52 protein-coding genes, 2 tRNA genes and 1 pseudogene are annotated in these 56,434 nt (G+C 69.3%); 32 read left to right on the forward strand and 23 right to left on the reverse strand.

Annotated elements, in window-relative coordinates:
• Nucleotides 1-110: 110 nt before the first annotated feature.
• Both NLI01S_RS17355 and NLI01S_RS17360 read right to left on the reverse strand, forming a co-directional pair.
• Nucleotides 111-530, reverse strand: a complete 420-nt coding sequence (locus NLI01S_RS17355) for an ANTAR domain-containing protein (protein ID WP_223809283.1) — start codon at nucleotides 528-530, stop codon at nucleotides 111-113.
• 170 nt (nucleotides 531-700) lie between these two features.
• Nucleotides 701-961, reverse strand: a complete 261-nt coding sequence (locus NLI01S_RS17360) for a mycoredoxin (protein WP_067605958.1) — start codon at nucleotides 959-961, stop codon at nucleotides 701-703.
• A gap of 257 nt (nucleotides 962-1,218) precedes the next feature.
• On the opposite strand from NLI01S_RS17360, the gene NLI01S_RS17365 reads away from it, so the two are divergent.
• The 6 genes from NLI01S_RS17365 (at nucleotide 1,219) to NLI01S_RS17385 (ending at nucleotide 6,349) form a co-directional block, all read left to right on the forward strand.
• Entirely contained in the window at nucleotides 1,219-3,327 is a 2,109-nt protein-coding gene (locus NLI01S_RS17365; protein WP_067605863.1) for an ATP-dependent DNA helicase UvrD2, read from the forward strand.
• Nucleotides 3,320-4,210, forward strand: coding sequence for an acyl-CoA thioesterase II (gene tesB / locus NLI01S_RS17370; protein ID WP_067605865.1), 891 nt, complete (start codon nucleotides 3,320-3,322; stop codon nucleotides 4,208-4,210). Before NLI01S_RS17365 ends, tesB begins: the two co-directional genes overlap by 8 nt.
• A gap of 252 nt (nucleotides 4,211-4,462) precedes the next feature.
• Complete coding sequence (locus NLI01S_RS17375; protein ID WP_067605868.1) at nucleotides 4,463-4,813, forward strand: hypothetical protein; 351 nt, start codon at nucleotides 4,463-4,465, stop codon at nucleotides 4,811-4,813.
• Between the two features lie 195 nt (nucleotides 4,814-5,008).
• A complete protein-coding gene (locus NLI01S_RS17380) occupies nucleotides 5,009-5,287 on the forward strand; it encodes a WhiB family transcriptional regulator (protein WP_067605871.1) in 279 nt (92 codons plus the stop codon).
• Between the two features lie 56 nt (nucleotides 5,288-5,343).
• Entirely contained in the window at nucleotides 5,344-5,502 is a 159-nt protein-coding gene (locus NLI01S_RS26075) for a hypothetical protein (RefSeq protein ID WP_190318501.1), read from the forward strand.
• A 280-nt stretch (nucleotides 5,503-5,782) separates the two neighbouring features.
• Entirely contained in the window at nucleotides 5,783-6,349 is a 567-nt protein-coding gene (locus NLI01S_RS17385; RefSeq protein ID WP_067605872.1) for a M48 metallopeptidase family protein, read from the forward strand.
• Between the two features lie 13 nt (nucleotides 6,350-6,362).
• Here the strand turns inward: NLI01S_RS17385 and NLI01S_RS17390 are convergent, their stop codons facing one another.
• The 3 genes from NLI01S_RS17390 to NLI01S_RS17400 are packed head-to-tail and all read right to left on the reverse strand — an operon-like array spanning nucleotide 6,363 to nucleotide 8,731.
• Nucleotides 6,363-6,725, reverse strand: coding sequence for a hypothetical protein (locus NLI01S_RS17390; RefSeq protein WP_067605875.1), 363 nt, complete (start codon nucleotides 6,723-6,725; stop codon nucleotides 6,363-6,365).
• Nucleotides 6,726-6,752: 27 nt separating this feature from the next.
• Nucleotides 6,753-7,313 (reverse strand): NUDIX hydrolase, encoded by a 561-nt coding sequence (locus NLI01S_RS17395; protein WP_067605878.1) that lies wholly within the window; start codon nucleotides 7,311-7,313, stop codon nucleotides 6,753-6,755.
• The gene (locus tag NLI01S_RS17400) at nucleotides 7,310-8,731 is read right to left on the reverse strand and encodes a zinc-dependent metalloprotease (RefSeq protein ID WP_067605881.1); all 1,422 of its coding nucleotides are present in this window, start codon (nucleotides 8,729-8,731) and stop codon (nucleotides 7,310-7,312) included. The genes NLI01S_RS17395 and NLI01S_RS17400 overlap by 4 nt, the downstream gene beginning before the upstream one ends.
• Before the next feature lie 63 nt (nucleotides 8,732-8,794).
• Here NLI01S_RS17400 and NLI01S_RS17405 point away from each other — a divergent pair, with 63 nt between their 5' ends.
• The 3 genes from NLI01S_RS17405 (at nucleotide 8,795) to NLI01S_RS17415 (ending at nucleotide 11,646) form a co-directional block, all read left to right on the forward strand.
• A complete protein-coding gene (locus NLI01S_RS17405) occupies nucleotides 8,795-9,922 on the forward strand; it encodes an NAD-dependent epimerase/dehydratase family protein (protein WP_067605883.1) in 1,128 nt (375 codons plus the stop codon).
• 68 nt (nucleotides 9,923-9,990) lie between these two features.
• Complete coding sequence (locus tag NLI01S_RS17410) at nucleotides 9,991-10,428, forward strand: molybdenum cofactor biosynthesis protein MoaE (protein ID WP_067605886.1); 438 nt, start codon at nucleotides 9,991-9,993, stop codon at nucleotides 10,426-10,428.
• 150 nt (nucleotides 10,429-10,578) lie between these two features.
• Nucleotides 10,579-11,646, forward strand: a complete 1,068-nt coding sequence (locus tag NLI01S_RS17415; RefSeq protein WP_067605960.1) for a YlbL family protein — start codon at nucleotides 10,579-10,581, stop codon at nucleotides 11,644-11,646.
• Between the two features lie 112 nt (nucleotides 11,647-11,758).
• Here the strand turns inward: NLI01S_RS17415 and NLI01S_RS17420 are convergent, their stop codons facing one another.
• Nucleotides 11,759-12,268 (reverse strand): PPA1309 family protein, encoded by a 510-nt coding sequence (locus NLI01S_RS17420; RefSeq protein ID WP_263363331.1) that lies wholly within the window; start codon nucleotides 12,266-12,268, stop codon nucleotides 11,759-11,761.
• Nucleotides 12,269-12,563: 295 nt separating this feature from the next.
• Between NLI01S_RS17420 and NLI01S_RS17425 the strand changes: the two genes are divergently transcribed.
• From NLI01S_RS17425 to NLI01S_RS17435, 3 genes are all read left to right on the forward strand, one after another.
• The gene (locus tag NLI01S_RS17425) at nucleotides 12,564-15,500 is read left to right on the forward strand and encodes a UPF0182 family membrane protein (protein WP_067605889.1); all 2,937 of its coding nucleotides are present in this window, start codon (nucleotides 12,564-12,566) and stop codon (nucleotides 15,498-15,500) included.
• Nucleotides 15,501-15,660: 160 nt separating this feature from the next.
• Nucleotides 15,661-15,737 (forward strand) — tRNA-Met (locus NLI01S_RS17430).
• A 214-nt stretch (nucleotides 15,738-15,951) separates the two neighbouring features.
• Nucleotides 15,952-16,028 (forward strand) — tRNA-Met (locus tag NLI01S_RS17435).
• Between the two features lie 142 nt (nucleotides 16,029-16,170).
• Here the strand turns inward: NLI01S_RS17435 and NLI01S_RS17440 are convergent.
• The 5 genes from NLI01S_RS17440 to hisN all read right to left on the reverse strand — a co-directional run bounded on the left by NLI01S_RS17440 (nucleotide 16,171) and on the right by hisN (nucleotide 20,549).
• Complete coding sequence (locus NLI01S_RS17440; protein ID WP_067605891.1) at nucleotides 16,171-16,890, reverse strand: ABC transporter ATP-binding protein; 720 nt, start codon at nucleotides 16,888-16,890, stop codon at nucleotides 16,171-16,173.
• On the reverse strand, nucleotides 16,891-17,907 hold the full coding sequence (locus tag NLI01S_RS17445) for an HlyD family efflux transporter periplasmic adaptor subunit (RefSeq protein ID WP_067605894.1): 1,017 nt from the start codon (nucleotides 17,905-17,907) through the stop codon (nucleotides 16,891-16,893). It lies immediately after the preceding gene.
• A gap of 8 nt (nucleotides 17,908-17,915) precedes the next feature.
• On the reverse strand, nucleotides 17,916-19,169 hold the full coding sequence (locus NLI01S_RS17450) for an ABC transporter permease (RefSeq protein WP_067605897.1): 1,254 nt from the start codon (nucleotides 19,167-19,169) through the stop codon (nucleotides 17,916-17,918).
• 113 nt (nucleotides 19,170-19,282) lie between these two features.
• Nucleotides 19,283-19,693, reverse strand: a complete 411-nt coding sequence (locus tag NLI01S_RS17455) for a hypothetical protein (RefSeq protein ID WP_067605900.1) — start codon at nucleotides 19,691-19,693, stop codon at nucleotides 19,283-19,285.
• A gap of 49 nt (nucleotides 19,694-19,742) precedes the next feature.
• Complete coding sequence (gene hisN, locus NLI01S_RS17460; protein WP_067605902.1) at nucleotides 19,743-20,549, reverse strand: histidinol-phosphatase; 807 nt, start codon at nucleotides 20,547-20,549, stop codon at nucleotides 19,743-19,745.
• Nucleotides 20,550-20,686: 137 nt separating this feature from the next.
• Here hisN and NLI01S_RS17465 point away from each other — a divergent pair, with 137 nt between their 5' ends.
• The gene (locus NLI01S_RS17465; protein WP_067605906.1) at nucleotides 20,687-21,274 is read left to right on the forward strand and encodes a TetR family transcriptional regulator; all 588 of its coding nucleotides are present in this window, start codon (nucleotides 20,687-20,689) and stop codon (nucleotides 21,272-21,274) included.
• Nucleotides 21,275-21,335: 61 nt separating this feature from the next.
• Here NLI01S_RS17465 and rsgA read toward each other — a convergent pair whose 3' ends face one another.
• The gene (rsgA, locus tag NLI01S_RS17470) at nucleotides 21,336-22,364 is read right to left on the reverse strand and encodes a ribosome small subunit-dependent GTPase A (RefSeq protein WP_067605909.1); all 1,029 of its coding nucleotides are present in this window, start codon (nucleotides 22,362-22,364) and stop codon (nucleotides 21,336-21,338) included.
• The gene (gene aroA / locus NLI01S_RS17475; RefSeq protein WP_067605911.1) at nucleotides 22,361-23,689 is read right to left on the reverse strand and encodes a 3-phosphoshikimate 1-carboxyvinyltransferase; all 1,329 of its coding nucleotides are present in this window, start codon (nucleotides 23,687-23,689) and stop codon (nucleotides 22,361-22,363) included. Before aroA ends, rsgA begins: the two co-directional genes overlap by 4 nt.
• A 122-nt stretch (nucleotides 23,690-23,811) precedes the next feature.
• Between aroA and NLI01S_RS17480 the strand changes: the two genes are divergently transcribed.
• Nucleotides 23,812-24,984 carry a cysteine desulfurase family protein gene (locus NLI01S_RS17480; protein ID WP_067605914.1) on the forward strand — a complete coding sequence of 391 codons (1,173 nt, stop codon included), beginning with the start codon at nucleotides 23,812-23,814 and terminating at the stop codon, nucleotides 24,982-24,984.
• 130 nt (nucleotides 24,985-25,114) lie between these two features.
• Here the strand turns inward: NLI01S_RS17480 and NLI01S_RS17485 are convergent, their stop codons facing one another.
• Both NLI01S_RS17485 and NLI01S_RS17490 read right to left on the reverse strand, forming a co-directional pair.
• On the reverse strand, nucleotides 25,115-25,780 hold the full coding sequence (locus tag NLI01S_RS17485; protein WP_067605917.1) for a peptidylprolyl isomerase: 666 nt from the start codon (nucleotides 25,778-25,780) through the stop codon (nucleotides 25,115-25,117).
• A gap of 105 nt (nucleotides 25,781-25,885) precedes the next feature.
• A complete protein-coding gene (locus tag NLI01S_RS17490; RefSeq protein WP_067605964.1) occupies nucleotides 25,886-26,344 on the reverse strand; it encodes a PLD nuclease N-terminal domain-containing protein in 459 nt (152 codons plus the stop codon).
• A 211-nt stretch (nucleotides 26,345-26,555) separates the two neighbouring features.
• Here NLI01S_RS17490 and NLI01S_RS17495 point away from each other — a divergent pair, with 211 nt between their 5' ends.
• The 3 genes from NLI01S_RS17495 to NLI01S_RS26080 all read left to right on the forward strand — a co-directional run bounded on the left by NLI01S_RS17495 (nucleotide 26,556) and on the right by NLI01S_RS26080 (nucleotide 29,260).
• A complete protein-coding gene (locus NLI01S_RS17495; protein ID WP_190318502.1) occupies nucleotides 26,556-27,368 on the forward strand; it encodes a helix-turn-helix domain-containing protein in 813 nt (270 codons plus the stop codon).
• Nucleotides 27,369-27,446: 78 nt separating this feature from the next.
• Entirely contained in the window at nucleotides 27,447-28,661 is a 1,215-nt protein-coding gene (locus NLI01S_RS17500) for an amidohydrolase (protein ID WP_067605921.1), read from the forward strand.
• 434 nt (nucleotides 28,662-29,095) lie between these two features.
• Nucleotides 29,096-29,260: a hypothetical protein gene (locus NLI01S_RS26080; protein ID WP_190318503.1), complete on the forward strand. Its 165-nt coding sequence runs from the start codon at nucleotides 29,096-29,098 to the stop codon at nucleotides 29,258-29,260.
• Between the two features lie 18 nt (nucleotides 29,261-29,278).
• Here NLI01S_RS26080 and NLI01S_RS17505 read toward each other — a convergent pair whose 3' ends face one another.
• Nucleotides 29,279-30,088, reverse strand: coding sequence for a TIGR03089 family protein (locus NLI01S_RS17505; protein WP_371850618.1), 810 nt, complete (start codon nucleotides 30,086-30,088; stop codon nucleotides 29,279-29,281).
• Between the two features lie 116 nt (nucleotides 30,089-30,204).
• On the opposite strand from NLI01S_RS17505, the gene NLI01S_RS17510 reads away from it, so the two are divergent.
• From NLI01S_RS17510 to NLI01S_RS17520, 3 genes are all read left to right on the forward strand, one after another.
• Nucleotides 30,205-32,250 carry a hypothetical protein gene (locus NLI01S_RS17510; protein WP_067605925.1) on the forward strand — a complete coding sequence of 682 codons (2,046 nt, stop codon included), beginning with the start codon at nucleotides 30,205-30,207 and terminating at the stop codon, nucleotides 32,248-32,250.
• A gap of 79 nt (nucleotides 32,251-32,329) precedes the next feature.
• Nucleotides 32,330-33,265, forward strand: coding sequence for a glycosyltransferase family 2 protein (locus tag NLI01S_RS17515; protein ID WP_067605965.1), 936 nt, complete (start codon nucleotides 32,330-32,332; stop codon nucleotides 33,263-33,265).
• Nucleotides 33,262-34,383, forward strand: coding sequence for a glycosyltransferase family 4 protein (locus tag NLI01S_RS17520; RefSeq protein WP_067605927.1), 1,122 nt, complete (start codon nucleotides 33,262-33,264; stop codon nucleotides 34,381-34,383). The genes NLI01S_RS17515 and NLI01S_RS17520 overlap by 4 nt, the downstream gene beginning before the upstream one ends.
• 64 nt (nucleotides 34,384-34,447) lie before the next feature.
• Here NLI01S_RS17520 and NLI01S_RS17525 read toward each other — a convergent pair whose 3' ends face one another.
• Nucleotides 34,448-34,684 carry a DUF397 domain-containing protein gene (locus NLI01S_RS17525; protein ID WP_067605928.1) on the reverse strand — a complete coding sequence of 79 codons (237 nt, stop codon included), beginning with the start codon at nucleotides 34,682-34,684 and terminating at the stop codon, nucleotides 34,448-34,450.
• Nucleotides 34,681-35,544, reverse strand: coding sequence for a helix-turn-helix domain-containing protein (locus NLI01S_RS17530; protein WP_067605930.1), 864 nt, complete (start codon nucleotides 35,542-35,544; stop codon nucleotides 34,681-34,683). The genes NLI01S_RS17525 and NLI01S_RS17530 overlap by 4 nt, the downstream gene beginning before the upstream one ends.
• 230 nt (nucleotides 35,545-35,774) lie before the next feature.
• Here NLI01S_RS17530 and NLI01S_RS17535 point away from each other — a divergent pair, with 230 nt between their 5' ends.
• The 7 genes and pseudogenes from NLI01S_RS17535 (at nucleotide 35,775) to NLI01S_RS17565 (ending at nucleotide 39,645) form a co-directional block, all read left to right on the forward strand.
• The gene (locus tag NLI01S_RS17535) at nucleotides 35,775-36,335 is read left to right on the forward strand and encodes an ATP-binding protein (RefSeq protein WP_067605932.1); all 561 of its coding nucleotides are present in this window, start codon (nucleotides 35,775-35,777) and stop codon (nucleotides 36,333-36,335) included.
• A gap of 120 nt (nucleotides 36,336-36,455) precedes the next feature.
• Complete coding sequence (locus tag NLI01S_RS17540) at nucleotides 36,456-36,827, forward strand: hypothetical protein (RefSeq protein ID WP_067605934.1); 372 nt, start codon at nucleotides 36,456-36,458, stop codon at nucleotides 36,825-36,827.
• Between the two features lie 262 nt (nucleotides 36,828-37,089).
• On the forward strand, nucleotides 37,090-37,770 hold the full coding sequence (locus tag NLI01S_RS17545) for a type II toxin-antitoxin system antitoxin SocA domain-containing protein (protein ID WP_067605936.1): 681 nt from the start codon (nucleotides 37,090-37,092) through the stop codon (nucleotides 37,768-37,770).
• A complete protein-coding gene (locus NLI01S_RS17550; protein WP_067605938.1) occupies nucleotides 37,767-38,135 on the forward strand; it encodes a type II toxin-antitoxin system PemK/MazF family toxin in 369 nt (122 codons plus the stop codon). The genes NLI01S_RS17545 and NLI01S_RS17550 overlap by 4 nt, the downstream gene beginning before the upstream one ends.
• A gap of 43 nt (nucleotides 38,136-38,178) precedes the next feature.
• Nucleotides 38,179-38,307, forward strand: a pseudogene (locus NLI01S_RS26805) (IS30 family transposase); the annotation flags it as partial.
• Nucleotides 38,304-38,777 carry a class IV adenylate cyclase gene (locus NLI01S_RS17560; protein WP_223809284.1) on the forward strand — a complete coding sequence of 158 codons (474 nt, stop codon included), beginning with the start codon at nucleotides 38,304-38,306 and terminating at the stop codon, nucleotides 38,775-38,777. The pseudogene NLI01S_RS26805 and the gene NLI01S_RS17560, both read left to right, overlap by 4 nt.
• A gap of 265 nt (nucleotides 38,778-39,042) precedes the next feature.
• Entirely contained in the window at nucleotides 39,043-39,645 is a 603-nt protein-coding gene (locus NLI01S_RS17565) for a Uma2 family endonuclease (protein ID WP_067605940.1), read from the forward strand.
• A gap of 85 nt (nucleotides 39,646-39,730) precedes the next feature.
• Here the strand turns inward: NLI01S_RS17565 and NLI01S_RS17570 are convergent, their stop codons facing one another.
• Entirely contained in the window at nucleotides 39,731-40,678 is a 948-nt protein-coding gene (locus NLI01S_RS17570) for a lysylphosphatidylglycerol synthase domain-containing protein (RefSeq protein ID WP_067605942.1), read from the reverse strand.
• 137 nt (nucleotides 40,679-40,815) lie between these two features.
• On the opposite strand from NLI01S_RS17570, the gene NLI01S_RS17575 reads away from it, so the two are divergent.
• Nucleotides 40,816-43,443: a bifunctional FO biosynthesis protein CofGH gene (locus tag NLI01S_RS17575; protein ID WP_084392683.1), complete on the forward strand. Its 2,628-nt coding sequence runs from the start codon at nucleotides 40,816-40,818 to the stop codon at nucleotides 43,441-43,443.
• 128 nt (nucleotides 43,444-43,571) lie between these two features.
• Here NLI01S_RS17575 and NLI01S_RS17580 read toward each other — a convergent pair whose 3' ends face one another.
• The 4 genes from NLI01S_RS17580 to cofD all read right to left on the reverse strand — a co-directional run bounded on the left by NLI01S_RS17580 (nucleotide 43,572) and on the right by cofD (nucleotide 48,743).
• Entirely contained in the window at nucleotides 43,572-44,585 is a 1,014-nt protein-coding gene (locus NLI01S_RS17580; RefSeq protein WP_067605944.1) for a chitinase, read from the reverse strand.
• A gap of 157 nt (nucleotides 44,586-44,742) precedes the next feature.
• Nucleotides 44,743-46,332: a Na+/H+ antiporter gene (locus tag NLI01S_RS17585; protein WP_067605945.1), complete on the reverse strand. Its 1,590-nt coding sequence runs from the start codon at nucleotides 46,330-46,332 to the stop codon at nucleotides 44,743-44,745.
• 135 nt (nucleotides 46,333-46,467) lie between these two features.
• Nucleotides 46,468-47,763 carry a coenzyme F420-0:L-glutamate ligase gene (locus tag NLI01S_RS17590; RefSeq protein ID WP_067605948.1) on the reverse strand — a complete coding sequence of 432 codons (1,296 nt, stop codon included), beginning with the start codon at nucleotides 47,761-47,763 and terminating at the stop codon, nucleotides 46,468-46,470.
• Nucleotides 47,760-48,743 (reverse strand): 2-phospho-L-lactate transferase, encoded by a 984-nt coding sequence (cofD, locus tag NLI01S_RS17595; RefSeq protein WP_067605949.1) that lies wholly within the window; start codon nucleotides 48,741-48,743, stop codon nucleotides 47,760-47,762. Before cofD ends, NLI01S_RS17590 begins: the two co-directional genes overlap by 4 nt.
• A 248-nt stretch (nucleotides 48,744-48,991) precedes the next feature.
• Here cofD and NLI01S_RS17600 point away from each other — a divergent pair, with 248 nt between their 5' ends.
• From NLI01S_RS17600 to NLI01S_RS17615, 4 genes are all read left to right on the forward strand, one after another.
• Nucleotides 48,992-50,455, forward strand: coding sequence for a hypothetical protein (locus NLI01S_RS17600; protein WP_067605951.1), 1,464 nt, complete (start codon nucleotides 48,992-48,994; stop codon nucleotides 50,453-50,455).
• 239 nt (nucleotides 50,456-50,694) lie between these two features.
• The gene (locus tag NLI01S_RS17605; protein WP_067605953.1) at nucleotides 50,695-50,982 is read left to right on the forward strand and encodes a WhiB family transcriptional regulator; all 288 of its coding nucleotides are present in this window, start codon (nucleotides 50,695-50,697) and stop codon (nucleotides 50,980-50,982) included.
• A 293-nt stretch (nucleotides 50,983-51,275) separates the two neighbouring features.
• Nucleotides 51,276-54,722: a glycosyltransferase family 2 protein gene (locus NLI01S_RS17610; protein WP_067605955.1), complete on the forward strand. Its 3,447-nt coding sequence runs from the start codon at nucleotides 51,276-51,278 to the stop codon at nucleotides 54,720-54,722.
• On the forward strand, nucleotides 54,723-56,387 hold the full coding sequence (locus NLI01S_RS17615) for a DUF5719 family protein (protein ID WP_067605956.1): 1,665 nt from the start codon (nucleotides 54,723-54,725) through the stop codon (nucleotides 56,385-56,387).
• The last annotated feature ends 47 nt before the right edge of the window (nucleotides 56,388-56,434 follow it).

Consider the following 56,434-nt stretch of genomic DNA (forward strand, 5'->3'; position numbering starts at 1 on the left):
AGGCGCTCGAACACGCCGAAGTGAAGCGGAGGCGCTCAGCAATAGAGCACCGCGGACCGTCCATCCCCCGTGTTGGACGGTCCGCGGTATATGTCACCCCGGCGGGCCGGTCAGATCGGACCGAGCTCGTCCGGAAGGACGGTCAGTGGGCTGGTGCTGCTCTCCACCACGTCTCGGGCCAGGTCCGCGACCTTGCGCCCACGTGAACGCGCGGAGGAGCGCAGTCGTTCGAACGCCTCGCGCGGTGGCATCGTATGCCGCTCCGCCAGGACACCGATCGCCTGCTCCACCACCACACGGGAGTGCAGCGCGTGTTCCAACTGCGCGATGGTGTGCTTCAGGCGATCCACCTCCGAGGCCCCCTCCGGCGCCCGACCCGGCGCCTGGGTGCGGGGGCGTGGCCCCCCGGCCTCCGAGGTGAGCAGGTCCGCCAGCACCATCGCGCTGATCAGGTCCGGGGCGTCGTGGCCGTCATGCCCACCGCCCACGCGCCACCCGTGCGGGGTGCGTCGCACCACTTCGGCGTCCACCGTGTCGGCGGTCGCAATGTCATGAGGCCTCACGTCGTCCCCCAACTCCACACTCCCCGTCATGTACAGGTTTGCCGGTGCCGACCGGGCCGCCCTGGACCGGGGTGCGTTCGCCCTGAGGGAGGGCTTCCCGTCGCGCGGGCCGCGTGGAGCGGCCCGCGCCGTCGGTCCTAGGCCAGCTCGGCCAACTTCTTCTTCACCTGAGCGAGCGACGGGTTGGTCATCGCCGAGTCGTCACTGAAGACCAGGGTGGGGACGGTCTGGTTCCCACCGTTGACCTTCGAGACGAGTTCCGCGGCCTCCGGGTGCTCCTCGATGTTCACCTCTCGGCCGGTGATGCCCTCCCGGGAGAGCTGGCTCTTGAGCCGCTTGCAGTAGCCGCACCAGGGGGTGGTGTACATCGTGAACCGCTCGGTACCGGTACTCGTCATCTCGCTCACGTCTTTTCCGTGTCGACTGCCATGGTTCGGGAGGATCCCGATGGTTCCAACACCGGGCGGCCCGAGCCGCTTCCCATGGTGGTTCGACACAACGTGGGACGCCTCACAGACCCGACTGGTTCTGGAATGTGTCACTTGGTTCGTTCGGCCTGTTCAGGTCGGGGCTGTGGACGATCGGCTCCGGTGGGCGCCGATACTTGAGAGACTGTCCGCCCAGACCCACCCGTCCGACCAGATTCAGGAGCACCATGGACCCCGACCGCGTCCTGGAGGGACTGGACCCGGAACAGACCGAGGCGGCACGCGCGCTACGCGGCCCCGTGTGCATCCTGGCGGGTGCCGGCACGGGCAAGACCCGGGCCATCACGCACCGGATCGCGTACGCCGTGGCCGGTGGGGTCGTCGCCGAACAGCAGGTCCTCGCGGTCACCTTCACCGCGCGCGCCGCCGGTGAGATGCGCGGCCGACTCCGTGCCCTGGGCGCGCCCAGGGTCCAGGCCCGCACCTTCCACGCGGCGGCCCTGCGTCAGCTCTCCTTCTTCTGGCCACAGGTGGTCGGTGGCGAGAAGCCCACCCTGATCGAGAGCAAGATCAAGGTCGTGGCGCGCGCCGCCAACGCCGTGGGACTGCAACCGGACCGGACCGGACTGCGGGATCTGGCCAGTGAGATCGAGTGGGCCAAGGTCACGCAGGTGCGCGCCGGCGACTACGACAAGGCCATCGTCAAGGCCGGTCGTCAGGCGCCGATGCCGGCGGTCGAGGTCGCCCGGGTCTTCGAGGCGTACGAGGAGCTGTGCCGCGAGCGAAACCTGCTCGACTTCGAGTCCATGCTCGAACTCACCGCGGGGATGATCAACGAGTACCCCGCCATCGCCCAACGGGTCCGTGACCAGTACCGGTACTTCGTCGTCGACGAGTTCCAAGACGTCAACCCGTTGCAGAAACTCCTCCTGGACGCCTGGCTCGGCGACCGCGACGACCTGTGCGTGGTCGGCGACCCCAGCCAGACCATCTATTCCTTCGCCGGTGCCACCCCCGGCTATCTCACCGGGTTCGGTGACCGCTTTCCGCACGCCACCGTGGTACGGCTGGTCCGCGACTACCGGTCCACCCCCCAGGTCGTCCGCGTGGCCAACCACGTGATCGGCCAGGCCAAGGGCGCGACCGCGGCCGAGCACCTCACTCTTCAAGCACAGCGTCCCGACGGGCCGGACCCGATCTACCAGGAGTACGACGACGAGCTCGCCGAGGCCACCGGCGTCGCCCGCAAGATCAGCGTCCTGCTGGAGGAGGGGACGCCCGCGAGCGAGATCGCGGTCCTGGTGCGCATCAACTCCCAGTCCGCCGCCTACGAACAGGCGCTGAGCGACCAGAACGTACCCTTCACGGTCCGCGGCAGCACCCGCTTCTTCGAGCGTCCCGAGATCCGGCAGGCCGTCCACACCCTGCGCGGGGCCAGGCAGGGCGTGGCCGATGAGCAGGACGAGCCCTTGGTGCGCACGGTGCGCCACCTGCTGTCCCAGATGGGGCTCACCGACACCGCGCCCGAGGGCCGTCAGGCCCGGGAACGCTGGGAGTCGCTCTCGGCACTGGTCCAGCTGGCCGAGGACATGGCGGCCAAGCCCGGCCCCGGTGGGCGGTCCGCGACCATGGCCGACTTCGTCGACGAGCTGGAGACGCGCATGGCCACCGAGCACGCGCCCGGCTTCGAGGGGGTCACCATCGCCTCCCTGCACGCCGCGAAGGGCCTGGAGTGGGACGCGGTGTTCCTGGCCGGTCTGACCGAGGGCATGATGCCCATCATCTACGCCGAGAGCGACGACGAGGTCGAGGAGGAACGCCGGCTGTTCTACGTGGGCGTCACCCGTGCCCGTGAACACCTGGCGATGTCCTGGTCCCTGGCGCGCTCGCCCGGAGGCCGCAAGACCCGTAAGCCCTCGCGGTTCCTCGACGGGCTACGGCCCGCCTCGCCCTCCACGAGCGGGCGCCGGGACCGGCGCAAGGGCGGGACGGTGCGCTGCCGGGTGTGTTCCAACACGCTCACCGACGTCACCGAGCGCAAGCTCGGACGTTGCGTGGACTGTCCCTCCACCTACGACGAGGCGTTGCTGGAACGGATGCGCGACTGGCGGCGCCGAACCGCGCAGGAACAGAAGGTCCCCGCCTACGTGATCTTCACCGACGCCACCCTGCAGGCCATCGCGGAACAGGAACCGAACAGCGTGTCCCGACTTTCCTCGGTCTCCGGGGTCGGCGCGGTGAAACTGGATCGCTACGGTGAGGCGGTGCTCGCGCTCGTGGCGGGCGATCAACCGGAGGGGCCGACTTCCGGTGACGGGGAGGAAGAGGATGAGTGACGGCTTCGACGTCGGCCATGGCGGGCAGTCCCTGGCCCAGCTGCTGAGGGTCCTGGACCTGGAACGGATCGAGGACAACATCTTCCGGGGGATCAGCCCGAAGGAGGGGCCCCAACGGGTCTTCGGCGGTCTGGTAGCGGGTCAGGCCCTGGTGGCGGCGGGCCGGACGGTACCCGCCGAGCGGTACGTGCACTCCCTGCACGCCTACTTCATCCGACCGGGCGATCCGTCGGTGCCGATCGTCTACGAAGTCGATCGGGTCCGCGACGGTCGTTCCTTCACCACTCGCAGGGTGGTGGCCATCCAGCACGGCAAGGCGATATTCACGCTCTCGGCCTCCTTCCACAAGGAGGAGCCCGGGCTGGACCACCGGATCCCGATGCCGGACGTGCCTCCGCCCGAGGAGTTGTCGAGCACCCGGGAACGACTGCGCGAGGCCTTCGGCAAGGTGCCGAACTTCGTCCAGTGGCATCCCATCGAGATGCGGCCGGTGGGCGCGATGTCCTTCGAGGCCGAACGCGACCCGGAGCTGCGCACCGCCACCAACCCGGTGTGGTTCAAGGTCGACGGGAGGTTGCCCGACGATCGGCTCACCCAGGTGTGCCTGATGACCTACGCCTCCGACATGACGCTGCTGGACACAGTCCTGCTCAGGCACGGGCGTTCGTTCGCGGGCATCGCCATGGCCAGCCTGGACCACGCCATGTGGTTCCACCGCCCCTTCCGCGCCGACGAGTGGCTCCTGTACGCGCAGGAGTCCCCCACCGCCCAGGGCGCGAGGGGGCTGGCCCGAGGCCTGGTGTACACCCGCGACGGACAGCTCGTCTGCTCGGTCGTGCAGGAGGGGATGATCCGCGTCGTCGACGCGGAGGGTTGGTCCTGACGGACGGGACCGATCGGTGGGTCGAGACGCCCCACCAGGTACAACGTGGCGCCTGAGGGCCGGAGGGACTCGTCAACGAACTCCGGCCCTTTGCCATGCCGCGAAGATTATGGCCGGATCCGGCCGTTTTCGCAGGTCAAAAATGGGTTGCCGTCTTTCGCTCGGCGACCGTAGTGTGTACAACGTCGCAATGACCGCTCTCGGTGCAGGTGCAAGACCCTGTACCCGACTTTGGAGGAGGTGCCCGATCTGATGATGACGAAGAACCAGGAGACCACCGGTCTCGCAGCCGCATGGCAGTCGTTCATGCCGTCCTTCCGCTTGGGTGCCGACCTGAGCGGTGACGCCTTCGAGCGCACCTTCGGTGGCGACCGTATGAACACCCCGGGCGGCGTGGCCGTCTCTGGCACGGCCCTGCTCATCGCCGGCATTTCCGTGTCCGAGGGGACCGGTGTGTCCGAATCCGGTGTCATCGGTGCCCTGCGCGACGAGTCCGGACTCGCCCTTGATCGCGGCGAGTTCACCGGTGGCATCCACGCCCTGAATGAAACCCGGCGCCGTTACGGCGCACTGGGGAAGTGTCCACGGAGGACACCGGCCTAGCCGGCCTTCCACTCCGTGGCCGCGGACCCCAGTAAAGGGGCCCGCGGCTTTCTTTGTATCTCCGTCAGGCCCTCCGTCCCCAAGGGGCGGGGAGTAGACGGCGACATCGCAGAGTCCAGGTCCCTCACCGGACCGGTTCCGGTGACCGAACACCGACCGCGTTGTACGAACGATCAAAGATCTTGGAGGGCACCGATGCTTGCGTCGGTCCTGGTAGCGCCCCAGCTGGGTGAGGTCGACATTCCTTGCCGTCGAGAGCCGGACCTGTTCTTCGCGGAGGCTCCCGCCGACGTGGAGGCGGCGAAGTCCATCTGTGGGGACTGTCCCATCAAGGAGCAGTGCCTGACGGACGCCCTGGAACGGGGTGAGCCGTGGGGCGTCTGGGGTGGGCAGCTGCTCGTCTCCGGCCAGGTGGTGGCGCGCAAGCGCCCGCGTGGTCGTCCCCGTAAGAACCCGGCCCCCGTCGCGGCCTGAGGCCACGACGACCTCGTCCCACGAAGAACGTACGATCGAGAAGGACTCGAAGAGCGATGATGCAGGAACTCATGCGAATGGTGGAGCGGACCGAGCAGGAGCCGCACGAGCACCAGCTCAGAAGGATCGGTGCCCGACAGCTGCGCGCCCGCCAGCGGGAGGAGCGCCGGGTGGAGGAAGCGATCATGGAAATCGCGTGGTCGCGGCTGTGTTGACGCCGGCGCACGCGGTGAATCGGTGAACAGGACCGGGCGGTCCCCTGAACAAGGGGACCGCCCGGTCTCGTTTCGATAACCAAAACGCCGATCGGTGCGCCTCGTGGCGGGGTCATGTGTCCTGTCTCACCGCCTCGGAAGGGGCCTGGTCAGGGCGGAACGCGCTATACCGTGGTGCTTTTCGGTCCGGACCGGCGACCCGGACATCAGGTCGACCCGATGACATATCGGACCACGGCGCACCTGTTCGGAAACGCTCCTCTGGGCTACCGTAAACTTCGTGCCCTCGAACACCAAAGTCGAGGTACGACGCAGTCCTCGTCGCCGACGTACCGTGTCGGCCTACCGGGACGGGGACACCACGGTCGTCCTCGTGCCCGCGACGTTCTCCCACGCAGAGGAAAAGCGCTGGGTGGACCAGATGCTGCGGAAACTCGACGCGAAGGAGGGGCGGCGGCGCCGCGGCGACCGCGAACTCCACGAACGCGCCGTCGAACTCGCCGAACGCTATCTCGGTGGGAGCCGGCTCCCCGACACCGTTCGCTGGGTCGACAACCAGAACACCCGCTGGGGCTCGTGCACCCCGGACACCCGTGCCATCCGCATCTCCCGCCGTGTCGCCGGTATGCCCTCATGGGTGGTCGACTACGTGCTCGTGCACGAACTCGCCCACCTGCACATCCCGCACCACGGCCGGGACTTCTGGGAACTGGTCCGCCGCTACCCCAAGGCCGACCGGGCCCGCGGCTACCTGGAGGGCTACAGCGCCGGTAGCCGTTCCGAAGGGTGCGCCCACGCCGCCGAGGACGACGACCTCGCAGACGACGAGGTCGCCTTCGAGGACTAACGTCACGGAGTCCTCAGCCGTCGAGGGCCGTCCCGGCCAGCCTCATCTCGCGGTACGCCCGAGCCAGCAGGTACCCGCCGGCCAGCAGCAACGCGCCGAACACCAGGATGACGCAGGTCGTCGTGCCACCCCAGGAACCGGAGACCGTCGCACGGCCGGCCACCGCCAAGAGGAGCAGGGACAAGAACGCGCAGACGAGCTGTGCGGCACGGAACGAACGGCGGGTGTGCCCGTACCTGATCCGGGCCGCCTCACGCGAGTCGACCCGGCCGGCCCGCTCGTCGAAGAGCAGCTCCCGGGCCGCCTTGCGCAGACGCCGGTAGAACAGGTGGGCCGCGAGTCCGCCGACCAGCGCGACGATGGTGAACAGGGACATGTCACGACCTCGGGGATCAGGCCGGCCTCAGGGATGGACGGGGCCGTGCGCCGTCACGGCGGCGACCGCGGCGGTGACCAGGTCGCGCACCGAGTCGTCGGTGGGTTCGGGTGGGTCCGTGACCGGGAACCAGCCCAGGTCCGCGGACTCGTCGGGGTCGCGCACCAGCACGGCGTCGTCGGGAGCCACCGCGGCGAACTGCACGTCGAGGTGGAGGCTTCCGCCACCGCAGGGGACCGAGTGCCGGTCCAAGCGGACCGGTTCGGGCAGGACGGTGATCCCGGCGATGCCGGACTCCTCCGTGGCCTCCCGCAGCGCGGCCCCGACCAGGGTGGCGTCGGCGTCCTCACAGTGACCGCCGGTCTGCAACCACATCCGGTGGATCCGGTGCAGGACCAACGCGACCCGGGTGCCGTCGGCGGAGAGGATCGCCGCGCTCGCCGTGAGGTGTCCGGGCAGGCACGTGCGCCACATGGCGTCCTCGTGGGACCCCAGGTGCGCCAGGTAGGAGGTGCGCAGCTCCTCCTGCCCGGCGTCGGGGGCGGCCCAGGCGGTCAGTACCGCCCGGGCGTCCTCGTGAAGGCTCACTCGCCGCCCTTCTCGCCTTGGTCCTCGTCGCCCGGCTTGGGGCGTTCGGTCCCGTCGGGGTCGGTCAGCGACGAGATGTCGAAGTCGACGCCCTCGTCGGAGTGACCGTTCACGAAACCGTCCGGGTCGTCCAGGTCGTCGGCGGAAGGCATGAGGTCGGGGTGCTGCCACACGGCGTCGCGCCCCTCGATCCCTCGGGCCTCCTCCAAGGCGCTCCAGAGCGCCCCGGCCTCGCGCAGTCGACGTGGCCGCAGTTCCAAGCCGACCAGTGCCGCGAACGTGTGCTCGGCGGGACCACCGGTGGCGCGACGGCGCCGGGTGGTCTCGGCGAGCGCATCGGCCTGTGGAAGGCGCTCGTCCACGGCCTTGGCGACCACGGTCGCCACCCAGCCCTCGATCAGCGCCAGGGTGGTCTCCAGGCGGCCCAAGGCGGCCTTCTGCTGCGGGGTGTCCTCCGGCTGGAGCAGCCCCTCGGCGCCCATCCCGCCGGACATCATCTCCTGGATCGCCTCGGGGTTGGTGAGATCGATCTCCCCGAGCTTGTCCTCCAGGCCGCTGACGTCGTACGACATCCCCGCGGCGTACTCCTCGACCAGGCGCGACAGGTGCGAGCGCAGCCACGGCACGTGCGAGTACAAGCGGTGCACGGCGGCCTCGCGGGCGGCCAGGTACAGGCGGATCTCGTCGGCGGGGATCTCCAGACCCTCGCTGAACTTCTCCACCCCGGAGGGCAGAAGCGCGGCGTTGCCCTCACCGGCGAGCGGTAGGCCGATGTCGGAGGTCCCGATCACCTCCTGGGCCAGTCCACCGATGGCCTGACCGGCCTGTTGGCCGACCATCATGCCGCCCATCTGCTGGATCATGCCGAGCAGAGGACCGGCCATGGAGGCCATCTCCTCGGGCAGGTTCTGGCCCATGGCCTGGACCGTCTTGGCGGTCAGTGGGTCGCACAGCTGCGCCCACGTGGCCATCGTCTTCTCGATCCACTCCGACCGACTCCAGGCCTGAGCGGTCTGGATCCCCGAGGGGAGGTCGGTAGCCTGGTCGAGCCACAGGTCGGCGAGGCGCAGGGCCTCCTCGATCCGTGCGTAGTCGGCGGGCGGCACACTCGGGTCCCCGATCTGGGACACGCTGTGCCGCGCGATGTTCTTGGCCATGTCCCAGTTGATTCCGGACGTCGAGGACGTCGGGGACTCCCCGGCGGGGCCGGGGGAGGGCTGGGACGACATCATGTCCGCGAACTGGCGGAGCATGTCGGCCATCTGTTGCGGATTCCCGAACGGGAACCCGTCCGGTGTTCCGGAGTCCCCCCCGCCCGGGCGGCCGCTGCCGGCACCCGAGCCGGAGTCGCCTGAACGGCGTCCGGACTCGTCATCGGGATCGTTCGGCATGCTGAAACCGAAAGGCAGGTCGCTCACAATCAGACCTCAGGCAGGATTAGGTTTGGTCTCCACTGTCACGTTAGCTGGGAGTCGCCCGGAGTGAATACCGAAAGCAGCCAGGTTCGCCCAGAGCACAGCTCCCCGGGGCGGTCGGGGACGGTAGTCGCCGTCACCGGTGCCGCCACCGGGGTCGGCCGGCTTCTCGTGCAACGCCTGGCCGCGCCAGATGGTTCCATCCGGGCCCGCGAGATCATCGCGATCGACCAAGAGTTCGCCGACCTGCGCGATGTCACCTGGCGGATCGCCGATGTGTGCGATCCGGGGCTGGTGTCCCGGTTGGAGGGCATCGACGTCCTCGTGCACACCGCCGACGACCGTTCCCTGAACACCAAGCCGGCGCGCCGGCGGGAACACAACGTCCTGGCGGCCCAGACCGTGTTGACCGCCGCGGCCGCCTCGGGTGTCCCCAGGGTCGTCCTCGTCACCAGCAGCATGGTCTATGGAGCGACGCCGGACAACCCCGTCCCGCTGCCGGAGGACTCCGGTCGTGTGTCGGACAACAGCGAGGGCCTGATGGGCGACTTCGCCGCGGTCGAGGAACTGGCCGAACGCGCCCGCCGCGCGCACCCGGGCCTGACGGTGACCGTCGTGCGCCCCGCGCCATTGGTCGGTCCGGAGCTCGACACGCTCCTGAGCCGACACTTCGCCGCGCCCCGGCTGCTCACCGTCAAGGGCCACGAACAGCACTGGCAGTTCTGCCACGAGGACGACCTGGTCTCCGCGCTGGCCTTCTGCGCCCTGAACGGCGTGACGGGACGCGACGGCGTGGTCGCCGTGGCCTCCGAGGGATCCCTGACACAGGGGGAGGTCGAGGCGATCGCCGAGATGAAGCACTTCGAGGTCGCCGCCAACCTCGCCTTCGGTGCGGTACGTCGCCTGCACCAGGCCCGTATCACCCCGGCCGCCGCCGGTGAGATCAAGTTCCTCGTCTACCCGTGCGTGGTGGACTGCGCCTCGTTGCGCGAGGCCGGTTGGAAGCCGACGCACGACAGCGAGTCGACCCTGCGGGTACTGCTGGAGTCCAACAGCGGCAAACACGCCATCGCCGGGCGCTCCCTCGGCCGCAAGGAGGCCACCATCACCGCCGCCGGTGCGGCGGGTGCGGCAGCCGCGACCATCGGAACCGTCGCCGCCATCCGTCACCTGCGCAAGCGCGGGAAGGGCTGACCCACGGTCCCACCGGTCAGGGCACGCGCGAACGTCGCGTGCGCCCCACCGATTGATACGGTTCACCTGTGGAAGAGATCACTCTCGCGGCAGTTCGCGAAACACCCCTGTCCGTCGACGAGGTCCTCGCGGCGGTGACCCATCCCCGTGCCGGCGGCACCGCCGTCTTCATCGGGACCGTGCGCGACCACGACCACGGTCGTGACGTGTCCGCCCTCTCCTATTCCGCGCACCCCACCGTCGAGGCCCGCCTCCGGGAGGTGATGGAGAAGGTGCTGAGCGACACCAGCGTCCCCGGGCGTCCCGTCGTGCGGATGGCCGCCACCCACCGGGTCGGAGACCTGGAGATCGGCGACCTCGCCGTCGTCGTCGCGGCCGCCGCCGAGCACCGGGAAGAGGCCTTCGCGGCCTGCCGGCGACTCATCGACGACCTCAAGGCACAGGTGCCCATCTGGAAGAACCAGGCCTTCGAAGACGGCGGGACCGAATGGGTCGGCTCACCCTGAACCCTCGCCCCTGACCACCTCCGGGCCCCTTTTCGGACCGCCGGAAGCCTCGTGTCCGGGCACCCTCGAATCGACGGGGCAGGAACGGACAGGGCACGAACACCGGAGGTATCCGAGGGGCCCTAAGGTATGCACATGCTTCGTCGTGCCATGACCCTTGTCGCCGCACTCGTCCTGCTCGCCGGGCTCGGGTACGGGAGTCTCCTGTTGCCCATGCCCTACCTGGTCGCGGCGCCGGGGGTCACCCTGAACACGCTCGGGGAACAAGAGGGCGGGGAGCCGATCATCGGCATCGAGGGCGCCGACGACTACGAGCACGACGGTTCGCTGTCCATGGTGACCGTGCAGTACGCCGGTGGGCCCGACCACCGGCTCAACCTCTTCACCCTCGTCACGGCGTGGCTCTCGCCCAGCCAGGCGGTCCTGCCCGAGGAACTGCTGTTCCCCGCGGGACGCTCCCAGGAGGAGGTCGCCGAACGGCAGACCGTTCAGATGAACGACTCCCAGACCGACGCGACCGCCGCCGCCCTCAACCAGCTCAACATCGACTACGAGGCGATCCCGCTGGTGGCCGAGGCCGTCGAGGACATGCCCGCGGAAGGAGTCGTCGAGTCCGGTGACCGCGTCCTGGCGGTGGACGGCGAGCCCGTCCCCACCGGCACCTCCGGTGACGACAAGGAGCAGCTCGTCGGCAGCGCCTTCGTGGTCGAACACGTCGGCGACCGTGAGGTGGGCGAGCCGGTCGAACTGCTCTTGGAGCGCGACGGAGAGGAGACCGAGGTCGAGCTGGAGACGGTCGAGGGCGAGAGCGGTTCCGCCGCCGTCGGCATCCTCATCGCCGACGACATGGACTTCCCCGTCGACATCGACATCAGTGTCGGGGAGATCGGCGGACCCAGTGCGGGCATGATGTTCTCGCTCGGGATCATCGACCGCCTCAGCGAGGAGAGCATCACCGGCGGCGCCCAGGTGGCCGGCTCCGGCACCATCACCTCCGACGGCCAGGTCGGCGGGATCAGCGGTATCCCGCAGAAGATGGTCAGCGCCCGGCGCGACGGCGCCGAGTACTTCCTCGTGGCCGCCGAGAGCTGCTCCCAGGTCGCCCAGTCCGCCGCTTACGGCGAACTGGACGTGGTGCGCGTCGAGACGCTCACCGACGCCATGGACGCCCTGGAGACCATTCGCGAGGGCGGCGACGACCTCCCCCGCTGCGAGTAGCGCGAGGCCGCACGACGTGAAGGGCCCTCGGCACCGGATGTGCCGGGGGCCCTGGCGTATCCGCTCGACCGGTTTCCGTGGAGGAACGAAGGGGGCCGAAAGGGTGCGGGCCTCAGTTCTCGTCGAGGTCCAGGGTGAGGGCGAGGGCCGAGGTCAGCGCCGGGATCAGGTCGGGGCCGTTGAGCACTTCGTCCTCGCTGTCGTGCCCGCGCATCCGCATGGCGCAGTGCCGGGAACCGTCGCGCAGCACCCCCGCCACCATACGGATCTCCTCGGTCTCCTTGTCGGAGGTGGTGGGGTCCTCGTCGGCGGCCAGGGTCTCGTCCGATCCCTTCACCACCAGACGCTCCATGACCAGGGCGCAGCCGGCCACGCCTTCGGGCCACAGGATGCTGCCCAGAGCCTCCTCCAATGGGACGTCAGGAGGCAGTTCCTCCTGCTCGACCGGGGTCAGCTCGTTCGGGTCGGTGGGGGAGTCGATCCCCAACAGACTCGCCAGAGCGGGTTCCGCTGCCAGCAGCTCACTGGTCGGGACCAGGGCGTACAGCCCCAGAGGGCGATCCCAACCCTGTTCGGCTGCGTGGCGTTCCAGGTCCATGACGGCTTCGCGAATGTTCGACACGTTTCCATGGTGGCCGATGTGGGAGCCTCGCCGCGCCCGTTCACGGCCAGTAGGGTCGCAGTGGTGCCGCCCGTTTGCGACTCCGATACACCAACGATGCAGGCTTGTCACCCGCCGAGGGGCGATTTCGGGAACCTGGCGGCCACCGAATAAGTTCTCAACATAGGGCGCCACACGCGCACCGACCGCATCTACCAAGCCAGAACGAGGGGGAGGCGTGAGCTTCCGATCGCCCGGCGCACCACCTGCGCGTATGCCTCGCCGATCAAGGTTGCTCGCGCCAGTCGCGGCGACCGTGGTCGTCATCATCGCGGGGCTGATGCTCGCCGCGAACTTCTGGACCGACTTCAAGTGGTTCAGCTCCGTCGGCTACACCAATGTCTTCCTGACCGAGCTGTGGACCCGGGTCCTCCTGTTCGCGGTGGCGGCACTCGTGATGGCCGTCATCGTCGGTGTCAGCATCTTCTTCGCCTACAGGGCCCGGCCGGGTATCCGGCCGATGAGCCTGGAACAGCAGGGGTTGGACCGCTACCGGCAGTCCATCGACCCGCACCGCAAGCTCTTCTTCTGGATCGCCATCGGCGCCCTGGCGCTGCTGTCCGGCGCCGCCGCGAGCGGTGACTGGCGTTCCTACCTACAGTTCGTGAACGGCGTGGACTTCGGTGTCGCCGACCCCGAGTTCGGCATCGACATCGCGTTCTTCGCGTTCACCTACCCGTTCCTGCGGATCCTGCTGGGCTACATGTACGCGGCGGTCATCCTGGCGTTCATCGCCGCGGTGGTCGTGCACTACCTGTACGGCGGCGTCCGTCTGCAGAACGACTCCGGTCAGCGGGCCACCCCCGCGGCCCGGGTGCACCTGTCGGTGCTGCTCGGCGTCTTCGTGCTGCTGCGCGCCGGTTCCTACTGGCTGGACCGTTACGGACTGGTCTTCTCCAACCGTGGATACACGTTCGGTGCCTCCTACACCGACGTCAACGCCGTCAAGACGGCCCTCACCATCCTCACCGTCATCTCGGTGATCTGCGCGGTCCTGTTCTTCGCCAACATCGCCTTCAAGAACACGATGATCCCGGTGGCCTCCCTCGGCCTGCTGGTCCTCTCGGCGGTGGTCGTCGGCACGGCCTACCCGGAGATCGTCCAGCGTTTCCAGGTCGACCCCAACGAGCAGCGCCTGGAAAGCCCCTACATCGAGCGCAACATCGAGAGCACGAGGGAGGCGTACGGGGTCGCCGACACCGATGTGACCGACTACGACGCCACCACGGAGCTCACCCCCCAGGAGCTGGCGGCCGAGGCCGACACCATTCCCAGCGTGCGTCTGGCCGACCCGGCCGTGGTCTCCCAGACCTTCCAGCAGATGCAGCAGGTCCGTGGCTTCTACCAGTTCCCGGACGTGTTGGAGGTCGACCGCTACCCGGACGCCGAAGGCAACCTGATCGACACGATCGTCGCCGTCCGCGAACTGGACGGTCCGCCCGAGGACCAGGACAACTGGCTGAACCGCCACCTGATCTACACGCACGGCTTCGGTATGGTCGCCGCCGCCGGCAACCTGATCGACGACGAGGGCCGCCCGGTCTTCACCGAGTACAACATCCCGCCGCGCGGTGAGTTGAGCGAGGTCGCGGGCGAGTACGAGCCGCGGATCTACTACGGCCGCGAGGGCGCCGAATACGTCATCGTCCAGGCCGAGGAGGAATACGACTTCCCCCTCGACGCCGAGAACGAGGAGCCGGAGGTCCCCACCCTCGAGGACGCGGTGGACGCGACCCCGAGCCCGGGCGCCGACGAGGCCCGGGCGCCCGCCGAGAACGAGGGCGGCGAGGAGGCCCCGGCCGAAGAGACCGAAGGCGCCGAGGAAGGTGCCGAGGAGGAGTCGGAGGGCGGTTCGCAGCAGTACAACCGCTACGACGGTGACGGCGGCGTGCCGCTGAACAACTTCTTCGACCGCATCCTGTTCGCGATCAAGTACCAGGAAACGAGCATCCTGCTCAACAGCGCGATCACCGGCGACTCTCGGATCCTGTTCGAGCGTGACCCGCTGGACCGCGTGGAGAAGGTCGCCCCGTTCCTGACCGTGGACAGCCGCCCCTACCCGGCCGTGGTCGACGGCAGGGTCCAGTGGATCGTCGACGGGTACACCACCTCCGACGGTTACCCCTACGCCAACCGGATCGACTTCACCCAGGCGGTGACCGACACCTTCACCGATGGTTCCGCGCAGCAGGTCGGCGCGCTTCCCGGTAACGAGGTCAACTACATCCGCAACTCGGTGAAGGCCACCGTCGACGCCTACGACGGTTCCGTCACCCTGTACGGCTGGGACGAGGAGGACCCCGTCCTGAAGACCTGGGAGGGCGCCTTCCCGGGCACGATCGTCGGCAAGGACGAGATGAGCGACGAGCTCGTCCAGCACCTGCGCTACCCGGACGACCTGTTCAAGGTGCAGCGCGAGATCATGCGCGAGTACCACGTCACCGACGCCGCGTCCTACTACGGTGGTCAGGACTTCTGGTCGGTTCCCGACGACCCGACCCAGGAGGGGGAGGTCTCCGAGCCGCCCTACCGCCAGACCATCAACTTCCCCGGTTCGGAAGAGGCCAGCTTCTCGCTGACCAGTACGTTCGTGCCGCGTGGTCGTGAGAACCTGGCCGCGTTCATGGCGGTGAACAGCAACCCCGAGTCCGATGACTACGGCCAACTGAAGCTGTTGGAGCTGCCCCGCAGCACCGTGATCTTCGGCCCTGGTCAGGTGCAGAACGCGTTCGACTCCGATGCCGACGTGCGTGAGGTCCTGCTTCCGCTGGAACAGTCCAACGCCGAGGTGACGCGAGGCAACCTGTTGACCCTGCCGTTCGCCGGCGGTCTGCTCTACGTGGAACCCCTCTACGTGCAGGCCGGTGGTGGCGGGGCGGCGTCCTTCCCGTTGCTCCAGCAGGTCATGGTCGGCTTCGGTGAAGAGGTCGCGATCGGCAGCAACCTCCAGGACGCCCTGAACAACCTGTTCGAGGGCGGCGAGGGGCCGCTGCCGGACCCGGACGAGGAGGGCGCCGAGGACGAGGATCCGTCCGAGGCCGACTCCGACACCGGTTCCGAAGGCGACTCCGATCTCACCGAGGCCCTCAACGAGGCCGTCGACGCGTGGGAAGAGGCCCAGGAGAACAACGACGAGGCCAACGAGCGTCTGCGTGAGGCTCTCGAAGCCCTTGAGGACGCCGCGGGTAATTAGCCGCGAAGTCGAGGGTCGTAGGGCCTCGACGAGGCGATGACGAGCGGGGCGGGTGCCTTCGGGCCCCGCCCCGTCGGCTTCGCCGGGGGAGGGTGTCCCGGGTCTCCGTGCGCCGATTTGGTGTTGTCCCCACGAGCACGCTAATCTGAAGACACAACAACGCGGGGTGGAGCAGTTCGGTAGCTCGCTGGGCTCATAACCCAGAGGTCGCAGGTTCAAATCCTGTCCCCGCTACCAGGTTCGGGCCCGGAAGAAATTCCGGGCCCGGTACTTTTCCTGGTTTTCGATCCCATGGATTGATAATCGGGTTCATTCACTTCAGCGTCCTGCTAGGGTGAATGAGAACCGGGTCGCTGGTAGGCCTGGTCGGGTGGGTTCTCCACCGGTTCGGCGGAAGTCGGAGCGGATTTGCCACCCGGGGGCCAAGGCCCTAAAGTAGGAGACACAACAACGCGGGGTGGAGCAGTTCGGTAGCTCGCTGGGCTCATAACCCAGAGGTCGCAGGTTCAAATCCTGTCCCCGCTACCAAGGAAACACCGGGTGGAGAAATCCACCCGGTGTTTTTCGTATACGGCCTATTCGACGGCGAAGCGACGCCGTTCCGATCGCCCGGGTGAGAAGACGGGCGATCGGAACGGCACGGGCCTTGGGCCCGAGACCGTCGACCGGCTCAGCGGGTCCGGCCCTCCACCAGTTCCACCACGCGGTCGGCCCGTTCGGCGACCTTGGGGTCGTGCGTGACGACCACCACGGCGGAGTCGTGGCCCCGGGCCTGCTCGATGAGCTGGTCCATGATCATGGTGCTGCTGGCGGCGTCCAGGGCGCCCGTGGGCTCGTCGGCGAGGAGCAACGCGGGTTCGCGGCTGAGCGCGCGAGCCAGGGCCACACGCTGCTGCTCACCGCCGGACAGCTGGTGCGGCTGGGAGTTCAGTCGGTGGCCCAGCCCCACCGACTCCAACAACTCCTTGGCCCGGGCGCGACGGCGCAGCGCCGGCACACCCGCCAGCACCAACGGCACGCCCACGTTGGCCAGGGCGGATCGCCGCTCCAACAGGTGGAACTGCTGGAAGACGAAGCCGATCCCGTCGCCGCGCAGCCTTGACCTGCGACCCTCGCGCAGGGACGTGGTGTCGATCCCGTCGAAGGTGTAGGAACCCGAACTGGGCGTGTCGAGCAATCCCAGTACGTTCAGCAACGTGGACTTGCCCGAGCCCGACTGACCGATGATCGCCACGACCTCGCCGCGGGCCACGTCGAAGGTACAGTCGCGCAGCACGTCGATGCGAGCGCCCGACACCACGAAGTGCCGGGTCAGCCCCTCGATCCGCAGGAGCGGGGACGTGGCCCCGGGGGCGCGGACCGCCACGGGCAGGGGAGTGTCGAGCGACATCTAGCCCTCCTCCTCGAGGCCCTCGTCGTAGAACTCGTCGTCGAGCTCTTCGTCCAACGGGGCCTCTGGCACGTCGAACCGCGAATCCAGCGGAACCGGGTCGAGGACCTGTTCGCCCACGCTCAACCCCTCGGTGACCTCGATCGACCGTCCATCGGACATGCCCAGGGAGACCTCGCGGACCTCCTCGGAACCACCGTCGTCGACCACGACGACCTCGCCCGAATCGACGTTGCCGCGCACCGCGGTCACCGGGACGACCACCACGTTCTCGACCTCCCCGGTGCTCACCGAGAGCTTGCCCTGGACCCCGTCGAAGACCGTCAGGTCTGAGGGGACCCGGCAGGTCAACCGTGAGCCGCCGCCACCCCCTTCGCCCTCGGGGCCTTCCCCGCCGGAGTCCTCCTGTTCGGCGGTTCCCAACCCGATGAACTCGCACTCGGCGGCGGGCGGGCCCTTGTCGACCTGGAGCATGATCTGGCCGGGGTCCTCGTAGAACCGGTACAGGTCGTTGGCGGGCACCTGAGCGACCGCGTGGAACTCCCCGGTGGTGACCGCGGCGACCTTGGCGCCGGGCTCCAGCACGTCGTCCACCCGGACGTCCTCCAGGCCCGACACGGTGCCGCTCACGGGCGCGTACAGGGTGGCCTCGCGGGTTCCGGAGGACGGATCGCCCTCCTCGGCCTCGGGTGCGGGTTCGGCGGGCAGCGAGACGCTGACGACCGGGGCGCCCTCCTCCACGGTGGCTCCGTCGTCCAGCCACAGGCGCGTGACGGTACCGCCCTGGCGCGCCTCGACGGGTTCACCCGGTTCCTCCTGGACGGTGGCGTCCAGGACCAGCTGCGAACTGACCGTGCCCAGCGCGACCTCCACCGCTTGCCCGCTCACGTCCGCGGCGGCGCCGACGACGTCCTCGTCCGTGGGCGCCGAGCCCATGCGCGACAGCAGGAGGTAACCCGAGCCGACCAGTCCCAGCAGCAGGGCCGCGACCGCGCCGACGATGATCCACTTCTTCACTGTTTCTCCTATTCCCGCAGCCCGGCGACGACGGACGCGCGCAGCGCCCGGATCGCGGGGATGATCCCGGCCAAGAGACCGACGAAGGCGGCGCTGATCAGACCGACCAGCACGGCCGAGGGTGGTACGGCCATGGTGATGTCCGGCGGCAGCGCGACGAAGTTCCCGATGATCGCCCCCGCCGCCGCGACCAGGGCGAACGACAGCAACAGGGCGATGATCCCGGCGACCACCGAGACCACGACGGACTCCATGACCACCGCCACGAACAACGTGAACCGGCTCGCGCCCAGGGCACGGTAGGTGGCCAGTTCGCGGCGGCGTTCTCGGACGGTGACCAGTCCGACGTTGAGCACTCCGAGCAGCCCGGTGGTGAGGGTGATGCCGGCGACGACGAGCAACCCCACCGACATGGCGGTGATGACGATGTCCGTCTCCTGGGCGAAGTCGCTGCGATAGGCGAAGTACTCGAACTGTTCGCCGGTGCTCCACCGCCACCGCGCCGACTCCATGCGTTCGGTGAACTCCGAACCTCCGGCCATCTGGTCGGCGGCACTGTCGGAAGGATCCAACCGGGCCAGGTGCGTGACCCCCATGTCCTCGCCGTCCCCCTGGAACCCACCGATCTCGGGGTTCCAGGAGGGGCCGAAGATGATCTCCTCGGAAACGGGGGAGCGCAGCAGGTAGGCGGAGTACCAGTCACCGTCCAGCGCGGAGCTCTCGGAGACGCCGACCACCCGCACGTCGATCCAGCGGTCGGTGCCCATCTGGAGTTCGGTCCGGTCGCCGAGGAAGTCGGCGAGGGACTGGTTGACGACCAGGACCGGGGCGCGCGACCCCTGGTCGGCCTCGGTGAACCAACGGCCCTCGGCGAGGTCGATCCGCCGGATGTCGGAGAGGGTGGCGTCCACTCCGGTGACGCTCACGGATTCGATGGCCTCGTCGCCCGAGCGGAAGAGGATCTCGTTCTGGGGGGACTGGTATAGCGAGACGTCCTGGGCGCCGGCACGGGCCAGGTCCTCCTCGTAGGCGGCCAAGTCGTTGATCAGGTTGTAGGCGGAGGCTTCGAGGGTGGCCGCGCGTCCGGCGTTGGCCTCGCTGAAGGCGGTGGCGTAACGCTGACCGAGGTCGCCGGCGGTGACGACCATGATCAACGCGCCGACACCGACGACGATCCCCGCGCAGGAAAGGATGGTCCGGGCGACGTTGGCCCGAGAACCGGCGAAGGCCAGCACGATCCCGGCGGTGAGGGAACGCAGCATGGAGCCCCTTCCCGTGTGTATGTAGGACCCGGCGCGGTGGTGTTCGGTGGCGCCGGGGCGGCCCGAGAGGGCGGGCCGTCAACAGACTCATCGCGGCGAAGGGGGTTCTCGGTTCACGTCGGGAGCTTTTTCGGCCGGCCGGATCCGGCCACCGAGAGTGAGGGCGGGTCTCGGCCGACCTCGAAACCGTCGCACGTTATGGGGTCGCCGGTGGCGTCGGACAGGCCGATCTCAGCGGGTTCTCCGGGTTCGAGGGCCACGCGGGGGGCCTGGCCGCGCCAGTCCCCGGGGACTCGCGGGTCGACCGCGGGGGCGCAGGCGAAGTCGCCCGGGTCGTAGAGGGAACCGGACGTACCGAGCCCCGGCAGACCGGTGTCGGCGGAGTCGCGCACGCTCTCGGCGATCATCTCGCCGAGCTGCCGGGGGCCGTACCCGTGGCCGTCGGTACCGCAGGCGGTGGTCAGCAGGAGGACCGCTCCGCAGAGCACGATCGCGCGCCGTGGACGGGTTGTCGTGGTCAGCACACAGCGCACGTTGCTACGTGGGGTGTTCGATCGGGTGCGGTGCGTGTTCTCAGTGGCGGCGCAGCGGAGTGGGCCCACCGTTGAGCCAGGTCAGGGCCTGGTCGTGGAGCGCACCGTTGCTGCACACCAGGGGGCCGCCGTCGACGAATCCCGCACCGCGCAGGTCGGTGGCGCGCCCGCCGGCCTCCTCCAGGATGATCGGCAGCGGAGCGGCGTCCCACAGCGACAGCTCGGGTTCGGCGGCGATGTCCACGGTGCCCTCCGCGACCATCACGTGCGACCAGAAGTCACCGTAGGCACGGGTCCGCCAGACCGAACGGGTCAGACCGAGGAACGACTCCAGTCGGCCCTGTTCCTCCCAGCCGGTCAGCGAGGAGTAGCTGAACGAGGCGTCCGACAGTTCGCTCACCTTGGAGACCTGGCAGCGCGAGGCCTTGGACAGACTGCGGCCGGACCAGGTGCCACCTCCCTTGGAGGCCCACCAACGGCGGTGCAGGGCCGGAGCGGAGATCAGGCCGACCACCGGCCGGTCGCCCTCCAGCAGGGCGATGAGGGTCGCCCACACCGGGACGCCCCGAACGTAGTTCTTGGTGCCGTCGATGGGGTCGATGACCCACACCCGGTTGCTGTTCCCGCTCTTGCCGTACTCCTCGCCGATCACCGCGTCCCGGGGGCGCGCACGAGAGAGCACACTGCGCAGGGTCTCCTCGACGGTGCGGTCGGCCTCGGTGACAGGAGTCAGGTCCGGTTTGGTCTCGACGACAAGATCCAGCGCGCGGAAATGCTTCATCGCGATGTCGTCGGCGGAGTCGGCGAGCACGTGGGCCAGCCGCAGATCATCGTCAAAGGACACCATGGCCGGTAACGCTACCGTCCCGGGCACGAACATGGCCAAAGCGGCACTCGCACGTGATCAGAGTGTTAGGGGACGTCGGGGCGAGGAGAGCGCCCGGACGGCGGAAGCGGTGTCCGGGCGGCTGCGAGGATGAAAGCATGGAAACCGTGAGCGGAGACAGACGCGGTGGGGTGAGCACCGGCGCGCGCGAACGGCTGCTGGACGCCGCCTACGCGGAGGTGCTCGCCGGCCACTGGGGCGAGCGTCGGATGGTCGACATCGCCACGACCGCCGGTGTGTCCAGACAGACCCTCTACAACGTGTTCGGCAGTAAGGAGGGGTTGCTCCAGTCGGTGGTGGTGCGCGAGGTGAACACACTCCTGGACGAGGTCGTTCGGGTGCTGGAAGCCGATGGGCACGACCCCGCGCACGCCGTCAGCCGTACCACCCGCATGGTTCTGCTGGCGGCCAGGGACAACCCGCTGTTGCGGGCCGTGGTCACCGGCGACGACGAACTGCTCCCCGTGCTGACCACCCGGGCCGAGCCGCTCATGGACCTCCTCGGGGAACGGATCCGCCGAACGCTGAGGGAGCGCTGCCCGTCCGCCGAGCCGTCGGTCACCGAGGCAGTGGCCGACGTCACCATGAGACTGATCGTCTCCTACTCGCTGCAACCCATCGACCCCGACCGTGCCGCACACCGGGTGGAGATGGTCGTGCACGGCATGCTCTCGGTGCAACGCTGAGGAGGGGCGGCCCGGGCGCCTCGGCCCGGTTCGCGACGATCGGTACGGCCGTGCCGGAGGGTCAGGAACGCGGATCCGCCGGAGCGGCGGGTTCGGTGTCGTCCTCGCCCTCGCGGCTGCTCAACAGCCGACGCAACGAGGCCACCCGGTCCGTGTCGACCTCGCCCCGCTCCAGGGCCGCGGAGATCGCGCAGCCGGGCGCGTCCTCCTGGTGGGTGCACTCCGGTGGGCAGTCCACGGCGAACTCGTCGAGGTCGTGGAAGCCCGCGACGATGTCGTCCGGGTCGATGTGCGCCAACCCGAAGCTGCGCACCCCCGGCGTGTCGATCAGCCAGCCGCCATCGAACTCCAGGGCCGAGGCCGAAGTGGACGTGTGACGACCGCGGCCGGTGACCGCGTTGACGTGCCCGACGGCCCGTTCGGCGCTCGGGACCAGCCGGTTCACCAGGGTGGACTTGCCCACCCCGGACGAACCCACGAACACGGTGGTCCGCCCGGCCAGGCGTGCGCGCAACCCGCTCAGGTCCTGGTTCGGGCCCAGTACCTCGTAGGGCAGACCGAGGGGTTCGTAGACACCGAGCATCTCGTCGGGGGAGGCCAGGTCGGCCTTGGTCAGGCACAGCAGGGGTTCCAGCCCGGCGTCGTAGGCGGCCACCAGGCAGCGGTCCACGAAGCGTGGTTGCGGCGCGGGGTCGGCCAGCGCGCACACGATGGCGAGCTGGTCGGCGTTGGCCACGATCACCCGCTCCACCGGATCGGTGTCGTCGGCGGTGCGTCTGAGGATGGACCCACGTTCGCGAACCCGGACCACCCGGGCCAGCGTGTCGGGTCTGCCGGACAGGTCTCCGACCAGGTCCACCCTGTCGCCGACCACGATGGAGCCCCGGCCCAACTCGCGGGCCTTCATCGCCACCACGGGCACCCGGTCCACCAGACAGCGGTACCGACCCCGGTCCACGGCGGTGACCATCCCCTCCCGGGCGTTCTCGTGCTTGGGACGCTTGCTGGTACGGGGTCTGGACCCGCCCCGGGCGCGCACCCGGATGTCGTCCTCGTCGAGGTGACGTCCTCCGCCCCGTGTACGACTCATGACAGGACCTCGGACCACAGCCCCGGGAAATCGGGGATGGTCTTGCGGGTGGTGGCGATGTTCTCCACCTCCACTCCGGGCACCGCGAGCCCGATCACCGCGCCGGACGTGGCCATCCGGTGGTCGTCGTAGGAGTGGAACACTCCGCCGTGCAGCGGACGTGGGCGGATCACCAGCCCGTCGGGCAGCTCCTCGGCGTCCCCACCGAGCCGGTTGATCTCGGTGGCCAGGGCCGCGATGCGGTCGGTCTCGTGCCGGCGCAGGTGGGCGATACCGGTCAGTCGGGACGGGGAATCGGCCAGAGCGGCCAGCACGGCGATGGTGGGGCTGAGTTCACCGACGTCGTGCAGGTCGGCGGTGATGCCGTGGATCGCCCCGGTCCCGCGCACGGTCAGACCACCCTCGGCGGTACGGGAGACCTCACCGCCCATCCTGGTGAGCAACCCGCGCAGGGCGTCACCGGCCTGGGTGGTGTGCTCCGGCCACCCGTCGACGGTCACCTCGCCCTTGGAGACCAGGGCCGCGGCGAGGAAGGGAGCGGCGTTGGACAGGTCCGGGTCGACGGTGATCTCGGTGGCGCGCAACGGGCCGGGGGCCACCCTCCAGGAGTTCTGCCCGGTGGTGATCTCGGCTCCGGCGGCACGCAGCATCTCGATCGTCATGTCCATGTGCGGCTGGGAGGGCACCGGCGGGCCCTGGTGGCGCAGGTGCACCCCCTCGGTGAAGCGGGCGCCGCCGAGCAGCAGCGCGGACACGAACTGGGAGGAACCCGAGGCGTCCAGCACGACCTCGCCACCACGCACGGAACCGGTGCCGTGGATGGTCAGCGGGAACGCGCCGCGCCCCTCGTCGTCGATGTCGGCCCCCAGCGCGCGCAGGGCGCCCAGGAGCTCGCCCACCGGCCGTTCACGGGCCCGTGGGTCGCCGTCGAAACGCACGTCCCCCGAGGCCAGGGCCGCCAGGGGTGGCACGAATCGCATGACCGTGCCCGCGTTGCCCACGTCCACCGTGGCCGGGCCGCGCAGTGGGGCGGGGGTGATGGACAGGTCCGGTGTGGCCGGATCGGTCGAGGGCACCTCGGTCACCGTGACGCCCAGCGCCCGCAGCGCCTCCACCATGAGCTCGCTGTCCCGGCTCACCAGGGGGTTGCGCACCAGGCACGGCTCCTCCGACAGGGCCGCGATGACCAGGGCCCGGTTGGTGATGGACTTGGACCCGGGCAGGCGGAGCCGGGCGTGCAGCGGGGCGCCGGCGGTGGGCGCGGACCAGTGCTCCCCGGTGGGGGTGTCGTTCCGGTGGGACGGCGTGGGCGCGGAATCAGGCATGGTCCAAGGCTATCGGTCCAGGGGCCGACCTGGAGGATCACCCGTCCGGACCGTGGGCGACCGGGTCGGCGGGCCGGCCACGGACCGCAGGCCGGAACGTCCCACGTATCCTTGATCGCGCCATGGTGTATCTGGATCACGCAGCCACGACCGACGTCCGCCCCGAGGTGATCGCCGAGATCTCGGCGCAGCTCGGTGCCCTCGGTAACCCGTCCTCCCTGCACGGACACGGCCGTGCCGCCCGTCGAACGGTGGAGGAGGCGCGCGAGTCGATCGCGGCGGCGGTCGGCGCGACCCCGCACGAGGTCGTCTTCACCGCCGGCGGTACCGAGTCGAACAACATCGCCATCAAGGGCCTGTACTGGGCCCGTAACGCCGAGGACCCCGCACGCGTCCGGATCCTGGTCAGCGCCGTGGAACACCACGCCGCCCTCGATCCGGCCCGGTGGATGGCCGACCACCAGGGCGCCGTGTACGAGGAACTCCCGGTGGACGCGGTCGGCCGGGTGAGCCCGAGCACGCTGCGCGCCGCCATCGAACGCGACCCCGGATCGGTGGCCGTGGTCTCGGTGATGTGGGCCAACAACGAGATCGGCACCCTACAGCCGGTTCGGGAACTGGCCGCGATCGCCGCCGAGTTCGGTGTCCCCTTCCACACCGACGCGGTCCAGGCCGTGGGCGTGGAGGACGTGGACTTCGCCGACAGCGGGGTGAGCGCGCTGACCTTGAGCGGCCACAAGCTCGGTGGCCCGGTGGGCGCCGGTGCCCTGGTCCTGGCACGAGATCTGACCCCGACGCCGGTACTGCACGGTGGCGGTCAGGAACGCGACATCCGTTCCGGCACCCTGCCCGCACCGCTCACCCGTGGTCTGGCGACCGCGGTGGGTCTGGCGGTCTCCGAGCGAGGGGAACACGCCAAGCACCTGGCGTCCCTGCGCGACGAACTGGAGGCCGGAGTCCGCGCGGCCGTCCCGGACGCGGTGGTCAACGGCGACCTCGACCGACGGTTGCCCGGCATCGCCCACCTGTCCTTCCCCGGTTGTGAGGGCGACGCCCTGTTGATGCTCCTCGACGCCCGAGGCGTCTCCTGTTCGACGGGTTCGGCCTGTTCGGCGGGGGTCGCCCAGCCCAGCCACGTGTTGTCGGCCACCGGGGCCGACACCGAGACGGCGCTGAGCAGCCTGCGCCTGTCCCTGGGGCGGACCTCCACCACGGAGGACGTGGCACGACTGGTCGAGGAGATCGGCCCGGCGGTCGAACGCGCTCGCGCCGCACGTGCCAAGCGTCGCCGCTGACCCGCTCCCGAACGGCCCGGCCCTGACGAGCCGCACACGGAACACGAAAAGGGATGGCGGGACCCCGTCCCACCATCCCTGGACTCTCGTCGAACCTTCGCTCGACGCCGTCGGGTTCTCGCCGTGGGGGTCAGTCGTCGGCACGCTCGATGGTGACCGACTCCAGCACGACGTCGCTGTTCGGCTTGTCGTTGGCGTCGGTTTCCACGGTGGAGATCGCGTCCACGACCTCCATCGACTCCTCGTCGGCGACCTTGCCGAAGATCGTGTGCATGTTGTCCAGGTGCGGGGTCGGCTCGACCGTGATGAAGAACTGGGAGCCGTTGGTGGCCGGTCCCGAGTTGGCCATGGCGAGCATGCCCGGCTCGTCGAAGGTCAGCCCGGAGTCGAACTCGTCGGGGAACTGGTAGCCGGGTCCGCCGCGGCCGCTGCCCTCCGGGTCACCGCCCTGGATCATGAAGTCCGGGATGATCCGGTGGAAGATCGTTCCGTCGTAGAACTCCTCCTCGCCCGTCTCCGGGTTGGTAGCCAGACCGCCCTCGGCCAGGCCGACGAAGTTGGCGACGGTGATGGGGGCGTCGTCGGGCAGCAGCTCCAGTTCGATGTCGCCCTCGCTGGTGTGCAGGGTCGCGCCCTCCACCCCGGTGATGTCCACCTCGGCGGGCAGCGGGGACTCCTCGGAGGCGTCGGGGGACTCGACGTCGATCTCGGGCGCGGCCTCCTCGGACTGGCAGGCCGTGGTGGCGAACAGTACGGCGCAGGCGAGGATCGATATCGACGGGGACAAGCGGTTCATCGGTTCACTTCCGGAAGGTCAGGTTCGCGGCGGGGCGGTTTCAGCGTACTGCGAATTCAGACAATCCAGATGTTCGGGGTTTACTCTTACGAATCCCCGTAAGGCTCAGGTCGAGGACTCCGTAGGGTCCTCGTCGGCGTCGCGTTCGTCCTGTTCCAGACACTTCTCCCGCTGTTCTCGTCGTTGTCGTTCGAGACGTTCGCGTTCCTCGCGGGCCTGGAATTCCCTGGCCCGGGCGCGCTGCTCCTCGGCCCGCTCGCGGCACTGTCGCAGGAACGCCTCGTCCTCCTCGGCGGTGGCGGCGCGGGCCCTTCCCGGGTGGTCGTACTCGGGGAACGGCGAGGGTGGTCCCACCGGGCCCTCGACGGACGTCCGTTCACCTCGCGGGCGGCCCAGGAGGAACCACGCCGCGGCGCCGATCTTCGGCAGAAACAGGACGATCACCGCCCAGGCGGGCTTGGGCAGGAGACGGACCCCTTCCGCTTCGGAACCGATGACGTCGAAGAGCACGTAGACCCAGAACACCAGCGACAGGACCGTGACGATGAGGGCGAGGTAGACCAACAGACCTTCCAATCGGGGGAAACACTCGACAGGGGAAGAACGACATCGCGGACTTTGTGCCGACTTGTCACGGATGGCCGCACCCGTCGAGTCGCTTGACCGGCCACCCGGGAGCGAGAGAAGGTCGAAGTCCGGGGGCTGGGGCGTCGCAACGAGGGTACGTCACTCCAGGCCCCCAAGGGTGTCGGCAGAATCGGGAGAGGTCATGGGCATGAATTCGACGTTGCCGTCGGCGATGTGGCTTCCCTTCGGGGCTCGGATCCTGCGTGCCCGCTCCGCCCGAGGGCTTTCACGCAGCGAGCTCGCCAGGAGCGTCGGCGTCACCGACGACAAGCTCCGCGAGGTGGAGGACGCGCACTGTAGACCGGCTCGTTCCCTGGTCGAACGGGTCGACACCGCCCTGGGCACCGAGCACCAACTGCTCGACGCCTGGGCCATCGCCTTGCAGGCGGAGGCCTTCCCCAACGAGTTCGGCGACATGCGAGAACTCGGCACCCACGCCGCGCGGTTGTGGGAACACCAGCCCATGACCGTCCCGGTGTTCCTACGTACCCGTGAATACTCGCGGGCGGTGCTGGGCCCGCGGCACTCCGACCTGGAACCGGACGACATCGAGGCCATGGTGGACGAGGAGATGGCCTACCGCGCGGCGATGACCGGTCCCGAGGGCCCGGCGTTGCGGGTGGTCGTCAACGAATCGGTGCTGCGCCGGCCCCAAGGCGGGGTCGCGGTCCTCAACGGTCAACGCGACTTCCTCGCCGACCTGGTCGAGGCGGGCATCGTCGACCTCGCGACCATCCCCGAAGACACCCCGTACCACCCGGGGCTGGGTGGCGCGTTCCGGATCATGGAGTTCGCCGACCGGCCCAGCATGGTCTACGCCTTCGCCACTCAGGGCGGCGATCTCACCGGCGACAGCGAGGACGTCGGACACTGCCGGAAGGTGCGCGACTCCATCGAGGAGGCGAGCGTCGAGCTCACCCCCGAGTCCGAGCTGCTCACCGCCGGCCGGTCCGAGGGATGACCCCGAGAGCGGGTCGTTGGATGATCGGTGCCGTAATGGTCTTGGGAGCGTAGCCGGGCATGGGTTAGGTTGCCCGCCATGGATATCGCTATCACTTCCGGATACGTCGTGCCCGTCGCGGGAGACCCCATCGAGGGCGGGACGGTCCTGATCTCCGACGGTCGCATCACCGCCGTGGGGACGGCGGACGAGGTCACCGTCCCCAAGGGCGCCGAGGTCGTCGACGCGGCGGGCCAGTGGGTCCTGCCCGGCTTCGTCGAGGCGCACGGGCACGTCGGCATCCACGAGGAGACCATCGGCTGGGCCGGTGACGACACCAACGAGATGACCGACCCCAACGGTGCCCGCATGCGCGCCATCGACGCCATCAACCCCGCCGACCAGGGGTTCGTCGACGCGCTGTCGGGCGGTGTCACCAGCTCCGTGATCAAGCCCGGCTCGGGCAACCCCATCGGCGGGCGCACCGTCGCCATCAAGATGTGGGGTCGCAGCGTCGAGGACCGTCTGCTCAAGGAACCCGCCAGCGTCAAGAGCGCCCTGGGAGAGAACCCCAAGCGCGTCTACGGCAACAAGGACACGCTCCCCTCCACCCGGCAGGGCGTGGCCGCGGTCATCCGCGACGCCTTCACCAAGGCCCAGGACTACAAGGCCAAGCGCGACCACGCCACCGAGGAGGGCAAGCCCTTCGACCGCGACAACACGTTGGAGACCCTGGTCCAGGTGTTGGACGGTGAGGTGCCCTGGTGCCAGCACGTGCACCGCGCCGACGACATGCACACCGCGATGCGTCTGGCGGACGAGTTCGGCTACCGGCTCATCATCAACCACTGCACCGAGGGCCACCTGCTGGCCGACGAGATCGCCGCGCGCGACATCCCCGTCATCACCGGCCCGCTGATGACCTCCCGTTCCAAGGTGGAGGTCGGCAACCGGACCCTGGCCAACCCCGGAATCCTGGACCGTGCCGGCGTCAAGGTCGCCCTCACCACCGACGCCCCGGTCATCCCGGTGGAGTTCCTCGTCTACCAGGCGATCCTGTGCGTGAAGGAGGGGATGGACCGCGACTCCGCGATCCGCGCCCTGACCATCAACCCCGCCGAGATCATGGGCCTGGACGACCGCGTGGGTTCCCTCAAGCCCGGTCTGGACGCCGACGTGGTGCTCTGGTCCGGCGACCCGCTCGACATCATGAGCCGTGCCCTGCGCGTGTTCGTGAGCGGTCGTGAGGTCTACACCTACGACCGGGAACGTCGCGAGGGCACCGCCCTGGACCCCTACTACCGGGAGTCCTGAGCACCGGCGTCATCCGCGCCGCGCGCCCCTTCGGTCAGGTCCGGTTCGTGAACCACGGGGGGTTGCCCGGTTCGGGTCCGGAGAGGGTTCTGCAAGAGGAGTCAAGCCGTGAGCGAGGAACGAGCTTGATTCCTACCTGTGCGCGTCAGCGCTCCGTTGGGGCGGTGGCGGGCGACGGGCGGGCGTAGACGACGATGAAGAATCCCTCTGCAAAGGCCCCGAACATGGGCCGAAGCGCAAGCGGAGGCCCTGAAAAACACCGTCTAAGGAGGGCACGGGCGGTTTGAGGCACCCGCGAGGCCGCGGCCGACCCTTCTAAGGGGGCCGCGGCCTCGCACCTCGATGAGGTCTTCCGATGTGCCGCGAGGGTCCTTAGACCGAGTCTGGGATCAGCCGGGGGAACGGCCCCCGGACGGTGCACCCCGGAGGACCCCATGCACCCCGACCACAGTGCCCAGGCCGCCGATCAGTACCGCGCGGAGATGGAGCGGATCGCCCGCGAGGAACGGCTGGCCCGTGAGGCCGCCCGGGCCGACAAGGAACGCTGGAACCGCGAACGCGGCAAGGGCCGCGACCCCGGCCATGACCTGGCGGTGTGAACCCTCGGAGTCGCTCGCTCAGCCCACCCGTCGGAAGGGCGCCTCGCCCTTGGGAACCCATCCGTGCACCACGCTCACCCGCTCGGTCCCCAACCGCTTGAGGAATCGCTCCTCCTCGCCGGCGGCCGGGGCGGGGGTCAACACCAGCGGAACACCGGAGACGATCGCGGCGGTGAGCACCGACAGGTCCTCGCCCAGGGCCGTCAACGGGGCGTCGGAGGCGACCACCACGGCCAGCCGGTCACCCTCGGCCAACCCCCAGTCCTCGGCGCGGGCGCGGCCCGCCGCCACCACCTGGGCACCGGTCAGCGCGCGCTCGCCCACCTCCAGCGCGGTCTCGCCGGCATCGACGGGATAGGGCTGGAAGTGGTCGCCGTGCCCGCGAACCTCCACCGTGTAGTCGGTGACCATCGCGGGCACCTCCTTGAGCGGCATGCCCAGGGAATCGAGGGAGGTGCCCACGACCTCCTCCGCACCGCTGTCCTGAGCCGCCGTCAGCAGGTCGGGGCCGGCCACCGACACCTCGGTGTTCGGGGCCACCTCACCCGAACCGTCCAGTACCGCCGACGCGCCCACCGACCAGCAGGACAGCAGCCATGCCACCGACTGCCAGTGCGGCGGCAGAGCCACCGCCACCCGGTCGCCGGGCTGGGTGCCGAAGCCGTCCACCAGCATGTTCGAGGTCTTGGATACCCAGTTGTCCAGGGTGGCCCGGGACAGTTCCACCCGGTCCCCGAGATCGTCGTAGGAGGTCACGAACGGGCGGGCGGGGTCGGCTGAGACGAGAGCGCGCCACAGCGGCGCGGGAGAGTCGGACATGGCCCTCATGGTAGGAGCCTCGGGGGAGCGGACGGTGTCCGCGATCCATGTCACCGTCCCGACGGGGGAGGGCGCGAGGACGGCACCGGTGTGCGTACCGGTGCCGGAAGTGCCAGAGTTGCCCCATGCGCTTGCTTCCCGGACGGTTCCTCGCCCGTGTGACCGCGCTCCCCGCGATCGCCCTCTCGGCCTGGCTCCTCGTAGCCTTCCCCCTGCTGGTCGCGGGCTGGTTCACCCCGCTGCTCGGGCTCCTTCTGGGGGCGCCCGCGGTGCTGGTGGCCTGCGCGCTGTCGCCCCGCCTGATCCCCGACCTCGACGAGGACGATCTCTCCTGGTGGCCGGTGGTGGCGGTGCTGCTCATCACGGTCGCCTTCGCCGTGGTCCAGATCGCCTACCACGCCGAGGCCCTGGTCATCCGCCGAGACCCCGCCTCCTACGCCATGTACACGTCGTGGATCGCGGAGAACGGATTCCTGCCCATCCCGCAGCAGCGCGAACTCATAGCCGGTGACGATCCGGCGCTCAACTACCGGAGCCTGGCCCATTACGAGCGCGACGACGTCATCTGGCCACAGTTCATGGCGGGCGCCCCCCTGGTGCTGGCGATCGGCTACTGGCTGGGCGGGCTCGACGGCATGCTCGTCACCACCCCCGTCCTCGGCGCGCTCGGCGTCCTCACCTTCGCCGGGCTCACCGCCCGCCTGGTCGGGGCGCGTTGGGCGCCCCTGGCCGCGCTGGTGCTGGCGATCTGCCTGCCCCAACAGTGGGTCAGCAGGTTCACCTACAGCGAGCCGCTCGCCCAGATCCTGCTCCTGGGCGGCCTCATCATCGCGTTCGACGCCCTGAACCGAAGAGTCGCCCTCACCGACAGGTGGGGCACGGGTCACACGCTCGCCGCGATCGCCGGGGTGGTGCTCGGTCTCGGGGTGTTGGTGCGCATCGACGCCATCCGCGACCTGTTGCCGGTGATCGGGTTCGTCGGACTGTTCCTGGTGGCCCGGCGCGGTCAGGCCCTGCCCCTGCTCGGCGGGCTCGTCGTAGGCGTGGTCTACGGGTTGGTCGCCGGGTACGGCTACTCGCTGCCCTACCTGGAGTACCTGTCGGATTCGATGAACCCGCTGCTGCTCATCGGCGCGGTCGTCATCTTCCTCACCGTCGTCCTCACCGCCGCGCTCTGGCGATACGGACCGCCGCACACCGAACGGGTCCGGTGGCTGCCGAACGCGGTCGGGCTGCTCGCGATCCTCGTCATGGTGGGTTTCGCGATCCGCCCGTTGCTGTGGCCGGACTACGGCCACGGCAGCGACTTCACCGACCAGTGGGTCGCCGCGGTCCAACAGACGGAGGGGCTGCCGATCGAGGGCAGCCGCACCTACTACGACATGAGCCTGTACTGGGTGGGTTGGTACGTGGGTCTGGGCACCGTGATGTTCGCGGCCCTGGGGGTGGCCCTGGTACTGCGCCGACTCACGCTTCGTCGCGACACACAGTGGTTGTTGCCCGCGATGCTGCTCGTGTGGACGGTCGCCACGACCCTGTTGCGTCCGGCCATCACACCGGACCACCCCTGGGCCAGCCGCCGACTGATCGTCCTGGTCATCCCGGCCTTCATCCTGTTCGCGCTGTGGTTCCTGGCCTGGCTCACCCGCTACTGCGAACGGTCGGCCCGGTACGGCCGCGGCGGCCCGCTCCTCCGCTCGCTCCCGACGGTGGTGGCCGCCGGGGCGGCCGTCGCCATGCTCGGCCCCACCCTGGTCACCTCCGCCGCCGGGATCATGGGATACCGGCAGGACGTCGGAACGGTCGCGGCGACCGAACGCCTGTGCGCGTCACTACCGCGGGACGCCTCGGTCATCGTGGTGGACTCGGGGATGGCGGGCGCCTACATGCCGCTGATCCGCAACGTGTGCGGGGCACCCACCGCGGCCATGGACGCGCCCGACGAGGAATCGGTGGACCGGGTGGTGAGCGCCGTCTACGAACGGGACCGCACCCCCGTGCTCGCCGCGCCGGAGTGGCACCAGCTGGACGAGGTCACCGACGGCGACGAGGCCGAACGCGACTTCTACGTCGTCGCCGACATGGACCCGAGTACGCTCATGGAGCCTCCCACCGGTTCCTGGGATTTCCGTGGCAGTGTCTGGACGGTCGTTCCGGAACCCCCTGAATGAGGCTTTTCGAGCCCCCACGGCGGTGCCCCGAACCACCGCCCGCCGTTTCCGACAAACCCGCTCCGTCGAGAAGAACACGATGAGTCACACCGACACCGAACAACCGCGCGAGCGCGCCGACGAACCTCCCGTCCGGGTCACCATCGTCCTGCCCTGCTTCAACGAGGAGGACCACGTCGTCGACGAGGTCAAGCGGATCTGCTCGGCCATGGACACCTCCGGGTACGGGTACGAACTGCTCGCCGTGGACGACGCGTCCGCCGACGACACCCTGGACCGCCTGCGCGAGGTCGAACACCTCTTCCCGCACATGCGGGTGATCGCCTTCGGACACAACGGAGGCGCCGGCACCGTGAGACGGATCGGCAGCCAACGGGCCCGGGGCGAGTTCGTGGTGTGGACCGACGCGGACATGACCTATCCCAACGAGCGTATCCCCGAACTGGTGGCCATGCTCGAAGCCGATCCCGAGATCGACCAGGTCGTCGGCGCGCGCACCCAGGAAATGGGAACCCACAAGGCGCTGCGGGTCCCCGCCAAGTGGGTGATCCGCAAGATCGCCGAACGCCTCACCAACACCCCCATCCCCGACCTCAACTCCGGGCTCCGGGTGTTCCGCCGGGACGTGGCCCGCCCCTACCTGCGTCTGCTGCCGCCCGGGTTCTCCTGCGTCACCACCATCACGCTGGCGTTCCTGTCCAACCAGCACCAGATCAGGTACGTGCCCATCGAGTACGCCAAGCGCGCGGGAACCTCCAAGTTCCACTTCGTGAGCGACGCCTACCGGTACATCCTCCAGGTGTTGCGCATGGTCATGTACTTCAACCCGCTCAAGGTCCTGATGCCGCCCGCCCTGTGGCTGCTCGGCATCGGCACCGCCAAACTGGTCTTCGACCAGGTGCGGAACCTGTTCTATCTGCCGAGCAACACGGTCTTCATCCTCATGACGGGGCTGCTCCTGGCGGCCATCGCCCTGTTGGCCGACCTCATCGTGCGTTCCAGGGAGCACCCGTGAACCGGCGGATCACGCTCGTGGGGCCCGCCCACCCGTACAAGGGCGGCGGTGCCCGGCACACCACCGAACTCGCCCACCGCCTGGCCGCCCGGGGACACCGGACCCGGATCGAGTCCTGGTCGGCCCAGTACCCGGCGGCCCTGTACCCGGGCGAACAGACCGTGGCCGACCCCGAGGGCGAACCCTTCCCCGACACCCGACACGACCTGGCCTGGTATCGGCCGGGTGGTTGGTTCGCGACGGGTCGGCGGCTGGCCCGCACCGAGGACCTGGTGGTGCTCACCCTGTTCTCACCCGTCCAGGTCCCCGCCTACCTGGGGATCCTGGCCGGGCTGCGCTCGTCGCGCCGATCCCGTGGGGCGGAGCGAACCCGCGTGGTGGTCCTGTGCCACAACGTCCTGCCGCACGAACGCCGTGCCGTGGACGTCTCCCTGGTCCGTGCCCTGCTGCGCCGCGCCGACGGGGTGCTCACGCACTCGGGCGAACAGGCCCACCTGGCCGACGGGCTGCTCGGCTCCGGGCGTGGCCGGCCGGTGGTCGCGCCGATGCCCCCGCACCTGCCCGACACCGGCGCGCGTTCGGCTCCCGAACCAGGGGAGCGGCGACACCTGCTCTTCCTCGGGATCGTGCGCCCGTACAAGGGCGTGGACGTGCTGCTGCGGGCCCTGGCCCAGGGTGCGCCCGACGACGTCACCCTGACCGTGGCCGGCGAGTTCTGGGGAGGTTCCGGCGAGCTGACCGCGTTGGCCCGCCGCCTGGGAGTGGCCGACCGGGTGCGTTTCCGCGAGGGCTACGTGCCGGCGGAGGAGCTTCCCGGGCTGTTCGCCGCCGCCGACGCCATGGTGCTGCCGTACCGTTCGGCCACCGCCAGCCAGAACGTGTGGCTGGCCCACGAGCACGGCCTACCGGTGGTCGCCACCCGGGCGGGCGCCCTCGCCGACCACGTGCGCGCGGGGGTGGACGGGGTCTTGTGCGAGCCCGACGACGTCGCCGACCTGGCCCGCGCCCTGGCCGACTTCTACCGCCAGGGCGTTCCGGAGAAGCTGCGCGCGGGCGTGCGCCGGGTTGAGGCCGCCCCGTTCTGGGACGACTACACCGACCGTCTCCTAGGAGCCTGAACGCTGGCGGGAGAAGCCTGCGATGGGGAGGGCCCACCGCAGGCAGGGCGCAGTACGGGGCCGGCTAGCGGAGAGCGCTTCTGAGGAAGCCGGTCCACTCGGTGGCGGGGAAGGGGAAGTGTCCGGCGTCGGGGTGCTTGGAGTCGCGGATGGCCGCGCCACAGGGGAGTTCGGCGACTTCGACACAGTTCTGATTCTGGGCGCTGTAGCTGCTCTTCTTGAAGCCGGGAACCTGTGCTACCTCTACACAGTCCTGGTCCTGGCCGCTGTAGCTGCTCTTCCGAAATACGAAGGTTGTCACGTGTCACTCTCCATGGAGGCTGCCGCCTCCTTGATGAAGGCAGCGGACCTGGCTGTGCTGAGGGCGGCTCCCTGGACATCGCCGAAAGTCGCGCTGTACTGGGCAACCTCATCGAGCTCTTCAATGAAGAGCGCGTTGGTGACGGTACCGACATAGACGATTGGCGTATCCAGGGGTTCGGGGAACTCCAGAATAGTGAACGGGGCGGCAAGCCCAGCATGTGCTCCTGCTGAAAAGGGAAGCACCTGAACATCGATGTTGGGGAGCTGTGCCATGTACAGCAAGTAGTCGAACTGTTCCCGCATCACGGCGGGGCTGCCGATCTCGCGTCGGAGAGCGGACTCGTCGAGAACTGTACGTAGGTGTATTGGGCGGAACTTGGTGAGAATCTCACGTCGTGCGGTTCGGAACTCGACGCGGCGGCGAACCTCTTCAGGGCTGACGTACCTTCCTCCCAGGAAGATCGCCTCGGCATAGCTCGGGGTCTGGAGAAGGCCAGGGATGGTTTGTGTGGAGAAGGAGCGGATGACCGAGGCCTCGGCCTCGAAGTCGGGTAGGGCCTGATCGCCGAAGATGTCTCTGTACTTGCTCCACCAACCCTTGAGCTTGGCGTCCTTTGCTAAGGCCTGTAGTGCCTCGCGCCTCCGAGGATCTTTGATCCTGTACAGGTCCATCATCTTGTCGAGGTCGGTGCTGGAAAGGCGCTTGGTCTCGGTCTTCTCGATTTTGCTCAGCTTGCCGGCGCTCCACCCGAGTTCCTTCGCGGCTTGGGACCCGGTCAAGTGCACACCTTCGCGAGCTCGACGGAGCTCAGCTGCAAGACGCCGGAGGCGGAGGGAAGGGCTTCGTTCGATGGCCATGAGGCGATCCTAGGATTCGATCTCTCAAATTTCCAGTTTTCCGTTGACTGGAGTGTGATTGAGGGTACGGTATTGAGCATAGCCAGTGACCGGTGGATCACTCAGGGTTCATCTGCCCAGGCTACGCCTTGCCCGTTCCGCGCATCACGGCCTCCGTGAGACTCCTCCAACGGGCGCTTCGCACGATCCCCCGACTCATGTGTTCAGCCATGCCAAGGAGTGTGTTCGTCATGCCCGAAACCGCCTTCGCGTCCACCACCGTGCCGGTTCAGGGGGAGGCTCTGGTTCCGTTGGCCAGCTTCATTCGGCCCTTCCAGCGCCACTACTTCTCACGCTTGCCCGAGCGCCCCAACTACCGGGCACGCAGCTACGACTTCGCCGGAGTCCCGGCCCTGATGCCGCTGGTGCGCGCGTTCTTGGACACCTGCGCCGCCACCGAAACGAACGACTACCGGTATCTGTTCACCCTGCTGGGCAGCGAACTCGCCAACAACGCGCTCCGCCACAGCCTCTCCGGACAACCCGGCGGCACCTACACCCTGCGCGTGCGCCGCGACAAGGAAGGACTCCGCCTGGTCTGCCGCGACCGGGGTGGTCTGCGCACCCGCAACACCCACCTGGCCCCCAGCTCGGGCGGTCTGGACCTGGGAGCCGAATCCGGGCGCGGGCTGGCGATGATCGACGCCTTGGCCACCAGCTGGGGCGACAACGGCAACGTGGAGTACCGCACCGTGTGGCTGTACCTGGCCTACGACCTGACCACCAGCGCCTGGAACACCGCCACCAACTGAGCTTCGAGCTCCGATGTGCCGATGACATGAGACGGGCCCAGGAGAGCGTTGCAGCGCTCTTCCGGGCCCTGAACCCCCGAACAACCCGACAGAGACATTTGTAAGGAAAACGAGGATCTGATGAACCACCCTATCCCCGCACCCCGACGCCCCGTGGACACCCGCCTCACTGCTTTGGCTCAGCCGATCACTCAACCCGCCCCGGCGGCCTGTGTCTCCTGCGCCCATCCCGCCTGTCGGACCCAGCGCGCTCGCACCCTGCCCCGCCTGGGCGGACACCGCGCCGAGTTCTCCCGCGAACACCACCAGGCCGCCGCGCTCCAGGCCCGCCACCGGGGTTTGCTCGTGTGGTGGGGCGAGGCCACGCAATCCTTCTGGGTCGCTTCAGCCACGGGCATGTACGAGGCCGAAACCTTCGATGACCTGCTCGCCCACCTGTGGGCCCAATCCCAGAGCCGCCTACTGCCCCGGAACCTCCAGTTCCATGTCTGACCCACGATCGGGAACGCCTCGCCCTCGACGGATTCCTTCCGGGGGCGAGGCCGTGTCCCACCACCGGCCCCCACGAGACGAGTTCGTCCAGGTGTCGGCCCCGTCACCACCCCCGCCCAGATCCCGACCTTCCGCACTTCGATTCAGGGTTCTGTTCCAAACACCCACCGCCCCCAAAGGTCGGCTGCCATCATGAAAATGCCTTCCGCATGGCACCCGCAGCGTTCAACAGGCCACCCCCTAAGCTTGAAAGAGATTCGGTATGACGATCTCCTCGTGTGAGACGGAGGTGACGCACGGCATGATCTTCAGTCAACCCGAAGACCCGCTGCTGCGCTCCGTGCTCTCCCTGTTCCGGGTCGCGCGGGACCAAGGACGCGTTCTCAACCGGACCAAGATCGCCAAACTCCTCTACCTCGCCGACCTTTTCGCGGTGGAGAACGGGGGCGTCGCGTTCACCGGGGCGACCTGGCGGTGGGAGAACTACGGCCCCTTCGATCCGGCCCAGTACCGGGTCGAAGATGCCTTGGTCGCCGCCGGAATCATCGAACGGACCCGAGATCTCCAGAACCCCTGTGGGGAGGTACGACTCCGTTTGGTCGAGGACGTCGATACGCCCCTGGGAGCCGAGGCCCTGACCGTGCTCGGAAAGGTCGTTGCCGAACACGGTGCCCGCTCCGCCGCTCAACTGCGAGACCTGACCTACGAGACCGCCCCCATGGTGCAGGCGCAGACCGACGGCGAACGCGGAGTTCTCCTGGACCTGAACCGGGCCAGACGCCGGAAACAGTACGCCGCACTCAAGGAGCGCTACCGGGCGCGGTTGGCCGACAGAGGGCCCGTCGAAACCGACCTCGGCGTGGGGGAGGACCTTCTGGCGGAGATGGCCGAGTCCGCCGAGCTTCGTCGCCGCGCGAACACGAAGGCGTTGGGTGAGGAGTGAAACCCCCGATCAAACGCGGCGGGATCTACTGGGTTCCCGACCGCCTTCTCGCCCTGCCCCCTGACTACGACCGAGAGCCGCATCCCCGACGTGCCGTCGTGGTGATCAGCGGCGACGCCGAGCACGAGAACGAGGATTGGCCGATCGTCTTGGTGGTCCCGTGTTCGAGCCAGTCCACCCGCAAGACCCGGTATTGCGTCAAACTCAACCAGGGCGTCGCCAACGTGCAGAAGAAGTGCTGGGTGCGTGTGGCGGCAGTGCAACCGATGGCCAAGGACGACCTCGGTGACTACGTGGGGCAGCTTCCCGCGCATCTGTTGGAGGATGTCTACTTCAGCTTCGCCGAGTACACCGGCCAAGTCTGAGCGCGATAGAACGCGGATGTTCCTGCGGGGTGCCGCTGGGGCGTATCTGACCGCGATCGCTGAGGAACTCAACACCCGTCCTCGGGTGTGCTTGGGGTTCTACACACCGCAAGAGGTGGTCCATAAGCAGTTGTTGGAGGGCCGGGACGAGGGTGTTGCTTCAACGATTTGACACCACCTGGTGCTGATCTGGGCGAGGTGCTCCAGCGGCGCTATGTGTACGACATCGAGCCCGGGGACACGTCTCGGTGGGTGCGTCTGCGCGACACCGGTAGCCAGGTCACGCTCACGGTCAAGGAGATCGACTCCGACGCCATCGGCGGTACCCGCGAGACCGAGACGGAGGTCGGCGACTTCGAGACCGCCAACGCCCTGTTGGGCAAGCTCGGCTACACCCCCAAGGCCTACCAGGAGAACCGGCGACACAGCTTCACACTGGACAGGGCCCAGCTCGAAATCGACACCTGGCCGCGTATCCCCGCGTACCTGGAGATCGAGGCGGACAGCCGGGCCGAGGTCCTGCGGGTGGCCGCGCTGCTCGGATTCGACGAGTCGTCCCTGACCGGTGAGAACACCACGAAGGTCTACGCCCGCTACGGCATCGACCTGTCCGGTATCACGGACCTGCGCCTTGTTGCCTGAGCAGGGTTGATCGCTGCTTCGGCTTTCATCCCGACGCCTGTCGGGCCGGGGGAGTCGGTCGGTGTCCGGCCAAGGGCGCACCGGGGCCGGGTGTACCCGCTCCGTCGAGTGGCCGGAATTTCCGTATCCACCCCATGGCGTTCAGGGGCACCGTGATCGAGGGTCCGTTTCCTGTTCGTCCCGCGCAATCCTCCAGGACACGCCTACACTGAAGGTCGGGGCCATGATTCATGGCGCCGACCACTGGCACCGCTCAAGGAGCCGTGTGACCATCGCCGAACATCGCTCACCGCACGAAACCCCGGCGCTTCCGATGAGCCCCGAATTGTTCGAGCGCTTGGCCAGACAGGCGTTCGAGGCCGACCGTGTTCGCATGGAGATGTTCAACGGGAAGCTCTGGGTCCACAAGGTGACCGACGGGGCGCAGGCCGGAATCCTCACGTGGCTGATGCGCGAGTTCATCGCTCATCGTCCCGACCTCGACCTCATCACCAGCGGGTTGGGGCTCAAGGTCGATACCTACCGCAAAGGACGGGCTCGCCCCGACGGGATCCTCGCTCCGGTCGGCCAATTCGACGACGCGGGTGAGTGGGCAGACCCCGAAGGTGTCCTCGCCGTTGTCGAAGTGACCTCGTGGGACGCCGACACCCATGCCCGGGACCGTGTCGAGAAGCCCGCCGCCTACGCGGAGACGGGCATCGGTGTCTACCTGCTGGTGGATCGCGACGCCAACGCACTGGTGGTCCACAGTCGCCCGGTTCAGGGCCAGTACCTGGACCGCAGCACCCATCCCTACGGCGAGGCCGTCCCGGTCCCGGGTGCCGGGGTCGTCCTGGGCACCGAGTCGCTCAAACGCTTCGCTCGCTAATGGCCGAGGGCCGTGTGCCCGGGGCACGCCCGGTCATGTGAGTATCTCCAGCGCTCGCGAGCCGGTCCCGGTCGTGGGAGTCCGGTCAGGCAGGGTCGTGTGCGGCAGATCGGGCGGGGGAGCGGGACAGCAACAGCGACAGTCCGGCCCAGCCCACGTCCGCCACCGTCATCACCAGGCGGGACAGCACCGCCACCACCAGCGCCGCGCCCGCGTCCACCACCGGGGCCAACGCCACCACCAGCACCACCTCGCGCACCCCCAGCCCGGCCGGGGCGAACACCACCAGCAGACCCAGGGTCCAGGCCAGCGCGTAGGCACCCACCGCCGGACCGATCGAAGCCAGGACGTTCCCACCCACCGCCCAGGTCAGGAGCCACACGTGCGCGCCCAAGGGCACCCACGCCACCAGGGTCCACCCCACCGAGGCGGCCACGGAACCCCCACCGATCCGGAGCGGTCCCGCCTCGGTCACCTCTCGGAACCTCGCGAAGGGTCGTGCGGCCAGCCCGATGCCCCAGCCCAGCACCCGTGGGTGCAGGCAGGCCAGGAGTACCGGTGCGGCGGCCAGCGCCCACCACCAGCGGCGGGCCGCCTCGGTCGAGGACAGTGGCAGCGCCACCGCTGCCACGGCCAGGCTCACCGCCACCGTCACCGCGATGGCCACCAGGGTGGCCGCCGCGCCGCGTGAGCGGGGCACGTTCCAGTCCCGGGCCAACTCCACCTGGGCGACGAAGGCCCACACCGAACCCGGCAGGTATTTGCCGAGCTGCCCCACGAACATCACCCGCGCGGCCACCGTCCGTGGCAGCGGTGAACCCAACCCGGACAGGAGCGAACGCCAGGCCAGCATCTGCGCGGCCAATCCCGCCATCCCGGCCAGGACGGCGGTCGGCAGCACCCACAGGGGGAGTTCGGCGATGGCTTCGCGCGCCTGGGTCCAGTTCGCGTGCAAGGCGATCCCGGCGCAGGCGCACACCACCAGCAGCAGGGCGAGGCGCACCCACGCGTTACGTCGAAGCCGAGTCAGCACCCCTCCAGACTAGAGCCGCGAACCCGCGCGCGATCGATCGTCCACAGGCCGACCCCCGACCGGTCATCACACCTTCTCGTCGGATCAGCGGGTGGCGGCCACGGGCGGTGAACCCCCGGCACGTATGGTGGGCCGGTATGAGCGGTGCGAACGACCCGGAGCCCATCCCCACGCCCACGGCGTCCGCCATGCGCAGGGCGCTGGCCCGAGCACGTGACGGCAAGACCCTGGACCCCACCGAAGCCGAGATCCTCCTGCACGCCCGTGGCGAAGACCTCGACCTCCTCCTCGACCACGCCGGACGGGTGCGCGACGCCGGTCTGGAGGCCTCGGGGCGCGGAAACGTCATCACCTACAGCCGCAAGGTCTTCGTGCCGCTGACCCGACTGTGCCGGGACCGTTGCCACTACTGCACCTTCGTCACGGTCCCCGGTCGGCTCGAATCCCCCTACATGTCCCCGGACGAGGTCCTGGAGATCGCCCGCAAGGGCGCCGAGATGGGCTGCAAGGAAGTCCTCATCACCCTGGGCGACCGCCCCGAGGACCGGTGGAAGCAGGCCGCCGAGTGGCTCGACTCGCGCGGCTACGACGACACCCTCTCGTACGTGCGCGCCATGGCGATCATGATCCTGGAGGAGACGGGCCTGCTGCCGCACCTCAATCCCGGGGTGCTCACCTGGTCGGACTTCCAACGCCTCAAACCGGTCTCGCCCTCGATGGGCATGATGTTGGAGACCACCTCTCGGCGTCTGTTCGAGGAGAGGGGCCAAGCCCACTACGGCAGCCCCGACAAGGATCCCGCCGTCCGGTTGCGCGCCCTGGAGGACGCCGGTCGCTCCAGCGTCCCCTTCACCACCGGCCTGTTGTTGGGCATCGGCGAGACGCTCGCCGACCGGGCGCACTCGATCTTCGCGATGCGCGGGGTATCCCGCCGCTACGGCGGTCTCCAGGAGATCATCGTGCAGAACTTCCGTGCCAAGCCGGACACCGCGATGATGCACCGCCCCGACGCCGAACGGGAGGAGATGGCCGCCACCATCGCCGTCACCCGCCTGGTCATGGGGCCCAAGGCGCACATCCAGGCGCCGCCCAACCTCATCGGCGCGGAGAACGGGAGCGTGGACGAGTACGCGCTGATGATCCGCGCGGGCATCGACGACTGGGGCGGGGTCTCCCCGCTCACCGCCGACCACGTCAATCCCGAACGCCCCTGGCCCCAGATCGACGACCTCGCCGCCCGCACCGCCGCCCAGGGCTTCACGCTGCGCGAGCGTCTCACCGTCTACCCCGAGTACATCCGGGCCGGTGAACCCTGGATCGACCCGCGGGTGCGCGCGCACGTGGACGCCCTGGTGGACCCCGACACCGGTCTGGCCCGCGAGGACGCGCCCTTGGTGGGCCGCCCCTGGCAGGAACCCGAGGCGGTCATGGTCTCCTCGGGCCGCACCGACCTGCACACCGACATCGACACCGAGGGTCGTACCGAGGACCGGCGAAGTGACTTCGACGCGGTCTACGGGGACTGGGACGAACTCACCCCCGTCGTCGACCGCCAAGGCGCGGTGCCCCGCCGGACGGACCCCGAGATCGCCGCCGCCCTGCGCAGCGCAGAACGCGACCCCGCCGGGCTGAGCGACGCCGAGGCGCTCGCCCTGCTGCACGCCGACGGTGATGCCCTGGAGGCCTTCACCGGTCTGGCCGACCGGGTCCGCCGTGACACCGTCGGCGACGACGTCACCTACGTCGTCACCAGGAACATCAACTTCACCAACGTCTGCTACACCGGCTGCCGGTTCTGCGCCTTCGCCCAGCGCCGCACCGACGCGGACGCCTACACGCTCTCCCTGGACCAGGTCGCCGACCGCGCGGAGGAGGCCTGGAAGGCGGGTGCCACCGAGGTGTGCATGCAGGGCGGCATCCACCCGGACCTGCCCGGCACCGCCTACTTCGACATCGCCGCGGCCGTGCGCGAACGCGTTCCGGACATGCACGTACACGCGTTCAGCCCGATGGAGGTCGTCAACGGCGCCGCCCGCACGAACATGTCGATCCGGGACTGGCTGACCCGCGCCCGCGAGTCCGGCCTGGGTTCCATCCCCGGTACCGCCGCGGAGATCCTCGACGACGAGATCCGGTGGGTCCTGACCAAGGGCAAGCTGCCCGCGTCGGAGTGGGTCGACGTCATCACCACCGCGCACGACCTGGGGATCCCCACGACGTCCACGATGATGTACGGGCACGTGGACTCCCCGCACCACTGGGTGGCGCACATCAAGCTGCTGCGCTCCCTCCAGGAACGGTCACGTGAGCGCAACGGACGGCCCGGTTTCACCGAGTTCGTCCTGTTGCCGTTCGTGCACACCAGCGCTCCGATCTACCTGGCCGGGCTGGCCCGTACCGGTCCCACCGTGCGCGAGAATCGGGCGGTGCACGCCCTGGCGAGGCTGTTGCTGCACGGACAGATCGACAACATCCAGGGTTCCTGGGTCAAGCTCGCCGAGGGCACCTTCCGGCGGCTGCTCCAGGGCGGTGTCAACGACGTGGGCGGCACCCTCATGGAGGAGACCATCAGCCGGATGGCGGGCTCGGGCCAGGGTTCGTACAAGACGATCAGCGACATCAAGGCCCTGGTGGAGCCGACGGGCCGCCCGGTGCGCCAGCGCACCACCACCTACGGCCCGGTCCCGGAGGAACGCCGGAGGGTGGCCGAGGACAGCGACGGCGTCGCCCCGAGCATCCTGCGCCCGAACCTGCCCGTGGTCTGAAGGGCCCCGAACCCGAAGGGGCGGGACGCCGGTGATGGCGTCCCGCCCCTTGTGGGGTGCGGCCCGGTGAGGGGAGGTTCGGGCCGCGCGAGGCCGCGGGTGGGAGTGCTCCCGCGGATCGTTCCCTCCTACACCAGGGCCGCGGAAACGGTCTGGGCGAAGTCGTAGCCGTTGGCCGCGTCCCAGTTGACGGACCAGGTCATCACTCCACCGATCTGGCCGTAGGGGCTCTCCGGGGAGTAGGCGCCGCAGCTTCCGCCGGTCTGGAGGCAGTCCAGGGCGGCGACCACGTCGCTCGGCGGCATGTACCCGCCGCCGGCGGCGTTGGAGGTGGCGGGCAGGCCCAGGCCGACCTGGTCGGCGCTCAGACCCATCTCCAGCTGGATGCAGGCCAGCGCCGCGACGAAGTCGCTGGTGCCCTGCTCGTAGACGTTGCCGTCACAACCCAGCATCGAACCGGAGTTGTAGTACTGCATGTTCACGATGGTGAGGATGTCGGAGATGTTCTCCGCCAGCTGGTAGTACCCGGCGTCCGGGCTCTGGAAGTCGATGGTCTGTGGGGCCATCGTGATGATCAGGTCGGAGCCGGCCTGACCACTGAGGTCGTGCAGGGCGTCGCTCATGTGCTGGGCGTCGATGCCGTGCTCCAGGTCGATGTCGACGCCGTCGAACCCGTAGTCCTGCATGAGTTCGTAGGTGGTGTCGGCGAAGTTCTGCGCCTGGGTGGGGTTGGTGACGTCGACGTGGCCGAGCTCGCCGCCCACGGAGATGATCACCTTGCGGCCCTCGGCCTGTAGCGCGGTGATGTCCTCGCGGAACTGTTCGTCGGTGTATCCGCCGAGTTCGTCGGTGGCGAGGTCGAACGTGATGCCGCCGTCGAGCTCGGGGTGGTTGTCGGCGAAGGACACCGGCACCAGGTTGTACTCGGAGGGCACGTCCCCGAGCGGCATCACGGTGGAGCCGTTGTCGAAGTTGTGCCAGTAGCCGGTCAGCCACTGCTCGGTCTGTTGGACCTCGACGGAGTCGGCGTTGGCCACGGTCTCGACCGGCTCGGCGGTCGCACCACAGGAGGAGACGAGCGGGGTGGTGACCGCGGCGAGGCCGCCGATGAGGGCGAGCCGGGCCTTTCGGGTGATGAGCATGAGGGGTCGTTCCTTTCGTCGAGCGGGGAGACGGGGGAGACGAAGGTGCTCTGTGAACCGGTAATTGTTAGGAGACCTTAGAGTTACCGCCGGTGCCCGTCAACGGAAATGGTTAAGAAAGTTTGTAGTTTTCTTGGGTACCCGGTACCGGTCGTTATCAGGGCTCGAGCCCACCGCCCTTGCCACGCAGGTCCAGCTCCTTTCCGATCCCGGTGAACACGTCGTGGTCGATCTCCCCCGAGCGGTACAGCGCCATCAACGCGTCCCGGCGCGCCTGGTCGATCTGGCCGAGCATCGCGCCTCGGTCCCGGGCGTCCCGCTTGATCCGGTCCAGGTCGCCCTCCTCGGCGTCGAGCAGCTTCTGCAACCGACCGATCCGCCGTGAGTACCTCTCCCGAACCACGTCCGCCGTCTCGTCCTCCATGTCGCCCGCGGTGAGCAGCTCGTCGACCTTGCGCACCGCCGCGCAGTCCATCTCGTACTCGGCTCGCAGGTACTCCCTGCGCCGGGTCCCCGCGTCGGTCAGTCCCAGCCGGCGCAGCAGCCACGGCAGCGTCGCCCCCTGCCCGACCAGCGTCACCATCACCACCACGCCGGCGACGAAGATGAGCCCGCCCCGATCCGTGAACGGGTCCCCGTCCAAGGTCGCGGGCAACGAGAGCGCGATCGCCAGGGACACAGCCCCGCGCATGCCGCTCCACCCGATCGCGACGCGTTCACGCAACGACGGAAGGTCGGCCCTCAGCCGCGGTACGAGACGCCGTGGGGGGCCGATCAACAGCATCAGCAGTACGCGCAGCACGATCACCGTCGCGGTCACCGCCAACGCCACCGACACCAGGTACAGGAAGTCGAAGCTCTCCCGCACGCTGGTGACCACCGCGTCCAACTGCAACCCCAGGAGGACGAACAGCATCGCCTCCAACAGGGTCACCAACGTGCCCCAGATGGTCTGGCCGCTCGCCCGCACCCGGGGCGGCAACAGGCCCTCCCCGCGCGTGCCCAGGTAGAACCCGGCCACGACCGCCGCCAGCACACCGGAGAAGCCCGCCATCTCCGCGGGGATGTAGGCCACGAACGGGATCACGAGCGACACCATCAGCTGCGACGAGGCGTCCCGGATCCGGCCCCGCGCCCAGGCGACCACCACGGCCACCAGCGCCCCGTAGGTCAGCCCGCCCACCACGACCTTGCCCAGCTCCAGGGCGGCGTCCCCCGGGGTGAGGGGGTGCGCCATCGCGGTGACCGCCAGACCGAACAGGGTGAGCGCCACCCCGTCGTTGATCAGGGACTCGCCCTCCAGGATCGTCAGGACCCGGCGTGGGGTGCCCGCGCGCTTGAGGATCGCCGAGGCCGCCACGGCGTCGGTCGGTGCGATCGCCGCCCCCAACGCGATCGCCGCGGGCCACCCCGTTTCCGGCAACAGCAGGTGGACGACCGAGGCCAACCCGAACGCCGTCGCCAGGGTCATCCCCACCGACAGCACGATGATGGGCCGCATCAGGTCGCGCATGTCCTTGGGCGAGGAGAAGAACGCCGCGTTGTAGATCAGCGGCGGCAGGAAGACCAGGAGGATGATCTCGGGGGTGATCGACAGCGAGTGCATCCACGGGACCACGCCCAGGAGCATCCCCAACATCACCAGCACCACGGCGCCGGGCACCCGGATCCGTCCGGAGACGACCTTTCCCACGATGACCGCCACCACCACGACCAGTGTGGCGATCACGTACTCTTCCACGCGCACCCGGACCCCCCATCGTCGGTCGCGCACCGGACCAGCATGCAGTGGTCGGGCGGCCACGACACGAGGACGCGCCGCCCGCGTGACGGGCGGCGCGTCCTGACGTGGAGCCGGGGAAGGCCGGAAGGGCGCGGGGGTTCAGCGCACCACGACGAAGTCGTCGGGATCCCGGGGCGGGCGGTCCTTGGGAGGTTCGGCCGCGTATCCCACGGCCACCGAGCCCATCGGACGCCAGTCGCCGGGCACCTCCAGCACCTCTCGGACCACGTCCGCGCAGAACATCGTGGAGGAGATCCAGGCCGAACCCAGTCCCTCCATGGCCAGCCCCACCAGCAGGTTCTGCACGCCGGCGCCCATCGCCACCTGGAACATCGACCGCTCGGCGTCGGCCCGGCGCTCGTCCGGGTACGGGTGCGCCCCGTCCGCGACCAGGAACGGCACCACCAGGTACGGGGCCTGTCGCAGCACGTCGCCGCGCCGGGTCCGCCGGGTGATCTGTTCCTCGGTGAACCCGTCCCCGCGCAGGTCGGCCACCCACGCCCGCAACATCTCGTCCAGCAGACGCTTGCGGGTGTGGGCAGACTCCACCATGACGAACCGCCACGGCGTGGTGTGGTGCGGGGCCGGAGCGGTCACCGCGGTGGCCACGGCGCGGCGCACCAGCGCCGGGTCGACCGGCCGGTCGTCGAAGGAGCGCACCGTCCGTCGGGCCGGGACCACGTCACGCGACCCATAACGGAACATGTCGGCGTCGGCCGGCCGGATCAGCTCGACCGCGCCGGGGCCGTCCTCCTCGTCGACCAACTCGCCCAGGCCCGACACGACCGCGACCGGGACCGCGCTGGTCTTGCCCTTGACCAGCTCACCGGCGCCGGCGATCTCGTCGGCGACGGCGTTGACCGTGGCCTCCATGAGGTTGCCGTGGGTGTCGACCGTGCCGCGCAGGTCCTGCACCGCGCGCAGCCCCGCCACCCCGATCGCCACGTCGGTCTGGCCCACCCGCCAGGGTCGACCGAAGGTGTCGGAGATCACCACGGCCACGCGCACGCCCAGACGTTCGGTGATCGCGGCGCGCAGGGCACGGGCGGAGACGTCGGAGTCCTCGGGCAGCAACAGCACGGTTCCGGGCTCGACGTTGGAGGCGTCCACCCCGGCGGCGGCCATCACCAGCCCCTGTCGGGTCTGCACGATCCGGGTCCGGCCCATGCGGGCCACCACCCGTTCGGTCTCGGCGTCGATGGCCTCCTCGCGGTCCATCCGCACCGCGCGTCCCTCGGCCTTGCTGACGACCTTGGAGGTGACGACCAACACGTCGCCGTCGACCAGCGGCTCGCCCGAGGCCGTCACCGCGTCAATGATCAGCGCGGCCAGGTCGTCTCCTCGGCGCACCTCCGGAATTCCGGCCAGGCCGCGCACCCGGAACGCGGTACTCATCGGCCCTCGTCCCCGCGCAGCTCCAGGGCCAGGTCCAGGGCGGCCCGGGCCAGCGCCTCGGTGGTCGCCGGGTCGCTCATGTACAGGGGGCGGGGTCGGACCTCGATCCCGTCGACCTCGGTGCCGGCGTCGGCCTCGTCGACCAGCCAACCGTCCAGCAGGTCCGAACCCAGGTGCTCGGCGACGGCTCGGGCGCTGGTCTCGACCCCGATCGCGGTGAGGCAGGCGTCGGCCATCCCGCGCACGGGCGCGCCGCCGATGATGGGGGATACGCCCACCACGGTCTTGTCGACGAGGGCCTCGCGGATCCCGGGGATTCCGAGGATGGAACCCACGCTGACCACGGGGTTGGACGGCGGCAGCAGGACCACGTCCGCGTCATTGATGGCGCCCAGCACGCCGGGGGCGGGCTTGGCGGTGTCCGCGCCCACGGAGACGATCTCCGAGGCGGGCAGCGCGGCACGGTGTTCGATCCACCATTCCTGGAAGTGGATGGCCCGGCGCCCTTGCTCGTCCTCGACGACGATGTGTGTCTCGACCTGGTCGTCGCTCATCGGGAGCAGGCGCACGCCCGGCTTCCAGCGGTCGCACAGCGCCTCGGTGATCGCGGAGAGGGGGAAACCCGCGGCGATCATCTGCGCCCGTACGATATGTGTGGCGGTGTCCCGATCACCGAGCCCGAACCAGGTGGGTTTCATCCCGTAGGCGGCGAGTTCCTCCTTGACCGTGAAGGTCTCGTCGATCCTGCCCCAGCCTTGTTCCTCGTTGATCCCACCGCCCAGGGTGTACATCACGGTGTCCAGGTCCGGACAGATCCGGAGGCCGAAGAGGGTGATGTCGTCACCGGTGTTGCCGATGACGGTGATCTCGTGGTCTGTGGCCTGGTCCGGGCCGGTCGACGCGTCCATTCCCAAGGCGGCCTTGAGGCCGCGGAGGAAACGTGCGCCGCCGATACCGCCGGCCGGTACGACTATCCGCATGCGTCCAAGTCTGGCAGGCTGGACGGGAGTATGGGTCGTCTGCCCCACGGTGGGGGCGATCCATCGTGACCGATCCGGTGCGAGCGGTTCGAGAACCTTCCGGTGGCGGTCACCATCCCACCCCATCGGCTCCGCGTTCGGTGTCCCTTAAGTCCCGCCCACGCACGGTCGAGCCGATTCACCCGACAGTCCGACGATATGCCAAGCTTCCTCCGACGCGATGGCGAAGCAGCAGAGGGGAACCTCTCTTGAAAAACGAAACACTAGAACGCCTACGCCTGCCCGGGGCCTGGGTCCTGTTGGGGGCCGTGGGTGTCACGATGCTCTCGGGTCTCATCGATCTGATCATCATTTCGAGCGAGATCGGCGGGAGCTTCGCCGGGGCCATGGGAGGGGCCGGTTCGTCCTTCTATGGCATCAACGTCACCCTGCTGCTGGTCGCGGCGGTGGCCTTGGTGCTGACCGGTGAGCGTGCCCGCCCGAACTCCTTCCCCGTGGTCCTCACCGCGATGATCATGGCCGGGGTCGGGCTGCTCTTCTGCCTGATCGGCCTGATCAGCGGGTTCATCGACATCAACAACGGTGGCCTGGCGTTCTCCGGCTTCCTGTCTCGGGCCGCCCTCGGCGCGGTGCTCGGTTTCTTCGGGTTCGTCCTGTTGAAGGCGTTCAACGACCCGAACCTGGTGCCCCGCGCGCAGCCGCAGCAGGCCCAATACCCGCAGCAGTTCCCGCCGGTCACCGGTGCGCAACAGGGTTTCGCCCCGCAGGGCTACCCGTCGGCCGACCCGGCCCAGGCCTATGGCCAGGACCCGGCGGCGCAGCAGGCGGCCTACGGCCAGCAGTACGGCCAGGACGCCGCTCAGCAGCAGGTGGCCTACGGTCAGCCGCAGGACGCCGCCGCCCAGCAGTACGGCACGGGTGCGCAGCAGGCCGCCTATGGCCAGGACGCCTACGGTCAGCCGCAGGACGCCGCCGCCCAGCAGCAGGCGGCCTATGGCCAGGACCCGGCGGCCCAGCAGTACGGGACCGGTGCGCAGCAGGCCTACGGTCAGGACGCCTACGGCCAGCAGTACGGGACCGGCGCGCAGCAGGCCGCCTATGGCCAGGACGCCTACGGTCAGCAGTACGGCACGGGCGACCAGCAGGCCTATGGGACCGGTGCCCAGCAGGCCTACGGCCAGGATCCCTATGCCCAGCAGTACGGCACGGGTGCGCAGCAGCCCGCCTATGGCCAGGACGCCTATGGCCAGCCGCAGGACGCCGCCGCCCAGCAGCAGGCCGCCTACGGCCAGCAGTACGGGGCCGACTCCTACGGTCAGCAGTACAACGCCGACGCCTACGGACAGCAGTACGGCACGGGCGCGCAGCCGGTCGCGCAGCCGGCCGAGTACGGGCAGGGTTACGACCCCTCCCAGTACGCCCCGCAGCCCTACGACGCTCAGCCGGTCGCCGATCAGCAGGCCCAGGACGCCATCCAGAACGGCTGGTACCAGAACCAGAACCAGGTCCAGCCGGGGCAGGAGACGCCCGCCGAGGGCGGAGTTGAAGGATTCTTTAACTCCGGTGAGAACACTGGTGGTGAGTCGTCGGATCCGAACGCCGGCACCTACGGGAGTCAGTACGGATCCGGCGCCGGTTACGGCTCTGACCAGCAAGGACAGGGCGGAGCCGACGGCCAGCAGAACTGGTACGGCAACGATGGCCAGCGCTGATCCATCCTGGTAGGCCGCCCGGAAGCGCACCTTGGAAGGTACGTGAATGGCGTGGTAATCCACAGAACGGACATCGCGGGCCTGCCATCGGAGGCACGTCGCATGATATTCAGTGGATTACCACGCAGGGCGCTCGACCGCAGGTCGAGCACCCACGTGTAATTCCAATGTGGGATTTCCGCCCGACCCGGGGGATGAAAAGGGTCGGGACATCTATTGGGGGGCTACAGGAGGTGCGCATGAGCGAGGTCATCCCGCTGGCGCACGGCTCGGATGAGGATCCGGGCTGGCAGGAACGTGCATTGTGCGCGCAGACCGACCCGGAGGCGTTCTTCCCCGAGAAGGGCGGCTCCACCAGGGAAGCCAAGAAGGTCTGTCAGTCGTGCGAGGTACGTGCGGAGTGCCTGGAATACGCGCTGGAGCATGATGAACGCTTCGGCATCTGGGGGGGACTCTCCGAGCGCGAGCGCCGAAGGCTGAAGAAAGCCGCCGGGGGAGATTTCGATTTCCTGGCGGACATGCTCTGAGGAGCCATCGCCATAGCGCGTCCGGGCACGAGCCCGGGCGCGCTTTTCTCATCATGGTGGCCCTGGACCGTGCCCGCCCTCCTCTGATGGCGTTAATGCTCCGATATGGTCGCACCGTCCCCCTGACCCGAATAGACCCGTAATGGTGCGGGGTGGCGTATCGTGATGTCCCGCGTTCGCGCCCGCGAGCCGCCCCGCGCACTCACGCGCCGACCGGCCGGCCCGGCCGGAGTACCCCCGGTCCCGTGCAGCACGGGTGCCGATCCATCTCCCGGAGAGAACCGACCACAGCCGTGCATGACCTGGATTCCGCCCGTCACGTCGTCACCGCTGTCATCGTGTCCCACGACGGCGCACGCTGGTTGCCGGAGATCCTGTCCGCGCTGCGTGCGCAGACCCGGCCCGTCCAGCGCGTGGTGGCGGCCGACACCGGCAGCACCGACGGGAGCACCGACGTCCTCGCGGACCACCTACCCGACGACGCGATGATCGACCTGGCCGACGACACCGGGTACGGCGACGCGATCCGGGCCGCCCTGGACCTGCCGCGCTCCACCACCGAGGTACGGGGTTTCGACGACGACGCCACCGAGTGGCTGTGGCTGATCCACGACGACCTCACCCCGGAGAAGGACACCCTCGAACAGCTGCTGACCGCGGCGGACAACGACCCCCGCACCGCGGTCCTGGGCCCCAAACTCCGCGACTGGTTCGACCGCAGGCTCCTGGTCGAGGCCGGCGTCACCATCGACGGGGCCGGCCGTCGCGAGACCGGCCTGGAACAGCGTGAGTTCGACCATGGTCAGCACGACGGCACCCGCCAGGTCCTGGCCGTCTCCAGCGCGGGCATGCTGGTCCGCCGCGACGTGTGGGAACGGCTCGGCGGGTTCGATCCGGCACTGCCCCTGTTCCGCGACGACATCGACTTCTGCTGGCGTGTGGGCGGCGCCGGACTACGGGTGCGTCTGGTCACGGAGGCCATCGCCTACCACGCCGAGGCCTCGGCCCGCCGCCGTCGGCGCATCACGGCCACCCGCAACCACCCCCGCCGGATCGACCGCAGGCACGCGGTGTTCGTCCTACTCGCCAACCTGCCCGTCGGCGGCATGGTGTTCGCCCTGTTGCGCAACTCGGTCGCCTCACTGTTGCGCGTGATCCTGTACCTGCTCATCAAACAGCCGGCGAACGCGCTGGATGAGGCGGCGGCGATCACCATGGTCTACGGCAGGCCGTTTCGGCTGGCCAAGGCCCGCTTCCGACGCCGACGCGACCGTCGCCGAACCTACAGCGCGATCCGTCCCTTCCTCGCCCGCGGAGTGGCCGCCAGGCAGTTCGCCGACGCGTTCACCGGTCTCCTCACCGGCGAATCGGTCGGTGACACCGCGGGCCGGCACCAGGCCGTGACCGTCCAGCCGGGTGAGGAAGAGGACGGGGTGACCGACGACGCCGACTCGTTCCTGCGCCGGGTGGTCCTGCAACCCGGCCCGATGCTGGTCATCGGGCTGACCGTGATCACGATCATCGCCGAACGTTCGCTCCTCTTCGGGGACCTGCTCGCCGGAGGAGCGCTGCCCGCGGTGGCGGGCAACGCCGCCGACCTGTGGAACCTGTACCTGTCCGCGCATCCCGACATCGGTGTGGGCACCGACGGCCCGGTTCCGCCCTACGTGGGTGTGCTGGCGCTGCTGTCGACCGTCACCCTGGGACAACCCTGGGTCGCCGTCATGGTGATCCTGCTGGGCTGCGTCCCCCTGGCCGGACTGACCGCCTACCTGCTGGCCAGGGAGGTGCTGGGCTTCCGTCCGGCCCGTCTGTGGATGGCCGGCGCCTACGCGCTGATGCCGATGGCCACCGGCGCGGTCGCCCAAGGCCGTTTGGGGACGGCCCTGGTACACGCCCTCCTGCCGGTCCTGGGACTGTTGCTGGTCCGGCTCGTGTCCATGCCGCCCAAGTCCTCCCGGCGGGCCGCCTGGGGACTCGCCCTGACCCTGACCGTGGCCACCGCCTTCGTCCCCCTCGTCTGGCTGCTGTGCCTGGTCACCGGGGTGCTCGTGGCATTGGCCTTCGGACACCTGGGCCGTCGCGTCTACGTCAGCGTCGGGATCGGCCTGGGCGTGCCGTTGCTGCTGCTCATGCCGTGGACCCTCGAACTCCTGCTGCACCCGAGCCTGTGGCTGCTGGAGGCGGGATTGCACAGGCCCGAGCTGTCCGACCCCGGGGCCACCCCCGTCGAACTGCTCATGCTGTCCCCGGGCGGACCCGGTACCCCTCCGTACTGGGTCACCGCCGGGTTCATCGCGGCGGCGCTGTGCTCGTTGCTGCTTCTCCGTAACCGGATGATCGTGGCGACGGGTTGGTCGCTCGCCCTGTTCGGTCTGCTCATCGCCATCCTCACCAGCCGGGTCGTGATCGAGCCCTACTTCGGTGGTCCGCCCGCCCAGGTCTGGCCCGGGGTCGCGCTCGCCTTCGTCGCCACAGCCGTGCTGCTCACGGCGGCCACGGCGGCACGGGCGTTCGGCGACATGATCGGCGGAGGGGGCCTCAAGCGGTACTTCGCCCTGGGCGTGGCCACCCTCGCCCTGGCCACCCCGATCACCGCGGCCGGTCTGTGGATGTGGGAGGGCGTGGACGGGCCCCTCACCGCGAACGCCACCCCGGCCGTCCCCGGTGCCCTGGTCAGCGTCAGCGGTGACGGCACCCGACCCCGCGCCCTCATCGTCACCCCCGCCGATGACGGCGCTTTCGACTACGTGGTGGCACGAGGCCGAGAACCCCGCCTGGGCGAGGAACGGCTCATACCCGAACCGGAGACCCGCGCCGTCATGGACCGGGCGGTGGCCGAACTCGCCGCCGGTCAGGGCGATCAGTTGGTCGCCTTGCTCGACCACGGCATCCAGTACGTGCTCTATCCCCGGCCCGAGCTGGGCGGGCCCGCGGACGCCACCATGGTCGACATCCTCGACGGCACCCCCGGTCTGGGCCGGCAGTCGCTCTCCCGCCACTACGGGCTCTGGCGGATCGCCGAACCCACCGGTGCGCTGCGTGTGGTCGAAGAGGACGGCGTGACCGCCGAGGCGCTCACCGTGGACGGTTCCGCCGACGACCTCACCACCCGGGTCGAGGAAGGCCACACCGGACGGCGGCTGGCCCTGGCCGAGACCGCCGACGACGGCTGGGAGGCCAGTCTGGACGGTGTCGAGCTCACCTCGGTGGAGACCGAGAACGGCACCCAGGCCTGGACCCTGCCGGTGAACGGCGGGGAACTGCGGATCCGGCACACCGACCTGGTGCACCGGGCCTGGGTCCTCACCCAGGGCGTACTGCTGCTGATCGTGTCGGTGTTGGCCGCGCCGGGTGTGCGTACCGAGGAGGAACGGCGCCTCATCCAGGCCACTCCGATGCCGAGCCCACGCCGTCCGCGCAAGGGCGCCTCGGCGCCGGGTCGTGGCCGACGAACCCGCAGGGGCGCCACGGTCGAGACCGAGGCTCCACCGGAGGACGGCGCCAAGGAGAGCGCCTCCTCGGACGGCGTCGACGACGACTCGGGCGATGACCCGGGCGCCGAGCCCGGCAGCGGGCCAGCCACCACAGGGTCCATTCCGGTGGTCGGCGGCCGTCGCCGTGGCAAGCGTGGGACCAGGCGGGCCGGCACTCGCAGGGCTCCGAAGAAGCGCCGCGCGGACGACAAGGGCCGATCCCGAGACGACGCGGACGGCATCGACGATGAGAGGGAGGGCTAGATGCGATTGATCGTGGAGAACCGGTTCGCCCTGTTCGGACTGGTCGCGCTGGCCCTGCTCGCCCTGTTCGGGGTCGCCTTCGTCATCCGGCCGGTCAACCCCGAACTCGGGGTGTCCCGGCCCGGGACCGTCCGCCCCGAACTGGCCACACGCGTGTGCCCGGCCCCTCATGAGTCCGAGGACGACGGCGCGGAGAGCTCGATTGCGGCCTTCGCGCCCCGCGTGGGCCGTGACGACGAGGGGGCCCTGTGGGCGACCCCCGTCGAGGGAACCCCGCGGGAGAGCGAGGACACCGGAGCGGACACCGAAGACGAGGACACCGACGCAGAGGAGCCGGACGAGGACGCGGAAACCGAGTCTCGGAGTCCCGATGACGCCGAGGAGGCCGACGAACGTGGCGACCTTATCGGCGAGGAACTCACCGAACCCGGCCGGGTCTGGCGCACCGAAACCGGCGAGGTCTCCCACCCCACCGCATTGAACGCCGAGGGTTCGCTGGCCTCCGGCCTGGACGTCGCCCAGACCACGGTGTCCGACGACGCCGTCACCGAGGTCCGTTGCGGTGAACCCGGCATCGGTGCGTGGTTCGCCCTGCCCGGTGGTGGCGGCGCCGACGGGGTCGAACTGGAGACCCTCACCGTGCACCTGACCAACCCCGAGGACTTCCGGGCCACCACCAGCATCGACATCTACACGTCCGAAGGGCCCTCCTACTCACCGGAGAGCCGGGGGATCGGCCTGGAAGCGGGGGAGTCGACCACCATCGACGTCACCGAACTCATCCAGAACACCGGTTCCATCGGCGTTCACGTGCGCACCAGCACGGGACGCGTCGCCGCCTCCCTGCTCGCCGAGCACGCCGAGGGGCACACCGACTGGGTCACTCCCACCCGGGCCCCCGACGTCGAACAGGTCATCCCGGGCCTGCCCGCCGGTGAAGGCGTCCGGCGCCTGATCGTGGCCGCGCCCGGTGACGAACCCGTCGAGGCCCGTGCCTACGTGGTCCCCGAGGAGGGTGACGAAGAGGACGGTGACGACGAGGCCGAGGACGAGGGCAACGGCGGCAAGGGCACCCCGGACGATCCGATGATCCTCAACGTGCCGCCCGCCGCCTCCGCATGGATGACCATGGAGAGCGCCCTGGCCGGTCTCCCCGGCACGATCGTGGTCGAGTCCGACGCCCCGGTCGTGGCCGGAGTCATCGTCGAGGAGGTCGACCCCGACGACGGCTCGGACGTCGTGGAGACCGCCTACACGGCCGCCGTCGACCCGCTCATGGTCCCGCTGGACGACACCGCCGTCATCCCGGACGTGCCCGAGGACGTCGACGTGGAGCTCATCCTGGGTGCCCCCGACAAGGACGCCAGGGTCGTGGCCACCCCCATCTCCGCCGACGGCAGCATGGGCGACGCGGTACGCGCCGACGTGGCGGCCGGCACCACGCACGTCTTCGGAACGGACACCGACGGTTGGGCCCCGCCTCCTGGGGCCGACCCCGCGGACGGGTACGCGGTGCGTCTGGAACTGTTGGACGACTCCGGGCCGGTGTACGTGGCCCGGGTGCTGCGCTCGGGTTCGGGGATCAGCGTCCTGCCGGTGCGGCCCGCGCCCACCGAGGTCCGGCTGCCGGTCGTCCGAGACGGTATGACCGGAGTGGTTCCCTAAGTGAGTGATTCCAAGGGGTGAGGTGGCGGGTGGTTGGTGGGGCGCCT

This window comes from Nocardiopsis listeri NBRC 13360 (assembly GCF_001570765.1).
Taxonomy (GTDB): Bacteria; Actinomycetota; Actinomycetes; order Streptosporangiales; family Streptosporangiaceae; genus Nocardiopsis; species Nocardiopsis listeri.

Bases quoted from the DNA above. Each gene is read 5' to 3' on its own strand.
- NLI01S_RS17360 (WP_067605958.1), bottom strand. From the start codon at position 961: ATGACGAGTACCGGTACCGAGCGGTTCACGATGTACACCACCCCCTGG.
- NLI01S_RS17365 (WP_067605863.1), top strand. From the start codon at position 1,219: ATGGACCCCGACCGCGTCCTGGAGGGACTGGACCCGGAACAGACCGAG.
- tesB (WP_067605865.1), top strand. From the start codon at position 3,320: ATGAGTGACGGCTTCGACGTCGGCCATGGCGGGCAGTCCCTGGCCCAG.
- NLI01S_RS17375 (WP_067605868.1), top strand. From the start codon at position 4,463: ATGATGACGAAGAACCAGGAGACCACCGGTCTCGCAGCCGCATGGCAG.
- NLI01S_RS17380 (WP_067605871.1), top strand. From the start codon at position 5,009: ATGCTTGCGTCGGTCCTGGTAGCGCCCCAGCTGGGTGAGGTCGACATT.
- NLI01S_RS26075 (WP_190318501.1), top strand. From the start codon at position 5,344: ATGATGCAGGAACTCATGCGAATGGTGGAGCGGACCGAGCAGGAGCCG.
- NLI01S_RS17390 (WP_067605875.1), bottom strand. From the start codon at position 6,725: ATGTCCCTGTTCACCATCGTCGCGCTGGTCGGCGGACTCGCGGCCCAC.
- NLI01S_RS17415 (WP_067605960.1), top strand. From the start codon at position 10,579: ATGACCCTTGTCGCCGCACTCGTCCTGCTCGCCGGGCTCGGGTACGGG.
- NLI01S_RS17440 (WP_067605891.1), bottom strand. From the start codon at position 16,890: ATGTCGCTCGACACTCCCCTGCCCGTGGCGGTCCGCGCCCCCGGGGCC.
- NLI01S_RS17450 (WP_067605897.1), bottom strand. From the start codon at position 19,169: ATGCTGCGTTCCCTCACCGCCGGGATCGTGCTGGCCTTCGCCGGTTCT.
- hisN (WP_067605902.1), bottom strand. From the start codon at position 20,549: ATGGTGTCCTTTGACGATGATCTGCGGCTGGCCCACGTGCTCGCCGAC.
- NLI01S_RS17465 (WP_067605906.1), top strand. From the start codon at position 20,687: ATGGAAACCGTGAGCGGAGACAGACGCGGTGGGGTGAGCACCGGCGCG.
- rsgA (WP_067605909.1), bottom strand. From the start codon at position 22,364: ATGAGTCGTACACGGGGCGGAGGACGTCACCTCGACGAGGACGACATC.
- aroA (WP_067605911.1), bottom strand. From the start codon at position 23,689: ATGCCTGATTCCGCGCCCACGCCGTCCCACCGGAACGACACCCCCACC.
- NLI01S_RS17480 (WP_067605914.1), top strand. From the start codon at position 23,812: ATGGTGTATCTGGATCACGCAGCCACGACCGACGTCCGCCCCGAGGTG.
- NLI01S_RS17485 (WP_067605917.1), bottom strand. From the start codon at position 25,780: ATGAACCGCTTGTCCCCGTCGATATCGATCCTCGCCTGCGCCGTACTG.
- NLI01S_RS17495 (WP_190318502.1), top strand. From the start codon at position 26,556: ATGAATTCGACGTTGCCGTCGGCGATGTGGCTTCCCTTCGGGGCTCGG.
- NLI01S_RS17500 (WP_067605921.1), top strand. From the start codon at position 27,447: ATGGATATCGCTATCACTTCCGGATACGTCGTGCCCGTCGCGGGAGAC.
- NLI01S_RS26080 (WP_190318503.1), top strand. From the start codon at position 29,096: ATGCACCCCGACCACAGTGCCCAGGCCGCCGATCAGTACCGCGCGGAG.
- NLI01S_RS17505 (WP_371850618.1), bottom strand. From the start codon at position 30,088: ATGAGGGCCATGTCCGACTCTCCCGCGCCGCTGTGGCGCGCTCTCGTC.
- NLI01S_RS17510 (WP_067605925.1), top strand. From the start codon at position 30,205: ATGCGCTTGCTTCCCGGACGGTTCCTCGCCCGTGTGACCGCGCTCCCC.
- NLI01S_RS17515 (WP_067605965.1), top strand. From the start codon at position 32,330: ATGAGTCACACCGACACCGAACAACCGCGCGAGCGCGCCGACGAACCT.
- NLI01S_RS17530 (WP_067605930.1), bottom strand. From the start codon at position 35,544: ATGGCCATCGAACGAAGCCCTTCCCTCCGCCTCCGGCGTCTTGCAGCT.
- NLI01S_RS17535 (WP_067605932.1), top strand. From the start codon at position 35,775: ATGCCCGAAACCGCCTTCGCGTCCACCACCGTGCCGGTTCAGGGGGAG.
- NLI01S_RS17540 (WP_067605934.1), top strand. From the start codon at position 36,456: ATGAACCACCCTATCCCCGCACCCCGACGCCCCGTGGACACCCGCCTC.
- NLI01S_RS17545 (WP_067605936.1), top strand. From the start codon at position 37,090: ATGACGATCTCCTCGTGTGAGACGGAGGTGACGCACGGCATGATCTTC.
- NLI01S_RS17575 (WP_084392683.1), top strand. From the start codon at position 40,816: ATGAGCGGTGCGAACGACCCGGAGCCCATCCCCACGCCCACGGCGTCC.
- NLI01S_RS17580 (WP_067605944.1), bottom strand. From the start codon at position 44,585: ATGCTCATCACCCGAAAGGCCCGGCTCGCCCTCATCGGCGGCCTCGCC.
- NLI01S_RS17590 (WP_067605948.1), bottom strand. From the start codon at position 47,763: ATGAGTACCGCGTTCCGGGTGCGCGGCCTGGCCGGAATTCCGGAGGTG.
- cofD (WP_067605949.1), bottom strand. From the start codon at position 48,743: ATGCGGATAGTCGTACCGGCCGGCGGTATCGGCGGCGCACGTTTCCTC.
- NLI01S_RS17605 (WP_067605953.1), top strand. From the start codon at position 50,695: ATGAGCGAGGTCATCCCGCTGGCGCACGGCTCGGATGAGGATCCGGGC.
- NLI01S_RS17615 (WP_067605956.1), top strand. From the start codon at position 54,723: ATGCGATTGATCGTGGAGAACCGGTTCGCCCTGTTCGGACTGGTCGCG.